This window comes from Pseudomonas sp. PSPC3-2 (assembly GCF_049897085.1).
Lineage (GTDB): Bacteria > Pseudomonadota > Gammaproteobacteria > Pseudomonadales > Pseudomonadaceae > Aquipseudomonas > Aquipseudomonas paraveronii.
In genome coordinates this window covers 1-57671 of record NZ_JAFCVO010000008.1, presented here as the reverse complement: position 1 = coordinate 57671, position 57671 = coordinate 1, and the positions used below count along the sequence as shown (strand labels likewise).

48 protein-coding genes, 1 tRNA gene, 1 rRNA gene and 6 pseudogenes (1 of these 56 running past the window's edge) are annotated in these 57671 nt (G+C 59.9%); 37 read left to right on the top strand and 19 right to left on the bottom strand.

What is annotated here, in order from left to right; translation table 11 throughout:
• Positions 1-516, bottom strand: partial view of a type III secretion system gatekeeper subunit SctW gene (sctW, locus tag ACP7CJ_RS14810; RefSeq protein ID WP_426100779.1) — the start only. The gene continues 549 nt to the left of window position 1, outside the view; 516 of the gene's 1065 nt are visible here — the first part of the coding sequence; its start codon is at positions 514-516; its stop codon lies beyond the left edge, outside the window.
• Positions 517-779: 263 nt separating this feature from the next.
• Between sctW and ACP7CJ_RS14805 the strand changes: the two genes are divergently transcribed.
• A complete protein-coding gene (locus ACP7CJ_RS14805; protein ID WP_253393287.1) occupies positions 780-1331 on the top strand; it encodes an RNA polymerase sigma factor in 552 nt (183 codons plus the stop codon).
• A 50-nt stretch (positions 1332-1381) separates the two neighbouring features.
• Here the strand turns inward: ACP7CJ_RS14805 and ACP7CJ_RS14800 are convergent, their stop codons facing one another.
• Entirely contained in the window at positions 1382-2578 is a 1197-nt protein-coding gene (locus ACP7CJ_RS14800) for an MFS transporter (RefSeq protein WP_426100781.1), read from the bottom strand.
• Positions 2579-2994: 416 nt separating this feature from the next.
• Between ACP7CJ_RS14800 and ACP7CJ_RS14795 the strand changes: the two genes are divergently transcribed.
• From ACP7CJ_RS14795 to ACP7CJ_RS14770, 6 genes are all read left to right on the top strand, one after another.
• Positions 2995-3234: a hypothetical protein gene (locus tag ACP7CJ_RS14795; RefSeq protein WP_247405696.1), complete on the top strand. Its 240-nt coding sequence runs from the start codon at positions 2995-2997 to the stop codon at positions 3232-3234.
• 152 nt (positions 3235-3386) lie between these two features.
• Positions 3387-3463, top strand: a tRNA-Met gene (locus ACP7CJ_RS14790).
• 237 nt (positions 3464-3700) lie between these two features.
• Positions 3701-5056 carry a PBS lyase gene (locus ACP7CJ_RS14785; protein ID WP_426100783.1) on the top strand — a complete coding sequence of 452 codons (1356 nt, stop codon included), beginning with the start codon at positions 3701-3703 and terminating at the stop codon, positions 5054-5056.
• A 590-nt stretch (positions 5057-5646) separates the two neighbouring features.
• Positions 5647-6027 carry a hypothetical protein gene (locus tag ACP7CJ_RS14780; protein WP_426100785.1) on the top strand — a complete coding sequence of 127 codons (381 nt, stop codon included), beginning with the start codon at positions 5647-5649 and terminating at the stop codon, positions 6025-6027.
• A gap of 104 nt (positions 6028-6131) precedes the next feature.
• Positions 6132-7268, top strand: a complete 1137-nt coding sequence (locus ACP7CJ_RS14775; RefSeq protein ID WP_426100787.1) for an ATP-binding protein — start codon at positions 6132-6134, stop codon at positions 7266-7268.
• Positions 7269-7674: 406 nt separating this feature from the next.
• Positions 7675-7890 (top strand): hypothetical protein, encoded by a 216-nt coding sequence (locus tag ACP7CJ_RS14770; RefSeq protein WP_426100789.1) that lies wholly within the window; start codon positions 7675-7677, stop codon positions 7888-7890.
• Positions 7891-8366: 476 nt separating this feature from the next.
• On the opposite strand, the gene soxR is transcribed toward ACP7CJ_RS14770, so the two are convergent.
• Positions 8367-8828: a redox-sensitive transcriptional activator SoxR gene (gene soxR, locus ACP7CJ_RS14765; protein ID WP_426100791.1), complete on the bottom strand. Its 462-nt coding sequence runs from the start codon at positions 8826-8828 to the stop codon at positions 8367-8369.
• A gap of 113 nt (positions 8829-8941) precedes the next feature.
• Between soxR and ACP7CJ_RS14760 the strand changes: the two genes are divergently transcribed.
• From ACP7CJ_RS14760 to ACP7CJ_RS14740, 5 genes are all read left to right on the top strand, one after another.
• Complete coding sequence (locus tag ACP7CJ_RS14760; protein ID WP_426100793.1) at positions 8942-10441, top strand: MFS transporter; 1500 nt, start codon at positions 8942-8944, stop codon at positions 10439-10441.
• A gap of 554 nt (positions 10442-10995) precedes the next feature.
• Positions 10996-11154, top strand: coding sequence for a hypothetical protein (locus ACP7CJ_RS14755; protein ID WP_426100795.1), 159 nt, complete (start codon positions 10996-10998; stop codon positions 11152-11154).
• 407 nt (positions 11155-11561) lie between these two features.
• The gene (locus tag ACP7CJ_RS14750) at positions 11562-11762 is read left to right on the top strand and encodes a hypothetical protein (protein WP_308934754.1); all 201 of its coding nucleotides are present in this window, start codon (positions 11562-11564) and stop codon (positions 11760-11762) included.
• Positions 11763-12090: 328 nt separating this feature from the next.
• Entirely contained in the window at positions 12091-13245 is a 1155-nt protein-coding gene (locus ACP7CJ_RS14745) for a Fic family protein (protein ID WP_426100797.1), read from the top strand.
• An 871-nt stretch (positions 13246-14116) separates the two neighbouring features.
• Positions 14117-14746 (top strand): LysE family translocator, encoded by a 630-nt coding sequence (locus tag ACP7CJ_RS14740; protein WP_276196387.1) that lies wholly within the window; start codon positions 14117-14119, stop codon positions 14744-14746.
• 240 nt (positions 14747-14986) lie between these two features.
• Here the strand turns inward: ACP7CJ_RS14740 and ACP7CJ_RS14735 are convergent, their stop codons facing one another.
• On the bottom strand, positions 14987-15874 hold the full coding sequence (locus ACP7CJ_RS14735) for a LysR family transcriptional regulator (protein WP_276197895.1): 888 nt from the start codon (positions 15872-15874) through the stop codon (positions 14987-14989).
• A gap of 105 nt (positions 15875-15979) precedes the next feature.
• Between ACP7CJ_RS14735 and ACP7CJ_RS14730 the strand changes: the two genes are divergently transcribed.
• From ACP7CJ_RS14730 to ACP7CJ_RS14660, 15 genes and pseudogenes are all read left to right on the top strand, one after another.
• On the top strand, positions 15980-17347 hold the full coding sequence (locus tag ACP7CJ_RS14730) for an MFS transporter (protein ID WP_276196386.1): 1368 nt from the start codon (positions 15980-15982) through the stop codon (positions 17345-17347).
• Positions 17328-17738: a DUF4440 domain-containing protein gene (locus ACP7CJ_RS14725; RefSeq protein WP_247404272.1), complete on the top strand. Its 411-nt coding sequence runs from the start codon at positions 17328-17330 to the stop codon at positions 17736-17738. Before ACP7CJ_RS14730 ends, ACP7CJ_RS14725 begins: the two co-directional genes overlap by 20 nt.
• A 7-nt stretch (positions 17739-17745) precedes the next feature.
• Positions 17746-18693 (top strand): flavin reductase family protein, encoded by a 948-nt coding sequence (locus ACP7CJ_RS14720; protein ID WP_276196385.1) that lies wholly within the window; start codon positions 17746-17748, stop codon positions 18691-18693.
• A 40-nt stretch (positions 18694-18733) separates the two neighbouring features.
• Positions 18734-19045, top strand: a pseudogene (locus tag ACP7CJ_RS14715) (Rieske 2Fe-2S domain-containing protein); the annotation flags it as partial.
• A 226-nt stretch (positions 19046-19271) separates the two neighbouring features.
• Positions 19272-20465, top strand: a complete 1194-nt coding sequence (mtr, locus tag ACP7CJ_RS14710; protein WP_426100799.1) for a tryptophan permease — start codon at positions 19272-19274, stop codon at positions 20463-20465.
• Between the two features lie 465 nt (positions 20466-20930).
• A pseudogene (locus tag ACP7CJ_RS14705) lies at positions 20931-21947 on the top strand (cache domain-containing protein); the annotation flags it as partial.
• Between the two features lie 63 nt (positions 21948-22010).
• Positions 22011-22805, top strand: coding sequence for a methyl-accepting chemotaxis protein (locus tag ACP7CJ_RS14700; protein ID WP_426244295.1), 795 nt, complete (start codon positions 22011-22013; stop codon positions 22803-22805).
• A 448-nt stretch (positions 22806-23253) separates the two neighbouring features.
• A complete protein-coding gene (ssuD, locus tag ACP7CJ_RS14695) occupies positions 23254-24399 on the top strand; it encodes an FMNH2-dependent alkanesulfonate monooxygenase (RefSeq protein WP_276196379.1) in 1146 nt (381 codons plus the stop codon).
• Positions 24396-25241: an amidohydrolase family protein gene (locus tag ACP7CJ_RS14690; RefSeq protein WP_426100801.1), complete on the top strand. Its 846-nt coding sequence runs from the start codon at positions 24396-24398 to the stop codon at positions 25239-25241. Before ssuD ends, ACP7CJ_RS14690 begins: the two co-directional genes overlap by 4 nt.
• Before the next feature lie 79 nt (positions 25242-25320).
• Complete coding sequence (locus tag ACP7CJ_RS14685; protein WP_426100803.1) at positions 25321-26493, top strand: acyl-CoA dehydrogenase family protein; 1173 nt, start codon at positions 25321-25323, stop codon at positions 26491-26493.
• 215 nt (positions 26494-26708) lie between these two features.
• Positions 26709-28136 (top strand): LLM class flavin-dependent oxidoreductase, encoded by a 1428-nt coding sequence (locus ACP7CJ_RS14680; RefSeq protein ID WP_276196376.1) that lies wholly within the window; start codon positions 26709-26711, stop codon positions 28134-28136.
• A 31-nt stretch (positions 28137-28167) separates the two neighbouring features.
• Entirely contained in the window at positions 28168-29418 is a 1251-nt protein-coding gene (locus ACP7CJ_RS14675) for an acyl-CoA dehydrogenase family protein (protein WP_426100805.1), read from the top strand.
• A gap of 192 nt (positions 29419-29610) precedes the next feature.
• Entirely contained in the window at positions 29611-30390 is a 780-nt protein-coding gene (locus tag ACP7CJ_RS14670) for a PhzF family phenazine biosynthesis protein (RefSeq protein ID WP_276197893.1), read from the top strand.
• Between the two features lie 36 nt (positions 30391-30426).
• A complete protein-coding gene (ggt, locus tag ACP7CJ_RS14665) occupies positions 30427-32256 on the top strand; it encodes a gamma-glutamyltransferase (protein ID WP_276196374.1) in 1830 nt (609 codons plus the stop codon).
• 77 nt (positions 32257-32333) lie between these two features.
• Positions 32334-32513, top strand: coding sequence for a hypothetical protein (locus ACP7CJ_RS14660; protein ID WP_276196373.1), 180 nt, complete (start codon positions 32334-32336; stop codon positions 32511-32513).
• A gap of 34 nt (positions 32514-32547) precedes the next feature.
• Here ACP7CJ_RS14660 and ddlA read toward each other — a convergent pair whose 3' ends face one another.
• Both ddlA and ACP7CJ_RS14650 read right to left on the bottom strand, forming a co-directional pair.
• The gene (ddlA, locus tag ACP7CJ_RS14655) at positions 32548-33642 is read right to left on the bottom strand and encodes a D-alanine--D-alanine ligase (protein WP_426100807.1); all 1095 of its coding nucleotides are present in this window, start codon (positions 33640-33642) and stop codon (positions 32548-32550) included.
• A gap of 44 nt (positions 33643-33686) precedes the next feature.
• Positions 33687-34325 carry a LysE family transporter gene (locus ACP7CJ_RS14650; RefSeq protein WP_276196371.1) on the bottom strand — a complete coding sequence of 213 codons (639 nt, stop codon included), beginning with the start codon at positions 34323-34325 and terminating at the stop codon, positions 33687-33689.
• A 137-nt stretch (positions 34326-34462) separates the two neighbouring features.
• Between ACP7CJ_RS14650 and ACP7CJ_RS14645 the strand changes: the two genes are divergently transcribed.
• Complete coding sequence (locus ACP7CJ_RS14645) at positions 34463-35272, top strand: AraC family transcriptional regulator (protein ID WP_426100809.1); 810 nt, start codon at positions 34463-34465, stop codon at positions 35270-35272.
• Positions 35273-35278: 6 nt separating this feature from the next.
• Here the strand turns inward: ACP7CJ_RS14645 and ACP7CJ_RS14640 are convergent, their stop codons facing one another.
• The 3 genes and pseudogenes from ACP7CJ_RS14640 to ACP7CJ_RS14630 all read right to left on the bottom strand — a co-directional run.
• The gene (locus ACP7CJ_RS14640) at positions 35279-35866 is read right to left on the bottom strand and encodes a flavin reductase family protein (RefSeq protein ID WP_426100811.1); all 588 of its coding nucleotides are present in this window, start codon (positions 35864-35866) and stop codon (positions 35279-35281) included.
• A 60-nt stretch (positions 35867-35926) separates the two neighbouring features.
• Positions 35927-36355: pseudogene (locus ACP7CJ_RS14635) on the bottom strand (methyl-accepting chemotaxis protein); the annotation flags it as partial.
• Between the two features lie 111 nt (positions 36356-36466).
• Positions 36467-37153, bottom strand: a pseudogene (locus ACP7CJ_RS14630) (PAS domain-containing protein); the annotation flags it as partial.
• Positions 37154-37547: 394 nt separating this feature from the next.
• Between ACP7CJ_RS14630 and ACP7CJ_RS14625 the strand changes: the two are divergent.
• Positions 37548-37892: pseudogene (locus ACP7CJ_RS14625) on the top strand (OprD family outer membrane porin); the annotation flags it as partial.
• On the opposite strand, the pseudogene ACP7CJ_RS14620 reads toward ACP7CJ_RS14625, so the two are convergent.
• The 3 genes and pseudogenes from ACP7CJ_RS14620 to ACP7CJ_RS14610 all read right to left on the bottom strand — a co-directional run.
• Positions 37889-38353, bottom strand: a pseudogene (locus ACP7CJ_RS14620) (TolC family protein); the annotation flags it as partial. The pseudogenes ACP7CJ_RS14625 and ACP7CJ_RS14620 overlap by 4 nt on opposite strands.
• Before the next feature lie 129 nt (positions 38354-38482).
• Entirely contained in the window at positions 38483-39388 is a 906-nt protein-coding gene (locus tag ACP7CJ_RS14615) for a cation diffusion facilitator family transporter (protein WP_426100813.1), read from the bottom strand.
• 85 nt (positions 39389-39473) lie between these two features.
• The gene (locus ACP7CJ_RS14610; protein ID WP_426100815.1) at positions 39474-40763 is read right to left on the bottom strand and encodes an MFS transporter; all 1290 of its coding nucleotides are present in this window, start codon (positions 40761-40763) and stop codon (positions 39474-39476) included.
• Positions 40764-40948: 185 nt separating this feature from the next.
• On the opposite strand from ACP7CJ_RS14610, the gene ACP7CJ_RS14605 reads away from it, so the two are divergent.
• From ACP7CJ_RS14605 to ACP7CJ_RS14590, 4 genes are all read left to right on the top strand, one after another.
• Entirely contained in the window at positions 40949-42367 is a 1419-nt protein-coding gene (locus tag ACP7CJ_RS14605; protein WP_276196365.1) for a short-chain fatty acid transporter, read from the top strand.
• Between the two features lie 142 nt (positions 42368-42509).
• Positions 42510-44210, top strand: coding sequence for an acid phosphatase (gene acpA, locus ACP7CJ_RS14600; RefSeq protein ID WP_276196364.1), 1701 nt, complete (start codon positions 42510-42512; stop codon positions 44208-44210).
• A 122-nt stretch (positions 44211-44332) separates the two neighbouring features.
• The gene (locus ACP7CJ_RS14595) at positions 44333-45502 is read left to right on the top strand and encodes a hypothetical protein (RefSeq protein WP_276196363.1); all 1170 of its coding nucleotides are present in this window, start codon (positions 44333-44335) and stop codon (positions 45500-45502) included.
• Between the two features lie 145 nt (positions 45503-45647).
• Positions 45648-46172 (top strand): SET domain-containing protein-lysine N-methyltransferase, encoded by a 525-nt coding sequence (locus tag ACP7CJ_RS14590; protein WP_276196362.1) that lies wholly within the window; start codon positions 45648-45650, stop codon positions 46170-46172.
• On the opposite strand, the gene can is transcribed toward ACP7CJ_RS14590, so the two are convergent.
• Entirely contained in the window at positions 46169-46813 is a 645-nt protein-coding gene (gene can / locus ACP7CJ_RS14585; protein WP_276196361.1) for a carbonate dehydratase, read from the bottom strand. The two genes, ACP7CJ_RS14590 and can, sit on opposite strands and share 4 nt — an antisense overlap.
• A gap of 151 nt (positions 46814-46964) precedes the next feature.
• Here can and ACP7CJ_RS14580 point away from each other — a divergent pair, with 151 nt between their 5' ends.
• Positions 46965-47351, top strand: a complete 387-nt coding sequence (locus ACP7CJ_RS14580; RefSeq protein WP_276196360.1) for a serine kinase/phosphatase — start codon at positions 46965-46967, stop codon at positions 47349-47351.
• A 117-nt stretch (positions 47352-47468) separates the two neighbouring features.
• Here the strand turns inward: ACP7CJ_RS14580 and rimI are convergent, their stop codons facing one another.
• A complete protein-coding gene (rimI, locus tag ACP7CJ_RS14575) occupies positions 47469-47921 on the bottom strand; it encodes a ribosomal protein S18-alanine N-acetyltransferase (protein ID WP_426100817.1) in 453 nt (150 codons plus the stop codon).
• Positions 47914-48657: an energy transducer TonB gene (locus ACP7CJ_RS14570; protein ID WP_426100833.1), complete on the bottom strand. Its 744-nt coding sequence runs from the start codon at positions 48655-48657 to the stop codon at positions 47914-47916. The genes rimI and ACP7CJ_RS14570 overlap by 8 nt, the downstream gene beginning before the upstream one ends.
• Positions 48658-48844: 187 nt before the next feature.
• On the opposite strand from ACP7CJ_RS14570, the gene mksB reads away from it, so the two are divergent.
• Genes mksB through mksF form a run of 3 tightly spaced genes read left to right on the top strand, consistent with a single transcriptional unit; the run spans position 48845 to position 53656 of the window.
• The gene (mksB, locus tag ACP7CJ_RS14565; protein ID WP_247404130.1) at positions 48845-50122 is read left to right on the top strand and encodes an Mks condensin complex protein MksB; all 1278 of its coding nucleotides are present in this window, start codon (positions 48845-48847) and stop codon (positions 50120-50122) included.
• Positions 50112-50819, top strand: a complete 708-nt coding sequence (gene mksE, locus ACP7CJ_RS14560; RefSeq protein ID WP_276196359.1) for an Mks condensin complex protein MksE — start codon at positions 50112-50114, stop codon at positions 50817-50819. Before mksB ends, mksE begins: the two co-directional genes overlap by 11 nt.
• Positions 50816-53656 carry an Mks condensin complex protein MksF gene (gene mksF / locus ACP7CJ_RS14555; RefSeq protein ID WP_276196358.1) on the top strand — a complete coding sequence of 947 codons (2841 nt, stop codon included), beginning with the start codon at positions 50816-50818 and terminating at the stop codon, positions 53654-53656. The genes mksE and mksF overlap by 4 nt, the downstream gene beginning before the upstream one ends.
• Before the next feature lie 186 nt (positions 53657-53842).
• Here mksF and ACP7CJ_RS14550 read toward each other — a convergent pair whose 3' ends face one another.
• From ACP7CJ_RS14550 to rrf, 4 genes are all read right to left on the bottom strand, one after another.
• Positions 53843-56146 (bottom strand): PqiB family protein, encoded by a 2304-nt coding sequence (locus tag ACP7CJ_RS14550; protein ID WP_276196357.1) that lies wholly within the window; start codon positions 56144-56146, stop codon positions 53843-53845.
• Entirely contained in the window at positions 56139-56762 is a 624-nt protein-coding gene (locus tag ACP7CJ_RS14545) for a paraquat-inducible protein A (RefSeq protein ID WP_276196356.1), read from the bottom strand. The genes ACP7CJ_RS14550 and ACP7CJ_RS14545 overlap by 8 nt, the downstream gene beginning before the upstream one ends.
• Positions 56749-57408 carry a paraquat-inducible protein A gene (locus tag ACP7CJ_RS14540; RefSeq protein WP_426100819.1) on the bottom strand — a complete coding sequence of 220 codons (660 nt, stop codon included), beginning with the start codon at positions 57406-57408 and terminating at the stop codon, positions 56749-56751. The genes ACP7CJ_RS14545 and ACP7CJ_RS14540 overlap by 14 nt, the downstream gene beginning before the upstream one ends.
• Before the next feature lie 169 nt (positions 57409-57577).
• Positions 57578-57671 (bottom strand): 5S ribosomal RNA (gene rrf, locus ACP7CJ_RS14535); the annotation flags it as partial.

Genomic DNA, 57671 nt, shown 5'->3' with positions numbered 1-57671 from the left:
CACGGCCTGGCGCTCTTGCGGATTGCCGGCGGCCTGCTCCAGCGCAAAGGCAATGTTCAGGCCGGCCTGGATTTCCCCCTTGAAGCGCACCCGCAACCGATCAATCGCCTCTTGCGCCAAGGCCTCTTCGCTAACGCGCACTTCGGCCTGCGCTTGCGCCGCCACATGCTTGAGCACCACGAATGCGCGCGCCGGGTCGCCGCCGGTCAGCGCCAGCAACTTGTCCGCGCTGACTTTGTGCATCAGTTGTGAACGCACCCGGCGCGCCATTGACGCCATGGTCTCCTGGGCCGGGTGGCCCAATTGATCGTAGATCCGCGCGAGCTGCTCGACGGCAGGCACGGCCACCCCCATCGCGCGGCGGTTCAACGCCTGGCTGTTAAGCGCAACTTCCTGATTGAAAATCTGGGCGATGTCGTCGAGCCCTGTCGCCGCAGCCGCTGCTTGGCCAGCGCTGACGCGCGGTTGTTCCACGCGTTGGATCAGTTGCACATCGTTGAGCGATTCGACTTTCATGGGGCGGGCCAGGACGTAGAGTTTGTGTCCCTATGTGGCAAACGCAGGCTTTACGGTTCCAACAAATTTCCCCCATGCGCGGTTTTGAAATTACCGGCACAACCCTACCTGGGCTTTTGCAAAAAACCGCACAAAACCCTCCAAACAAAAAATATTTATTCATACAAAACAACAGCTTGTGATTTTTTTCTGATTGGCACAGCCGGTGCTAAAGGGGTTCCCATCGAAACCATTTCGATCGCGTCCACCCTGAGGAAAAAATCATGGATATCCCTATTGGTGCTTTAGCTCACCTTGTTGGCGGCTCGCCTCAATTCATGCTCCACCTGACGGACGATCAGCAAAAGAAGCTCCGGCGCTTCATACACAAGCGCGTACTCAACCCGGAAGATGCGGACGATATTCTGCAGTTGACCTACCTGGAGGCCTGGCGCAACAGGGAGCGCTTTAGCGGCCAGGCAACCCTAAGCACTTGGATGTGCGGCATTGCGCAAAACCTGATCCGCAACCACTTCCGGCGCATGTATGCCAAACCGGTGCATTGCGAATTCGATGAAGCGCTGTGGCACGGCCAGGAAGACAGCCAGAACCTGGATTGGGAGTTCGAGGTCAACCGCCGCCTGGAAAAAACCCTGGTCGCCATCAAGGACCTGCCCACCGAGATGCGCAAAACGCTGTACGCCTCGCTGGAAACCGACGGCAGCTATCAGGACACCGCCGACGCCCTCGACATTCCGATCGGCACCGTGCGCTCACGCCTGTCACGGGCGCGCGAACACCTAAAGCGCGCCACGCGCACCCCGTTACAACCGTAGTCCAGCCTCGCTGGCAACCGTTGGGCGAGAGGGATATCTGCCCAACCGTATCAAGCCTTTTTCGTGCGCGGCAGCAAGATCGCCAGCAGCCCGAACAGCGGCAAGAACGCGCATAGCCGGTACACGTACTCGATGCCGCGACTATCCGCCAGGTGCCCCAACAGCGCCGCACCGATCCCGCCAAAACCGAACATCAGCCCGAAGAACACCCCGGCGATCATCCCCACATTGCCCGGCACCAACTCCTGCGCGTACACCACAATCGCCGAGAAGGCCGAGGCCAGGACGAAGCCGATAATCACGCTGAGCACGCTGGTCCAGAACAGGTCCACATGGGGCATCAACAACGTGAACGGCGCCGCGCCAAGGATCGAAAACCAGATCACCGCCTTACGCCCGATCCGGTCGCCAATCGGCCCGCCAAAGAACGTCCCCGCCGCCACCGCGCCGAGGAACAGGAACAGGTGCAACTGCGAGCTGGCCACCGACAGGTCGAACTTCTCGATCAGGTAAAACGTGAAGTAGCTGGTGATGCTCGCCATGTAGAAGTACTTGGAAAACACCAGCAGCCCCAGCACCACCAGCGCCCCCATCACGCGTTGTTTCGACAGCCCATGCGTCGCCGCCTGGCCGGCCTTGAGCGTGAACAGGCTCAAGTGCGTGCGATACCAACGGCTGATCGCATACAGCAGCACCAGCGCAAAGACCGCGAACAGACCGAACCAGGCCACATTGCCCTGGCCGAACGGAATGATGATCGCCGCCGCCAGCAACGGGCCGAACGCCGAGCCCGCGTTGCCGCCGACCTGGAACGTCGACTGTGCCAGGCCATAACGCCCGCCCGACGCCAGCCGCGCCACGCGGGACGCCTCCGGGTGAAAGGTCGACGAACCGATCCCGATCAACGCCGCCGCCAGCAAAATCAGCGCGAAGCTGCCGACCTGGGACATCATCACAATCCCCACCAGGGTGCAGACCATCCCGCACGGCAACAGAAACGGCTGGGGATGCCGATCGGTGTAATAGCCCACCCACGGCTGCAACAGCGAGGCGGTGAGCTGGAACGTCAGGGTAATCAGCCCGACCTGGGTGAACGTCAGGCCATAACTTGCCTTGAGCATCGGATAGATCGAGGGCAGCACTGACTGGATCAAGTCATTGATCAAATGCGCCAGCGCCACCGCGCCGATGATCCGCATGACCAGCGGGCTGGTTTGCCCGGCGGCGGGGGAATTGCCAAGAGCCATAAGAGGGTTCCGTACAGCGGGGGAATGCACAGGTGCAGGTGCGACAATGTGCCACTTTTACACGCGGCAAGGCTATCCCGTTAGGGAGCTAACGACGTTGCGGTCATGCTTTGTAAAAGGCCAGCAGGGTGGATCGCTTTAATTTGAAGGATGTTTCCTAGACAATCCCCGGCGCCTTGTGCCTGTGGAAACCGCTGGCTAGTCTTCGATCCGTCACTGGAATCAGTGATCGGGTTTAGTCGCCCGGATTCTTAATCAGGCGCATGCACCTCCATGAGTTTTATGGTGGCTGTGCGCAGGGCACCTTCGGGTGCGCCGGGTTTTCCTGATTAGCCGGTCGACTAACCTGCGTACAGCCGCCACCCATTCGTTTAGTCGCGACGGGGCCGGCTTTTGACTTAATCAGGAGCTATACCATGACCAAAGCACTCCCCGACCCGCCCATCGACTGCCTCGCCGTCAACGAACACCTCAGCTTCGAAGACGCCCAGCTCTACATCGCCCACCTGATCCACAGCGCCTCGGCCACCGTGCTGGACTGCGGCGACCACCTGCCCCCCCACGACCGCGCCAAAATCCACGCCGTGTGGCACCTGCTGGAAATGGCCAAAACCGTGGTCGACCGCTCCATCGACTGCATGCCCCGCACGTCCTGACCGTCAACGCCGATCAACTGTGGGAGACCTGCAAATCCCCCGCCACCCGTCGGCCCAGCCAGGGCTTTTCGTTAAACAGTTGAAAGCGTAGATAAAAATTCAATAAAAACGCTTGACGCTTTGTCGTTCTCCGCGAATAATGCGCGCCACTTGGCTACATAGCTCAGTTGGTTAGAGCATAGCATTCATAATGCTGGGGTCCGGGGTTCAAGTCCCTGTGTAGCCACCAAGTACCGATCCATAGATGTCTACAGCAGTCTATGAATCACCTCAAGAAGCCCGCCTCGTGCGGGCTTTCTTGTTTCTGGCTATCTCTCCTTGTATCCCCCTATACCTTTCTCCTCAGACCAAATCGTCTGTTTCGCTGGTCACCTAGCAGGGCCGCTGGTAACCACTAAAAGTAACCACCTCGCATGGTTACCCTCTATCAAAACACCCCCCACAAGCGCATAGAAAGGATTGAAGCGTGACTTTCATACAGAAGTGGCTAGATAGACTGAGGAACAAACAAGTACCAGCTTCCTCATGGTCTGAACATCGACGCAACGAAGCCTTGGAACTACTCAAAAATGCCAAGAGTAAAGAAACCTGGGTAGAACTCAGTACCCACTACAACGGTTTCGTTCGAGAGGTCGCAGTTAGGGAATTGTGCAGCCACCTTTCCCCAGAAGCGTTAGTGGCTTTGATAGATCGGCTGAATGATTGGGTTCCACAGATTCGCGATTTGGCGTTAGTAGGCATGAATCACTATCTGTCGATCTCGCAGACTAAAGCGTTGCTATTTGCGCTGGAGCCTCTTATGGCGCTGGCTGCGCGGCAGAGAGCCGATCATGGCCCCACGTTAATATCCGTATGCGATGTACTACAGTCACCCGAAATCCAGGATGAGGTCTACGCAAATTTCCTTACTCGGCAAGGAAAAGCTGCGCGCTATCTGTTTGCGCTTTTGCTGGAAAAAAATACCGCCCCAGAAGCACTTCTCCGTAGCGCCCTGGCCCATCGTGAGCTGACCGTAAGGCTAGCAGCCGTGTCTGCATGCAAGGAGCTGCCAGCTGCGCAAGCTTCGCCATTGCTGCTTGAAGCCCTGTCACAGCCAGGAGCCAAAGTGCGGGTCTGCGTACTACGCGCATTGCTCCCATTGCTCGACAATCCAAGGCCGCTTTTACGCAAGGTCTTGCTGGATGCATCGCCCTCGATCCGTAGCCTGGCACGCTTTGAGGCACCACGTAATAACGTCGACACACTGGCGGTGCTATCAGAACGGGTGAACCAAGATGTGCCCGCAGGGAAACGTGATTGGCTCGGTGTTCTTGGCCTGGCAGCAGAGCTTAACGCCGAACTCGACGAGCGATGGCTGACAGAAGCGCTACGTTCTAGTTATTCCACCGTGCGGCATGCGGCTGTGCGCCTGCTCGGGGATGACCAATTGCCCGAACTGTTTGAGGCGCTTGATGATCCGTCGGACAAAGTGTTTGGTGCTGCGGTGACGGCGCTAGACAAACAACCATGGAATTCCGTGCGCGCGGGATTAGACGAAAAGTTAGATCTGGACTGGCATGAACGGTCGACAGCCCGCCGCCAAGCGATACTTCAATTAAAGCCGGGATGGCAACAGGTGGCATATCTGTTGGAACGGCTGGACACAGAGCCCGTTGTGAAGGCTTTCTGGCTTCGTCAAGTTGAGCTGTGGTGCGATCGCCAATATCAAATTGTCGACCCGGTAACGTCGAAGATTGAGCGAGGAGTGCTGGTAAAAAAACTTCAGAGCTTGGCCGCGGCAGGTCTCATCCGCAGCGACATTGTTGCCCGCATTGCGAAATGACTGCGGTGTAAACGGTGTATTACCGTTCAACTCGTGACTCGATACCCACCTGGTTACCATCTATCACAGTGATCTCCATCACGGAGTCACCCGACGCCCGCCAACCTTGATAATTGTTAACCTGGTGATGGGTTGGCCAGGTCACAAAATGCAATGCCGCCGCGATATAGTAATACTTGTCTGCGCTATACAAAGGCATGGCATGAAAACCAGCGAACTCCTACAGCATCCTTTGGTCCATGCACTCAGAGGGCACCGGTGCCTCTTTGTCGTTGAACGGTAGTAAGCGCTGGCGGAGAAGGACCATGAGAGAAACCACAACCGATTTGCCCGAGCCCATAAGGCGGCAGGCTGAGAGAATTCTCCACGAGATCAACTTTGCAGGCTCGATGATTCTCGCGGTTAAAAGTGGCGCTAAAGCCCAGGGATTCATAATGGGAATAACATGCTGTGACGGCCTGTCCACAGAGCGCTGCGAACTGCTATCGGACCATTTTGACAGTGTTGTAGAGCAAAAGCTGAGAGCTTTAACAGTAGGGCTTTAGAGCCCGCAATAAAGAGTTTTCGAAAACCCAGCCTGGAGGAATCGGATGAAGTACGTCACTTTCCTTGTAACACTTGCTCTGATGGCGGGCTGTAAAGGATCAGCCGTTCCGGACGAGAGCACGCCTGTCCCGCCTGCGCGACTTTTTGGCTATACAGAAAGGTCTGACGCTCTCCTCGTCGTTGGCGCGACCTCATTAGGAAATGATTGCACGATCCGCCTTTCGATAGACGGAAAGCCGGCTGCTGACTTTTTCGCTACAGAAATGGCTCACTTTGGGCTCACGATTGGATCACACAGCCTCTCGTCGCATACTTCGGCGGGGTGCTCTAAGCAATGGATTCAAGAGGTCAGTGTTAGTGTCAAAGCAGGTGACGCTTTGATCATGTACATCGACAACGCGGGCCTAACACCTGTCGAGCTTTAAAAGCTATAGACAACCTCCTACACTGCCCCGAACCGCTCACACCGTACCTGCGCAGCCTCGCGTTCCTGCTGGCACCTGCCTCGCCTCCAATTAGGATCACCGACATGCGCCTGCCCGATTTCATTCTAGAGAACCTTGAGCCGATTCTGCAGGCTTGGGAAGATTTCGCCAGAACCATTGAGACGCCAGGCGCAGACCTCGATAGTGAGGCTTTGCGAGATCATGCTGAACAGATGTTGCGGGCAATAGTAAGTGACCTGAGAACAAAGCAGACGAAGCGAGAGCAAGCTGCCAAGTCTCAAGGCCAAGCCCCTTTAGATGATGAAGAAACCGCAGCTGAAATTCATGCAATGACGCGGTTAATGGCCGGGTTCACGATTGATCAAATGGTGTCGGAATATCGAGCACTGAGAACGAGCGTCGTCAGTCAGTGGATGAGGCAAGTTAAGGACGGCACGCCGATTAATGTCGACGACATGACCCGCTTCCACGAGGCCATCGATCAGGCTCTCGCAGAATCCGTCGCCAGCTACTCCCGCGCGGTTGAGGCGTCACGAAACGTGTTTTTAGGCATTCTGGGCCACGATCTGCGCACCCCCCTTGGGGCGATCTTGCTGGGTGCCGACGTGTTGAGGCGCTTAGAAGGGACCGGTGCCAGGGCAACCAAAGTTGCCAATCAGATATATACAAGCGTGCGTCGAGCCAGCCAAATTGTTGGAGATCTCCTTGATTTGACACGTTGCCAGATGGGGCCAGGCATACCTGTCAAACCGGCGAATATAGATCTTTCGCCCCTTTGCGAACGAGTCGTCGAAGAAATCCGAGCGTTTCATCCTGAGGCAATGATCTTGTTCAAAGCGAAAGCTCCAGTTCAAGGGCAGTTTGACGGTGCCAGAGTGGAGCAAGTCTTCTCGAACATAATTAGCAACGCTGTACAGCACGGAGATAATCAACTCCCTATCACGGTGGAGTTAGAGACCTCTGAGGGCTGCGCTATTTTCACCGTCCTTAACGATGGCGAGCCCATACCAGAGGACGTACTCCCGTTTATATTTAACCCTCTGGGGCGTTTCTCTCAGAGAGCTGCAATTGATCACGGACCGACGGAGGGGCTGGGGCTCGGCCTGTTCATCGCCTCAGAGATCGTGGCGTCACATAACGGCTCAATCGATGTCAGCTCTGACTCAGATCAAGGGACACTTTTTGTCGTGAGGCTTCCCATTGCCAATGGCATAACCTAACACCCCTTCCGGCAGCGATATTTTCCAGCAGGCTTTGGGGCCCGCCAACTTCCTCTTGGACTAACTTTTGCTAACAGGCCGCGAGCGTTGTCATCTGCTCCAGACCGATCCGATGTCAACATTTGTCAACATCGCGCCAGGTCCCGCACTCGATCCGATGTCAGGTTTTGTCACGTTCTGGTGCGCGCTCGATGACGGGTTTTGATAGGCCGCTGGCGCTGACCTAACGGCAGAAATCGGCTAAAAACGGTCACTCACTATCTAAGAAGTCCGAGCCAATTCAGTCTGTTCAAATCAGACCGAATAGAAACTCAGAGGCTCAATGAACCTTTGCCTTTGGGAGCCTGTCATTAGTGAAATGGGCGCGACCCGGTATCTCCGGCTAGACCTGTCGAAAGGTGAGTGTATGGCCGACATAGATGATTTTAGGTTTAGATCCCACGAGCTACTGGTTGAGCTTGATGCTGCCACTACCAAAATGATGATGATGGTGGTCTCGAAAAAAATTTCCGGGCCAGATTGGGATGACGCAGCTAAAAAGCATCAGGAAGCATACGAGGCTTGGATCTCTTTTCTTAACCCCGTTGCCCTCCTTCAGACGACCATCGTTAGCTCGTATTAAGTGGCCGGAACTTTCCCGAAGAACGAGGCTGGGCGCTACTAGGTGTTTTTTAATGCCTCTGTCGTTTCGGCAAGAATCGCCCCGGGGATATCTCCATGTCAGCTTTGGGTCGAAGCCTGCCAGTATCCACTCCGGTATCCAAGGTTTGAGGCTGCTCCGCCGCGGATACCACTCGCGTTGGATCGCACGCCAAACTAACCTTAAGATTGGTTTACAGGCCGCAGGGTTAGGGAGATATAAGTGACAGCTATCCGCCGATTCTGTTGAAAAAGTCGGTTTGTCCAAAACGCTCGGAAACTGATGGGTAAAAGCACCGATTTTGCGTGCTGCTACGTGAAATCCGAGTCGTGAACCTTCTGCCCAAAACACAGATTTCAATCTCGGGCGCGAACTTTTCTGCCGTGAAAACCGAAGCCGACTTTTTCAACAGAATCCGCCAAAAGTGGTCGCTCACCGTCGACAAAACCGAAAACGATTCAATGTTCTGGCGTGGTGTCTTTCTCAAGCAACACGGCACCGTCTCCGAGCAGACTTAAACGATCACCTGGATTGCGAAGCGGACAGTCGTCCATAGAAAGACACCCGCAACCGATACAGCCGTCAAGCTGGTCGCGAAGCTGGGTGAGGCTTCGAATCCTCTCAGTCAGCGTATCCCTCCAGATCGTGGAGAGATGCGTCCAGTCCTTTGCCGTCAGCGGTCGTCCGGATGGAAGCTCATCGAGCGCAGCCTTGATGGTCGCCAACGGAATGCCTGCGAGCTTTGCGACTTTGATGATGGCAATACGCCGGAGAGTATCGCGGGCATAACGACGCTGATTTCCCGCGCTCCGCATCCCCTGAATAAGGCCTTTCGCCTCGTAGAAGTGGACGGTCGCAATTGTGACACCGCATCGGCGGGCTAACTCTCCTACCGATAGAGGCACGCGCACATCAATCATGGATTTTTAACCCCTCTTGACCTCATCTATACATGAGGTTTTATAACGAGTGTCGACTTGCCTTAGCAAGCCCTCATGCGCTGTCGCGTGAGACATCTCGAAGTGGAGCTAACATGGACAAGCGTCACATTCCCTCTGATCAACATTCGCACGTCGAGCAACAGGCGGGTTGGGCCACCCTGCTGTCTGGCTCGAATGGACTACGCTCGCTCGCACTAGCAGGTGGCGTGATCCTCCACGCCGTCAACGTCTACATTGCCACCACGATTCTGCCGTCGGTGGTCGAGGATATCGGCGGCATCGACTATTACGCCTGGAATACCACGCTGTTCGTCGCGGCTTCTATCCTAGGTTCGGCGCTGTCTGCAAGGTTGCTTATCAGCGCGGGGCCACGCGGTGCGTACATCATTGCCGCCTTGGTGTTTGCGATCGGGACTTTAATCTGCGCGTTTGCCCCATCAATGCCTGTAATGCTCACGGGCCGTGTTGTCCAGGGACTAGGGGGTGGTTTTCTGTTCGCACTCTCCTACGCCATGATCCGGCTGGTTTTCAGTGAAGCCTTATGGCCGCGCGCAATGGCGCTGGTCTCCGGCATGTGGGGAGTAGCAACGCTAACCGGGCCTGCTGTAGGTGGCATTTTCGCTGAGCTCGGCGTATGGCGTGCGGCGTTCTGGTCGCTCATCCCAGTCGCCGCGCTGTTCGCCCTGTTGGCAATGGCCGTGCTGCCGAAACGCAACGCCGACAGGACTGAGCACTCCTCGCTTCCAATCGCCCAGCTCATTCTGCTGACGGCGGCGGTTCTCGCCGTTTCGGCCGGCAGCGTCTCGCCAACCCTCTCCTGGAACATTATCGGCCTGGCCACCGCCACCATCCTGACGGGCCTGCTGATAACCACGGAAAACCGGGCCCGACATAGGCTGCTACCAGCCGGTGCGTTCAGAATCACAACGGCACTGGGAGCGCTATATGCAACCATGTCGCTGCTTGCGGTCGCAGTGACCAGTGGAGAAATATTCGTGCCGCTGTTCCTTCAAGTCCTCCACCATCAGTCTCCGCTCGTCGCAGGTTATCTCGCAGCGCTCATGGCCGCTGGATGGACGCTGGGGTCAATCGCAAGCTCTGGGGTAAGCGGCAAAGGCATAAAGTGCGCGATCCTCGCCGGACCAATCCTTGGAGCGGCCGGCATGGTGGCGCTTACCGTTTTGATGCGAACGGAAAGCGATGGTGGTTGGATGTCGCTCACACCAATCTGCATTGGACTGATCGCCATCGGATTGGGTGTGGGGCTAGCCTGGCCACATCTGCTGACCCGGGTGTTTCAAGTCGCGTCGGCTGGCGAACAAGATTTGGCTGCCGCGTCTATTACAACCGTACAGTTGTTCGCCACCGCACTTGGCGCCGCTTTGGCCGGAATGGTCGCGAACGTTGCCGGACTAAGTGATCCTGGAGGTATCGCCGGCACGTCGAGCGCGGCTGCCTGGCTATTTGGAGTATTCGCGCTCGCGCCGATCATCGGCGTCTTCACTGCCCTGCGCGTGGTCCGATTTCACTCGAAAAATGGAGAGAGTCACAAGGCTTCACGCAACCGTTCACGCAGTGATATCACGAGCTGAGGGCGCACGAAGGCCCGTAACCTAGGTACGCTAATTGCGCACAGCAAGTACGCAGTTCGTTACGCACGGTTGGTACGCATTCAGGGTGCGTACCGGCAACAGGTTCGCACTTCTGGTTCGCCCCCTCTTACGCGAACCTGGTGCGAACCCGGCCAGCGGTTACCACGGGAAGTTACCAATGTAAGCGGTTTCCAGGCGATGGTTTCCACTGTGGTTTCCAGCGTTTTGCAGTGGTTTCCACTGGCAACCTGGCCAGGCCCAGACCAAACCCAGACGCGGGGTCGATTGGCCGGCACGCACGATCGCGCCAGCATTGAGTGTTGAAATCAACTCACCGTGTAGATCCCACCACGCTGGCGCCGGCATTTACTTTGACCACACTTTGACGGAACGCGAGACAGGCATCAGACCAAAACCACGCCGGGTGGGCGTCTGAGGCTTGCTCCATGCGGGGGCCGTCAAAGAACAGGACTTTGCCGTCTCATACCCCTGACAGACCCCAGACAGTTTTCCAGGCACCGGTGCTACGCTTCCTCGAAACACGGAGAGCCACCATGACGGACACCAAATTGATCGCCAGCCTGTTCGACCGCCTCAATCAAAACCAACTCGCCCTGGGCGCCGCGGTGGAGGAGCTTTCCAACTGGGTCGAGCAGCGCGGATCGCGCGGACATTGCCAACAACGTGCGCGGCGCTCTCGAAACGCTCGATGAGAACCTGGTGTTCATTCGCCAGGGAATTGCTGAGCTGACCGTCGCCGGGAGCCTGGGGCAGTAGTGACGCACGCCAAGATTCTGGACAGGCTCTAGACGGATTTTCGCCGACAGACCACGGGCAAATTGTCCGCAGCCCAAGCAATACGCCGCCGCCAGCGTTAAAGGTTGCGTGCTGGTGCTTGATGCTCGTCAAGTATTTTCCGAGGCGTCCAGCGACCTGACAGCAGGTCGGAGCAGGTGGTGAACGAGTTATTCACCCTGGAGCGGAAACCGGTCGGCTCGCCAGCTTGGCCAACCCCCGGATTCCAGGTAGCGGCTCACGTTCCGCTGGTAACATCTGCAGGTCATCTGCTGGCCCCGCTTCATTCCGGCGCCAGCATCAACCGCGCACCGAGGATAGAGCCGTGTCCGTTATTGACTGTGATTATCTACCCGCCGACAAAGTGGTGTTTCCGCCGGAGCTGGCGCTGCTGATCGTCAGGAAGGCCAGCGCGATGGCGGCAGCATTCGAGGAGCAAGCGCTCGACCAGCTCACCAAGGACGCCCGGCGTGCCCTTTCGCAGGGAACTGAGCCAAGGCGCGTAATCAGGGAAATGCGCTTGTAGGCGGAAAAGGGAACTGCCGGAACCTCGGTAGTTTTTCAAGTACCTGCCATACCGGAATGGGAGGTCAGCCATTGCTGTCTGCCTTGAAGGCTGACGCCGATCGCGACGCTCAGAGGCGTCATCATCCCGACGTGCTGAAAGCGCGTCCTAGCCGTAGAAACCCCGCTAACTACCAAGGTTTCTCACTTAATCATTACTCATTTTTGAGTTAGCTTAAGGCTGAATTCCAGATAATGTTTAGCGTATGCTAAGCGCATACCGTTAATTACGGTGGTCTCCCTGGGTTTTTTCAAGATAACTTTTCGGCCGGTTTGAGATATTTTTCTATATGCCTACGTTTACCCACCACGACCTTGAGCTTCTCAATCCCTCCTTCGACTCGGACCTAGTCGATGTACTGAGCGAGCTGGAGCATCTGCGTCGTCTAAGGCTTGAAGGCGATACGCCGCCGCAGGTGTTCTACCAACTCAAGTCGCTTTTCCATGCGCTGGAAAGCCTCGGCTCTGCGCGGATAGAAGGCAACCACACTACTTTGGCGGACTACATAGATAGCAAGGTAGAAGGTAAGGCCCAGGACACTGATCAGTTGCGCGAGGTTGCCAATATTGAAAAGGCAATGGATTACATTGAGCAGATCATGACGCCGGGCGCTGCGCTTACCGAGCAGACGATTCGCGAGCTACACGCGATGACCGTAGACGATCTGGTTCGTGAAGGCGACAAAACGCCAGGAGCCTATCGCAGCGGGGGTGTCAGAATATCCCAGTCTGATCACCTACCACCCGATTTCATCCAGGTTCAGGCTTATATGCAGGAACTTGTCGAATTCGTGAATCACGAAGACTCCCCGAAATATGACCTCATGAAGGTCGCACTCGCTCACCATAGATTTGGATGGATACATCCATTCGGCAATGGCAATGGTCGCGTGGTCAGGCTGCTGACCTACGCACTCCTGATGAAATATGGTTTCAACGTCAGCACAGGAGGCCGCGTCCTAAATCCTACGGCCGTATTCTGTAATGATCGTGAGCGCTATTACGCAATGCTGGCCACCGCCGACAAAGGAACGAAGGAAGGACTAGAGGAGTGGTGTACATATGTGCTGGAAGGCATTCGTACTGAGCTGGAGAAAGTCGATCGTCTCACGGACTACGCATATCTGACCAAATGCATACTCGTCCCTGCTGTGGCCTTCGCACGGGAGCGAGAATGGATCACTGAGACGGAAGAGGCAGTGCTGTCGGCCGCAATAAAATTGAAGGTCGTAAAATCTGCTGATGTAGCTGCCGTACTCCCTCAGCAGTCGAGCAATCAACGGACTTACCTGATCAAAAAACTGGTAGACCAAGGGATGCTTTTACCGCTAAGCGCAGGCGCGAGGCTGTACACAATCGGATTTTCTAACAATTATCTAATTCGAGGTGTGATCAAGTCACTCAGGGAGCAAGGGTTCATACCTGAGCAGCTAGAAAAACCATAAGCATCGATTTAAAGAAACAGTGAGCGGAAATAGCCCCTCCCTATACCACTTGAGGCTGGCGCAACTTGATGACCACTACCCTGATCCGGGGTGGTGCTGGCACGGGGAAATGGCAAGAATGCCTCTGTGTGGTCGAACTGCCACACGGCGCCAGCACCCTCGCCGCAAAAGTGTGGCGATGGCTCCTCAAAAGTGAGGAACGAGATAATCGGGCCACTTATGGACTGATCCATCAAAGGAGTGGTGGTGACCACACCTTTGCACTTGGGCGAGTTTGTCACGATGACGTTACCGTTCGTCGGGGATAGAGCGACGAACCAAGACGGCTTTTTCAGCCAGCGTGAAACGGGCCAAAAACACCCCAGCAGACAGCGCCGTGTATCCCCAGGTGTATCCCTTAAAAATACGAATAACCAAATAACGAATTAAAGCAGCAACTTACGTTACCAGTTCAAATGTCTGTGTACTACAGCAGTCTATAAATCACATCAAGAAGCCCGCGTCGTGCGGGCTTTCTTGTTTCTGGCTGTTCACCTCTGTCTACCCCTATCCGGCCATGCTTCAAAAATAACTGCGATCACTGCTGAGGTGGGCAATTGCGCGGACTTGCCCACCCATTTGCATTCGACCGGACCAGTCATTTGCATCGGATTTGACCAGCACGATTCGTGGGCATGACCGGCTGAGAACGACCCAAAGCTGACATTGGCGAAAGGCAGATATCGGCCAGGAGCGAACATCAAGTGCCTACAAATTCAGAGCCGCTTCACTCCGCACCAGACTGTTCCGCCCAAATCCCCCCGCCGCTGTACCTGCTCCTACCTAAACATTACCGGTTAGCATGACTCCTCATCCAAGGAGGTATTGCGCTATGCCAGACGCTACTAATCTCTACCTATTCATTGTTGCCGCCTTACTGCTGCTTATAGTGCCAGGCCCCAACATGGCAATCGTCACCAGCCACGCAGTCGCTCACGGCTGGCGAGCCGGCCTCGCGGCAGCACTCGGCATAACCCTGGCCGATTTGCTGATGACCGTCCTGGTTAGCGCGGGTCTAGGGGCGCTGGTGATGAGTTGGGCACCGGCGTTCGACTTGTTGCGGTGGGCAGGCGCTTGTTATCTGATGGGGTTGGCTTGGCAAGCATTGAAGGCTCCCCCTTCGGATACTGACACTCAACCTACACAGGCTTCATTGCGGAAAATCCTGGCCCGAGCCACGCTCAACAGCCTGTTAAACCCAAAGGCGCTGTTGTTCTTCATGGTATTCCTACCGCAATTCGTCACCGTCGGCACCAGCAGCGTCACGTTGCAGTTGATGTTCTTAGGTGTGCTGCTTGCGCTGATCGCCTTGGTGTTTCATTCCCTACTCGGATTTTGCGCCGGACGGCTTCATGCGCGCCTGCGCAACGGCTTGATCCCCAAACGCCTAGGCGCTTATGGCTTCGCTGCGGTAATGGCCGCTCTGGCAGCTCGCTTGGTCTTTCTAAACCGGCCGGTTTAAAGGCTCCAAGCCCGTCCGACGTCACATTTGTCAACATCGCGCCAGGCCCGCGCACTCGGTCCGATGTTAGGTTTTGCGAGGTTATGGTGTGCGCTCGATGACGGGTTTTAACAGGTTGCTGGCGCTGACCAAACAGCAGAAATCGGCCAAATAGCAGACATTGGGTTTGCTCAGTCAAGACGAGTATCCGGTTAAACGAAAGCCCCTGGATCTCTCGATTCAGGGGCTTTTATTGGGTGCTTACTGCGCCAGATGCAGCAACAGGAAATCGATGAATGCCCTCGATTTGTGGGGCAAATGCGGGCTGTTGGGAAACACCACGTTGACCGACTGCGAGGGCAGCGAATAGTCGGGCAACAACCGGATTAGCCGCTCGCTGGCGATATCGTCCTTGATTACCCAGGCGGGCAGCACCGAGACGCCTAGCGACGCCAACGCCATGGAGCGAATGGCCGTGGAAGAGTTGGATTCAAACTGATTAATCCCGTTGATCTCGACAGTCCCCAAGTGCGGATGGCTCAACGTCCACTGGGTCGGTGCCTGCAGGTTGCTGTTGGCGATCCACGGCACCGTATTCAGGTCCTGAGGATTCTGCACCGGGTGACGTGCAAGAAACGTTTCGGTAGCCACCAGGACAATTTCATAATCTGCCAGTTTACGGCTCTTGAAAGCCGAGTCCGCCAAATTGCCTAAACGGATTACCAGATCTAACTTTTCTGCCACCAGATCATTGAGTGACGAGTTGAAATTATAACAGATTTTTATTTCCGGATAGCGTTCTATAAATTGCGGTATCAACGGAAGAATATAGGCCTCGCCGTATTCACTGGTGGAACTGAAACGCAACTTTCCGGACACCCGATTATGCCCTTTTAATACATTATCGAAGGCATTATCGATGTCCGCGACAATACCTTTGAATTCTTCATAAAAGTCATGACCGATTTCGGTGAGGGATATATTTCGGGTATTTCTAATCAACAGCGTCGCTGACAGCACGTCCTCCAGCGCCTTGACATGCAGGCTGGCCATGGCCTTACTGATGCTCAGGTAATTGGCAGCCTTGGTGTAAGAACCAAAATCGACCACGGCCAGGAATGTCTGGACCCGATTAAGATGAGTGTGCATAGAAATATGGCTCACTGTTAAATCCTGTCAAACATTGTTTCAAGGATAGTCGTATCGACAGTTCAAGTCCACCGCCCCTATGCTTTACGGCAAAGGGGAAACAACATGACCTATCGCTACAAAGTTGCACTGATATTTCTGATCGGCTTTTTTATAGACTGCATTAATATCTTTATGTCGGCGGTCGCATTACCGAGTATATCGGCAGCGCTGCACGTTAGTACCTCAGACGTTGCCTGGGTGGCTAACGCTTATATTTTGGGGCTGACGCTGATCATTCCGGTCAGCACCTGGTTGGCCGGTCGTTTTGGCAGTCGGGAAATCCTCACCACCTCGATGATCGTGTTTACAGCCTCCGTGTGGATGTGTGGGCTGGCCGACAGTTTCAACGAGCTGGTGATCTGGCGCTTCGTCCAGGGGATTGGCGGCGGCCTGTTGATTCCTGTCGGACAGGCACTGACGTTTAACCTGTTCAAGGGCGAGCAGCGGGCAAAAATATCCACGTTGGTCATGGCCGTTGCCCTGATTGCGCCCGCCATTTCACCGACCATCGGCGGCGGCATCGTCGACAGCAGCTCCTGGCGCTGGGTGTTCTACAGCAACATCCCGTTCTCACTGATTGCGGCATTGCTGTCATGGTTCTGGATCAACGAAGCGCGACCGACGACTTTGCCCAGGCCCGACATCAAGGGCTTGCTGCTGGTCAGCGCCGCACTCGGCAGCCTATTGATGGGCATGTCGTTGTATGGCGGCGACGCTCCGGCATGGGTGGCCGCCCTCTTCGTCATGGCCGGCGTTACGTTCGTCGTGCTGTACGGGGTGCACTACCGCACCTGCAAAAATCCGATCATTGAACTGAGCCTGCTCAAAAGCAAAAAACTCAGCACCTCCATCTTTATCTATTACGCAATTCCCGGGGTGTTCACGGGGGTCAACTTGATGAGCATCTTCTTCCTGCAAAACACCCTGCACTTCAGCGCCCGACTGACAGGGATGTTCATGATCCTCTACGCCATCGGCGCATTCATCGCGATGCTGATCTGTGGCCGGGTCTATAACCGGATGGGCGCCAAGCGGCTGTTTGCCCTCGGCATGCTCTTGCACAGCGCCGGCATCGCCACCCTGTTACTGGTGAACGATCCCTCAGACTATCTGGTGATCGTCATCGCCTACAGCTTGATGGGGATCGGCGGCGGCATCGGTGCCAACACAGCACAAACCACGTCGCTGATGGACTTCGAGGGCAATGACACCCACAAGGCCAGTGTCATCTGGAACATCAACCGACAGATGTCATTCAGCATCGGCGCTGCCCTCTTCCTGATGGTTTTCAACCTGCTCTTGAAGCATTTCGATACCACCCAGGCCTACCACGTGACCTTTGCCATCGCCGCGCTGGTGGGCCTGTTCCCACTCTTTCAACTGAGTCAGTTGAACACTCAAAAGGACTGTCATGCACAACAAAATAGTTGAACAGGCGCACCACAGCATTCATCACGTGCACGAGCTGATCCACACCCTGTTCACCGACGCAAACGGTAAGGGGCAGGCCACGCTTGAACCACTGATATCGGCCTTTGCCGAGCAGTTCACCATGGTCACCACCTCGGCAGCCATTGTCAGCCGGGCGACAGTCGAACAGATGTTTAAAGGTGCAGTCGGCGCCAAGCCAGGCCTGGAGATCGTCATCAGCGATCTGCATACGGTCTGGCAGGAGGGCAACAGCGTGGCGATTCGCTACAAGGAAACCCATCGCCTCGGCCAGCGCGAAAGCTCACGGGTTTCGGTGGCGATCATTGGCATGCATCACCACAACGCCCAATGGATCTACCTGCATGAAACGCCGCTAAGCCAGGAAAGCTGACTCTCGTATGAACTACACAATCACTGATTGCCGAATGCTCTCGGCCTCTATCAAAGAAATCACCGTCAGCCCGCTAGCAACGGGGTGTGCGGTGCCGGCAGCGGGCGCACATTTCAAATGGTTCATCCCCGAGTTGAATGAATGGCGGCACTACTCGGCGGTACAGCTGGCAGACCGCACTACGCAGCAAGGCAGCGTCGTCTTTGCCATCCGGCTCACTGCCGACTCGGTCAGCAGTCGCTACATTCGTTCGCTGGCCGTCAACGACACCGTACAGCTCAATGGCCCGTTCAATACGTTCACCTACCCGCTCACTGAAGACGTCGGCAGGGACATTGCGATTGCCGGCGGCATCGGTATTACGCCGCTGACCGGGATCCTTCAACACCTGACGTCATTGAATCGAAGCGCCCACCTACACTATTTCGTTAGGAGCGACGATGACGCGGCCTATGCCTTGCCAATGCAGGCACTGCTGCAGGAACGCTTGCACCTGCACTTCTCCAATCGGCCCGAGGGCCGTCGCTCTGTCAGCCAGGTGCTGGCCGATCTGGCACCACATGACCGGCTCTACGTCTGCGGCCCGCAATCGATGCTCAACGAAGTATTTTGCCATGCCGAGGCCAATGGCCTGGCGCGCGAGCGCATCCATTTTGAAATCTTCAATGTGGTCCGTGAAGACGATGCGTCGGCCTTTGTGATTGACGCCGTCGAGTCGGGGGTCAGCGTCAACGTTAATTCCGATCAATCCTTACTCGAGGCGCTCGAGGCGGCCGGCCTGGACCCGCTCTATGACTGCCGGCGCGGTGAGTGCGGCGTCTGCGCAATAGAGGTCGTCGAGGGCGAAGTCGATCATCGCGATTTCATCATGAGCGAACAAGAAGCCGCCTGTAGCACAACGATTTATCCCTGCGTCTCGCGGGCCAAAAGCCAACGCCTGAAGCTGGCGATCTAACGAGGACAACCGTTTGGACAATTACTTCAACGGCAGAGAAGTGCACAAATCGCTCTTCCTTCATCAACAGATCTTTGAACAAGAACAACACAGCGTCTTCGCCGCCAGTTGGTGCTACGTGGGGCACGACAGTCTGATCCCGCAGCCTGGTGACTTTTTCACCACCGACATTGCCCAACAACCCTTGGCAATGGTCCGGCAAAAAAATGGCGAGATTATTGTCTTGCATAACCGCTGCCCGCACAAAGGCGTAAAAGTGTTGGCCGAGCCTCGCGGTAACGTCGGCCGTTTCATCCGCTGCCCTTACCATGCGTGGACATTCAAGACCGATGGCGAACTGTTGAGTATTCCGGTGAAGAAGGAATACGACGATTGCGACCTCAGCACGTGCTCTGCCCACAGAGGCATGCAAGCCGTCGCGGCGGTGGAGAATTATCGCGGTTTTGTGTTTGTCCGCCTCCAGGCGGAAGGCATCGATTTCAACACGTTTTTCGGCGAGTCATTATCGACACTGGACAACATGGTGCTGCGCTCCCCCCGTTGCACTCGAACGGTCGCCCTCGGTGCTCGGCGGCGCCATGATGATCGGTGGCACCATTGTCGGCGCAGGCATGTTTTCGCTGCCGGTCGTCATGTCCGGCCTGTGGTTCTATGGCTCCGTCGCGGTCCTATTGTTTGCCTGGTTCTGCACCTTGCATTCCGGGTTGATGATTCTTGAGGCCAACCTCAACTATCGTCCGGGTGCCAGTTTTTCAACGATCACCAAAGACCTGTTGGGTCATCGCTGGAATGTGTTGAACGGCTTGAGCATCGTCTTTGTCCTGTACACGCTGACCTACGCCTACATCTCGGCCAGTGGTTCAGTGATTCATCACAGCGCCCAGTCATTGGGCGTGAATCTATCGGCGCGGGCCGGGGGCCTGTATTTCACCCTAACGGTATCGGTCATTGTGTGGCTGAGCACGGCAGCGGTGAGCCGGGTGACCACGGTGATTTTCGGTGCAAAAATCTTCGCGTTTTTCCTGACCTTCGGCGGGTTGCTCGATCATGTGCAACCGGCGACGCTGCTCAATCGCAACGCAACGGACAGCCACTACCTCCCTTACCTGCTGATGACCCTGCCCTTCTGCCTGACGTCCTTCGGCTTTCACGGCAACGTGCCCAGCCTGATGAAACACTTCGGCAAAGATCCGCAGCGTATCCGGGCCTGCCTGGTCAGCGGCACCCTCATCGCGCTAGGTCTCTATGTCGTCTGGATAGTGTGCAGCATGGGGAACATTCCCCGGGACGGGTTCAAAGATATCGCTCAGCGTGGCGGGAATATCGACGTACTGATCAGCGCGTTAGGGGCCATGCTCAACAGCGCGAAAATCGACGTGTTCCTCAGCCTTTTTTCCAACTTCGCCGTCGCCTGCTCCTTTCTTGGTGTGACTCTGGGGCTGTTCGATTATCTGGCCGACGTACTGGGGTTTGACGACAGTCCGCGAGGTCGCCTGAAAACCGCAGGTACCACCTTCCTGCCGCCCATGCTCTGCGGGCTGTTGTGGCCCGAAGGGTTTATCCATGCAATCGGTTTCGCCGGTCTGGCGGCGACCCTCTGGGCCGTGATTACCCCTGCATTGCTGGCCAGCGCATCACGTAAACGCTTTGGCAGCCCGCGGTATCGCGTGTGGGGCGGCCACCCCATGATTGCCCTGGTGCTGTTTTTCGGCGTGATCAGTGCGGCTTCACATGTGCTGTTTTCCTTGGGCCTGTTGCCGGTCTGGCGTTAGCGGCCCTGAACACCATTTGGTTTTCCGAACGCGACCTGTCGGTCGATTCGGTTAACCTGATTACTCATTGTGAAAAATCACGCCATAAATATTTAATCTCATTAAAAATCAATAAGACAACCACATATACAACGTCAATTACGCCTTGACCATAGACGAGATGGAACCCGGGACCATTTCTGTCGCCGTGCCGTGCCGCTACGCGAACGCAGCGGAAAAGTGGTGGCTGCGATCAGCTTCGCCTCCAACCGTTCACGGCGTACCCCCGTGGACCTCACCAATAACGTGCTGCCTCATTTGCAGGCACTGGCACGGCAAATGGAATCGACCACCGGCAGTTATCGGGACCAGGGACAACTCAACCCTCCAGCGCGACGACCAACCCCTTCACACCTCAAGGTTTACCGGGCGACGGCCGATACCCTTGGACAGTCCACGCAAAAGACCTAGCGAACTCAATACGCCATGAATAGAAGCCTTCGTTTCAGTCACAAAATTCTGTTGGCCGTGTCGCTGATTGTGATGCTCGCCTTCACCCTATTCACGTTGTACAACGACTATTTACAGCGCAATGCAACTCGCGTCAGCCTGGAAAACTATTTGACTGAAATGGGTGACTCTACCTCCACCAATATTCGTAACCTGCTGGAGGGGCGGATTAATTTGGTGAGGAATCTGGCGCAGAACATTGCCAGGGAGCCTGCCAATGCCGAGACGCTGATGGATGAGAGCGTCCTGACCTCAAGTTTTCTCACCGACTACCTAGGCAAGGTCGACGGCAGTTTCAGTATTCGTCCGAACACCAAGATGCCCGATGGCTATGACCCGCGCTCCCGCCCTTGGTACAAGGACGGTATGAACGCCAACGGCGCCATACTGACTGAGCCTTATATTGATCTGGCCACCAACAAGATGGTCATTAGTGTCATCAGCAAGGTTTCCAGCAGCATCGGTGTGGTCGGCGGTGACCTGGCGTTGGATGGCCTGGTGGAACTCATCAACTCGTTGAACTTTGGCGGCATGGGCTATGCCTTCCTGGTCAACGATCAGGGCAAGATACTGGTGCATCCGGACAAAGCGCTGGTCATGAAGTCGCTTTCGGATTTGTACCCTGCACACACACCGAAACTTTCCGGCGAGCTGACCGAGGTCCAGTTCAACGGGCAAGCCCGCTTGCTGAGCTTCGCACCGATCAAAGGTCTACCTTCCGTCAACTGGTACATCGGTCTCTCAATCGATAAAGACAAGGCTTACGCGACGCTGAGCCAATTCCGCTATTCGGCGGTGATTGCCACCATCGTTGCGGTGATCCTCATCATCGTCCTGCTGAGTTTACTGATCCGCATACTGCTGCAACCGCTGCACATTATGACCCGCGCAATGGAGGACATTGCCCAAGGCGAAGGTGACCTCACCAAACGCCTGGTCATCCACACGCAAGACGAGTTCGGCACCCTGGGCAATGCGTTCAACGATTTTGTCGAACGTATCCACACCTCGATCCGAGAAGTCTCCTCAGCGACCGAGCACGTCAACGAAGTGGCCATGCGCGTGGTCAGCGCCTCCAACTCATCGATGCTCAACTCCGACGAACAGGCCAGCCGTACCAACAGCGTCGCCGCTGCCATCAACGAACTCGGTGCCGCTGCTCAGGAAATAGCCCGTAATGCCGCTCAGGCCTCGCAACAGGCCAGCGACGCGCGGGGTCTGGCCGAGCAGGGTCAGCAAGTGGTCGAGCGCAACATCAGCGCAATGCATCAGCTGTCGGAAATGCTCAGCGCGTCGAGTACGAATATCGAATCGCTGAACAGCAAAACGGTGAATATCGGTCAGATCCTTGAGGTGATCACCAGCATCTCCCAGCAAACCAACCTGCTCGCGCTCAACGCCGCCATCGAGGCCGCACGGGCCGGGGAAGCCGGACGCGGGTTTGCGGTAGTGGCCGATGAAGTGCGCAACCTGGCGCATCGCACCCAGGAGTCGGCACAACAAGTGCAAACGATGATCGAGGAGCTGCAAGTCGGCGCCCGGGATTCGGTCAGCACCATGAGCGACAGCCAGCGCCATAGCCAAGACAGCATGGAAATCGCCAACCAGGTCGGCGAGCGCTTGAACAGCGTGACCCAACGCATCGGCGAGATCGATGGCATGAACCAGTCGGTCGCCACCGCCACCGAGGAGCAGACCTCGGTGGTGGAGTCGATCAACATGGACATTACCGAGATCAACACGCTCAATCAGGAAGGCGTGGAAAACCTGCAATCGACCCTGCGCGCCTGCGCCGACCTGGAACAGCAGGCGGCACGGCTGAAGCATCTGGTGGGCAGTTTCCGCATCTGACCTATTCCAGGCACCGATCCATAGACGTTCACAGCCGCCTATGAATCCCCAAGAAGCCCGCCTCGTGCGGGCTTTCTTGTTTCTGCGATTCCACTCTGTGGCGGGAATGGATGGCGCGGTTACAGCATGCGCAAATCCAGCGGGTAAAGCCTGTTGCCCAGCGAACACTTCTGTCTTTGCGCACAACTGTTTGCCAGGCAACAGCGTTTCAACACTTGCCCTCTTCCAGCGACACTCATCGCCGCACACAAACCAATCATTACCTTATAAATCAATAACTTAATGAATTGGTACGATGCTTGCTCTCTTAGAACTATCGGCCACAGCCACAGACTTGTTCCAACAAGCGCCTCTATAGAGCCGTGCCGGCCCTGCGTTGCACAACCTGCTGCCGTCTTACCTTACCCAAGGCAGCGGGCTTCTTATTTTTGCAGCGAGGAGCGTGTTGATGAGTCTTGATATCTTTTGGTTTCTGCCCACGTCCGGCGACACCCGTTATCTGGGCCGATCCGACAGCGGCCGCCCGGCCACCAACAAATACATGCAGCAAATCGCGGTAGCCGCCGAGAGCCTGGGCTATGACGGGGTGTTGATTCCCACCGGCAGCAGTTGCCTGGACCCGTGGATTACCGCCGCCAGCCTGGTCCCGGTCACCCATCGCCTGAAGTTGCTGGTGGCGCTGCGCACCTCGCTGGGCAACCCCACCGCTTCGGCCCGTCAGGCGGCCACACTGGACCAGGCCAGCAACGGCCGCTTGCTGCTCAACGTGGTGCCCGGCGGTGATGCCACCGAGTTGGCCGCCGACGGTATTTTCCTCGACCACGACCAACGCTACGAAGCCGCTGGCGAGTTCCTGAGCGTTTGGCGGCGCTTGCTCAGTGGCGAGGTGGTGGATTTCACCGGCAAGCATGTGCGCGTCGAAGGCGCGCAGAACTTCTTCAACCCCGTGCAGCAACCGCACCCGCCCTTGTATTTTGGCGGGTCGTCCCCGGCCGCCCATGAGCTGGCGGCCCAGCAGGTCGACGCCTACCTGACCTGGGGCGAACCGCCGGCGGCCGTGGCCGCGAAAATCGCCGATGTGCGCGAGCGCGCGAAAAAATATGGGCGCACGCTACATTTCGGCGTGCGCCTGCATGTGATCGTGCGTGAAACCAACGAGCAGGCCTGGGCGGCGGCCGAAGAACTGATCAGCCACCTCGACGACGATGTGATCGCCGACGCGCAAAATAATTACGCCAAGATGGACTCCGAAGGTCAGCGCCGTATGGCCGCCTTGCATGGCGGACAGCGCGACAAGCTCGAGGTCTCGCCCAACCTGTGGGCCGGTGTCGGCCTCGTGCGCGGAGGCGCCGGCACGGCGCTGGTCGGCGACCCTCAGACCGTGGCCAAGCGCCTGCAGGAATATGCCGACCTCGGCGTAGACCGCTTTGTACTGTCCGGCTACCCGCACCTGGAAGAGGCTTTCCGCTTTGCCGAACTGGTGTTCCCGCTGTTGGGCAAACAGCCTGTCACGGTCCGCGACCAAGTACTCACCGGCGGCGCGTTCGATGTGCGGGCCGGCCACACATCGGTCAAGGATGAGGCCACGGCATGAACGTGATTGATATGCGCTGCCGCCCGGCGTACCTGCACGATTTTTTCGGCGCCACCCCAGGCAGCGCCGAGACCGCCACCGCCCGCTGGCTGAACCGGCGGGTGGGCACGCGTGGCGACGACGAGCACTTCGCCCGTTCGCGCACACCCCAGGGGTTTCTCGATGAAGTGCGCGACGCCGGGTTGAGCCGGGCGGTGGTGGTCGGTCGGCACACGCCCGGCCAGCATCTGCCCAACGACCTGATTCACAGCATCGTGCGCGACCACGCCGAATTGCTCGGCATCGCCAGCATCGACCCGGCGTTGCAGGGCATCGACGGCGCGCTGGGCGAAATCGAGCGCGCCATCTCGGGGCTGGGCCTGGCCGGGATCGACCTGGAGCCAGGGTTTGGCGAACCGGCCAGGCAGGCGGATGACCCGCTGTACTGGCCGATCTACGAGCATTTGCAGGCACGCGGCATTCCGCTGTTTCTGATGAGCGGGCCGACCACCCCGGACCCTGCCTTCAACAACCCCGAACACCTGGCCAAGGTCGCCCGGGCGTTCCCGCAGCTGTCGATCGTCTGCTACCACGGCTACTGGCCCAACGTGCAGCAAGCGCTCGGCGTGGCGTTTCGCTACCCGAACATCTACCTGGTGCCGGACATGTACCTGTTCCAGCCCGGCAGCGACGCCTACGTGCAAGCGGCCAACGGCTTTCTGGCAGAACAGTTGCTGTTCGGCTCGTCCTATCCGTTCCGCCCAATTCGTCAATCCATCGAGGATGTCCTGCGCCTGGGTTTCAAACCCGAGGTGCTCGACAACGTCCTCTATGGCAATGCCGCCCGGCTGTTTGGGCTGTAGAACACCTCGCGCTACACCCCGGGACCGGCCGTCATCCAGGGGCGGCCCGGCGCTGTTTTCAACATCAAGGAGTTCCCCTGTGACCACCCCCCACGATCCTGTGCACGTCGCCCGCCGCCTGGCGGCCGACTGGGCCAGTACGGCTGCCGAGCGTGACGAGCGCGGCGGCACGCCCAAACGCGAGCGTGATGCCCTGCGCGACAGCGGCCTGCTGACCCTGAGTATTCCCTGTGAATTCGGCGGCCTCGGCGCCAGTTGGAGCGACACGCTGAACATCGTGCGCGAGTTCGCCAAGGTCGACAGTTCGATGGCCCATGTGTTTGGTTTCCAACACTTGATGCTGGCTACTGTGCGCCTGTTCTCGCGACCCGATCAGTGGCAGCCCTGGCTGGAACAAACCGTCCGCCAGCGCTGGTTCTGGGGCAACGCCCTCAACCCGCTGGACACCCGCACCGTGGCCACGCGTGTCGACGGCGGGCGCGAGTTTACCGGGATGAAGAGCTTTTGCTCCGGCGCCAGCGACTCCGACCGCCTGATTGCCTCGGCGCTGGAGGACAGTGGCGCAGGCAAACTGCTGATCGCCGCCATCCCCACCGACCGCGTCGGCATTACCCTGCTCAACGACTGGAACAATATGGGCCAACGCCAGACCGACAGCGGCAGCGCCCGTTTCGAACGCGTGCGGGTGGCCGAGGATGAACTGCTGCTCGACCCGGGCCCGCTGAGCACGGTGTTTTCCGGGCTGCGACCGCTGTTGGCGCAACTGACGTTCGTCAACCTGTTCCTCGGCATTGCCGAAGGCGCCTTTGAGCAGGCGCAGCACTACACCACCCACGAAGCACGCGTCTGGTTCAAGTCCGAGGTCGAGCGGGCGGTCGACGACCCTTATGTGCTGGCCCACTACGGCGAGTTCTGGGTCGGCCTGGAGGCGGTACGCGCCCTGGCCGAACGGGCCAACGCGTTGTTCGACAAGGCCTGGAACTGCGGCGAACAGCTGCGCGCCGAGGAGCGCGCGAACCTGGCCCTGGCCATCGGCAGCGCCAAGGTCCATGCCACCCGGGTCGGCCTGGACCTGAGTTCGAGGCTGTTTGAGGTCACCGGCGCCCGCGCCACCCACGCCTCGCGGCGCTTTGATCGCTACTGGCGAAACCTGCGAACCCAAACCTTGCACGACCCGGTGGACTACCGCATCCGCGAACTCGGCGAGTGGGCCTTGAAGCAGAAACCGCCGACGCCGAGCTTCTATTCCTGACGCCCGCGATCACGGCCAGGCAGGGTCGGTGTTCGCCAGCGTTCACCCAAACAACAAAGTGTTGCCCCAGTGATAGGCACCCAGCCCAAAAGTCGGCAAAACCCCAGGTATTACAGCCCGTTAGCACTCGGCATGAACTATGCAATTACCTCCTTAAACCACGATTGAACCGCCGTGCGCGCCCCATGAATCAAGACAACTGGAGTTAATCGACTATGGCTTCCCGCATTATCCTCAATGCGTTTGAAATGACCTGCGTGAGTCATCAGGCTGCGGGCACCTGGCGTCACCCTGACAGCCAGGCATGGAAATACAAAGACCTCGATTACTGGGTCGAGTTGGCCAAGCTGCTTGAGCGCGGCTACTTCGACTCGGTGTTTATCGCCGACGTCGTCGGCGTCTATGACATCTATCGCGGCTCGGTGGAAACCTCCCTGCTCGACGCCGACCAGGTGCCGGTCAACGATCCCTTCTTTCAAGTGCCAGCCATGGCCACCGTCACCCAGCACTTGGGCTTTGGCGTGACCTCGGCGCTGACCTATGAACAGCCTTACGCCCTGGCGCGAAAGTTCTCGACCCTCGACCATCTGACCAAGGGCCGCGTGGCGTGGAACGTGGTGACCTCGTACCTCAACAGCGCGGCGGTCAACCTGGGCCTCAAGCAACAGATCTCGCACGACGAACGCTATGACATCGCCGATGAGTTTCTGGACGTGACCTACAAACTGTGGGAAGGCTCCTGGGATGAAGACGCGGTGCTGCGTGACCGTGAGCGCGGGATCTTTACCGACCCGAGCAAAGTCCACCCGATCGGTCACAAGGGCAAATACTACGATGTGCCGGGCATCCATTTGTCCGAACCGTCGCCACAGCGCACCCCGGTTATTTTCCAGGCCGGTGCCTCCAGCCGTGGCCGGGCGTTTGCCGCCAAGCACGCCGAAGGGGTGTTCATCAGCCCGGCCACCGCAGAACAGGCGCGCGAGGTGTCCGATGACATCCGCCACCGCGCCGTGGAAGCGGGCCGTAGCCGTGATTCGGTCAAGGTGTTCACGCTGTTGACGGTGATCACCGCTGAAAGCGATGAAGCCGCGCAAGCCAAATACCGCGACTACCTGAGCTATGCCAATGGCGAAGGCATGTTGTCGTTTTACGGCGGTTGGACCGGCATCGACTTTTCCGAATACGACCCGGACCAACCCCTGGAGGCCATCGACAACGACAGCATCCGCTCGGTGCTGGAACTGCTCGCCACCGCCGACCCCGACCGCAAGTGGACGCCACGCGACATCATCAAACACCGCAGCATCGGCGGCCTGGGCCCGGTGTTGGTGGGCGGCCCGAAAACGGTGGCCGACGAAATGGAGCGCTGGGTGGACGTCGGTGGTATCGACGGCTTCAACCTGGCCTATGCGATCACCCCGGGCACCTTCGAAGACCTCGTCGAGTTCATCGTTCCGGAGCTGCAACGCCGGGGCCGTGTCCGCACGTCCTATGACGGCGCCACCCTGCGTGAAAACCTGCTCGACGGCACTTCGCCGTATGCCGCAGACGACCATCCGGCGGCACGTTATCGCGGTGCATTCAAAACCGGCGCGAACGCCACCGATCACACCAAACCGTCCACATTCTCTGACCTGACTTGACGTTTATCTGCGCTGAAGAGGAATCCATTCCATGTCCAGTTTCGCCACGCTGAACACACTGTCTGTCGGTACTGATTACGACGCGCTCGCCGCACGTTTTCGACCGATCTTTGCGCGTATTGCCGAGGGCGCGGTCGAGCGCGAACGCAGCCGCACGCTGCCGTTCGAACCGATCAAATGGCTCAAGCAAGCCGGGTTCGGCGCCGTGCGTGTGCCGGTCGAATTCGGCGGGCCCGGCGCCTCGCTGCCGCAACTGTTCCAACTGTTGATTGAACTGGCGGCCGCCGACTCCAACGTGACGCAAGCCCTGCGCGGGCATTTTGCGTTTGTCGAAGACCGCCTCAACGCCCAGGCATTCAGCCCGCAGAACGCCTGGTTCGAGCGGTTTGTGGCCGGGGAGCTGGTCGGCAATGCCTGGACCGAAGTCGGCGACGTGAAGATCGGCCAGGTGATTACCCGAATCAGCCGCCAGGGCGAGCAATGGGTCGCCAACGGCACCAAGTTCTACAGCACCGGCAGCCTGTTCGCCGACTGGATCGACCTCTACGCCCAACGGGACGACACCGGTGCCGACGTGATCGCAGCGGTCCGCGTGCAGCAACCGGGTGTGCGGCAAAGCGACGATTGGGATGGCTTCGGTCAGCGCACCACTGGCAGCGGCACTTCCGTGTTTGAAAACGCAGTGGTCGAAGACGACCACCTGATCGACTTCTCCACGCGCTTTAAATACCAAACGGCGTTTTACCAACTGACCCTGCTGGCCGTCCTGGTCGGGTCGGGGCAGGCGGCCGTGCGAGAGGTGGCCCAACAGGTCCGTGTTCGCGCCCGCGTGTTCAGCCATGGCAATGCGCCGGCGGCGCGTGACGATGCGCAGGTGCAGCAGGTGGTCGGCAAGGCCTCGGCGCAGGTCTACACGGCTGAAGCGGCGACCCTGCGCGCCGCACAGGCCTCACAACGCGCCTACGTGGCACACTTCGCCAAGGATGCGCAGGCCGAACGCGAGGCCAATATTGCCGCAGAGCTGGAGTCGGCCCAAGCGCAAGTGGTGATTGCCGATCTGGTGCTTCGCGCCACCAGCGACCTGTTCAACGCCTTGGGCGCATCCGCCGCACGCGCGAGCCTGCAACTCGACCGACACTGGCGCAATGCGCGCACTGCCGCCTCACATAATCCATTGATCTATAAAGAGCGGATCCTCGGTGACTGGGAGATCAATGGCACCGAACCGCCCTACGTGTGGCAGATCGGCGGTGGCAGCCAGCAAAACCACGCGCAGAAATAGCACCAGAGCGTGTAAACCGCGAGCTGAAAATGCCCCGGCCTGTCGGGGCATTTTTCTGAGACACCGAAAAAGCTGCGCCGCACCCTTCCCGGCAGCTTGCATGCGCGCAAAAAAACACGCCTTCTGTATTTTGACGCTCCCCAGAGCCCGCTGTTAGTGTCCAACCTCCCCGCACGCATGGAGTACACCACGGTGAAACTGGACATCTACCAAGTCGACGCCTTCAGCCAACACCCCTTCGGCGGCAACCCTGCAGCGGTGTGCCCACTGACCGAATGGCTGAGCGACGCGCAACTGCAAAACATCGCCGCCGAAAACAACCTGTCCGAAACCGCCTACTTCGTCCCCCGCGACGGTTTTTATGAGCTGCGCTGGTTCACCCCGACCGTCGAAGTCGACCTGTGCGGCCATGCCACGCTCGCGGCGGCGTGGGTGTTGATTCATGCGTTGGCGGATGCGCCTGAGGTGCTGCGGTTTGCAACCCGCAGCGGCGAGCTGCGGGTAACACGCGAGGGCGATGAACTGGCGATGGACTTCCCGGCGAAAGCGCCACAACCGTGCGAGCCGCCTGCCGCAATGTTGAGCGCGCTGGGGATTGAACACGCCGAGGTGTTCGGCACCGATGACTACATTGTGTTGCTCGACGATGAAGCCCAGGTTGCTGCGCTCACGCCGGACTTCGCCCAGCTCAAGGGCCTGCCCAAACGCGGGATTGCGGTGACAGCCAAGAGCACGCGGTTTGATTTCATTTCCCGTTGGTTCGGGCCGAATGTGGGGGTCAATGAAGACCCGGTCACCGGTTCCGCGCATACCTCGCTGGCGCCGTTCTGGGCCGAGCGCCTGGGCAAAACACGCCTGAGCGCCGAGCAAGGCGGTGCGCGCAAAGGCCAGTTGCGCTGTGTCCTCAAGGGCGACCGGGTGATTATTTCCGGCAAGGCCGTGCTGTATATGCAAGGCACGATTTACCTGTAAAAAGCAGTACCCCTAGAACAACAGATCATTCTCAACATGAACGGAGTTCAGCGCGTGTTTTCGATTGCCCGCCGTCAACTGACGGTCATTGCCGCAACCCTGGCCCTTGTGGCCTGCCACACCCCGGTCAACGAACCGCCTCCGGCGCCGGAGTTGGGCTCGGGCTATCGCAGCGACCTCAGCCCGCGCTACGCCGAGCGCCATATGGCGGCGGCCGCCAACCCGCTGGCGGCCGAGGCAGGGCGCGAGATGCTGCGCCAGGGCGGTTCGGCCATCGATGCGGCGATTGCCATGCAGGCGGTGTTGACGCTGGTGGAGCCGCAGTCGTCGGGGATTGGCGGCGGTGCCTTCATCATGCTGTGGGACGGGCACACCGTGCACGCGTATGACGGCCGGGAAACCGCACCGGACGGGGCGACGGAGCGCCTGTTCCTCAAGGCCGACGGTCAGCCGATGGGGTTCACCGCAGCGCAGATCGGCGGGCGCTCGGTGGGTACGCCGGGGGTGTTGCGAGCGCTGGAGATGGCGCACAAGAAGAGCGGGCATCTGCCATGGGCCCGGTTGTTCGAGCCGGCGATTCGTCTGTCGGAACAGGGTTTCGCCATCTCGCCGCGCTTGCACAGCCTGATTGCCGCAGACCGTTTTATCCCACAGTCGCCGGAGATGGCGGCCTACTTTCTGAACGCCGATGGCACGCCCAAAGCCACCGGCACGCGGTTGAAAAACCCGGCACTGGCGGCGGTGTTCAAGCGCATCGCCAAGGAAGGCCCGGACGCGCTGTACCACGGCCCGATTGCCGACGAAATCGCGCGTAAGGTGCAGGGCCACCGCAACGCGGGCAGCCTGTCCCCGGCGGACCTTAAAGCCTACGTGGCCAAAGAACGTGCGCCGCTGTGTAGCGACTACAAGCGCTGGAAAATCTGTGGCATGCCGCCACCGTCGTCGGGCGGGATTGCCATCGCGCAAATCATGGGCACGTTGCAGGCCCTGGAAGCCCGCGACCCGCGCCTGGCCATCGCGCCCATGACGCCGCTAAAGAGCGCCTCGCCCGCTGGCCTTGAGCCCACGCCCGAGGCGGTTCACCTGATCGCCGAAGCCGGCCGCCTGGCCTTTGCCGACCGCGCGTTGTATGTGGCCGATGCGGACTTTGTGCCGGTGCCGGTCGCAGGCCTGGTCGCCCCCGACTACCTGGCCCAGCGCGCCGCCTTGATCGGTGAACGCAGCCTGGGCGTCGCCAAGCCGGGCCAACCAGCGGGCATTCAAGTGGCGTATACCCCGGACCGCTCGCCGCTGCGCATCTCCACCTCGCAAGTGGTGGCGGTGGATGACCAGGGCGGCGCCGTGTCGATGACCACCACGGTGGAGGCCGCGTTCGGCTCCCACGTGATGGTCCAGGGCTTTTTGCTCAACAACCAGATGACCGACTTCTCGTTCATTCCCGAGGAAAACGGCCAGCCGGTGGCCAACCGCGTGCAACCCGGCAAACGCCCGCGCTCAGCCATGGCGCCGACCCTGGTGTTCGACCGCCACAGCGGTGAATTGCTGGCTACGCTGGGGTCGCCGGGCGGTTCGCAGATCATCGAATACGTGAGCAAATCCCTGGTGGCGATGCTCGACTGGCAGCTCGACCCGCAAGCCGCCATCAGCCTACCCAACTTCGGCAGCCGCAATGGCGCAACCGAACTGGAAAGCGGCATGTTCAGCCCGGCGTTGAAACAGGCGCTCAAGGACAAGGGCCATGCACTGAGCGAGATCGAGATGACCAGTGGCATCCAGGCGATCGTTCGCACGCGGGATGCGCAGGGCAAGGTGATGCTGAGCGGCGGTGCCGATCCTCGGCGGGAGGGCGAGGCGTTGGGTGATTGATGCTTACGCTGACGCCAAGGGCGCTACCGAGCATACTCCAGCGCATATCCTGTACAAGATCGCGAAGGACATGAAACATGCCACTCACTGAGAAACAACTGAAGGAACGTGACGCCAAACGCAATATCGGCGAAGAGTTACTGACCGCCATTCAGGAGGTCAAAGCAGGGCTTTACGGCGCAGTACACCCGGTCGAAATCACTCGAGCCGCCGACACTAGAAGTAAGACCGGACGTTTTCCGGGAAGTCCTCAGTAACGCCTAATGGCGTTACTGACGCGCCGGCCGATGACTATCGGCTGATCTTCAAGCCCTTACGCCCCGCATGCCGCTCCAACGCCAACTCAATCAAGCGGCTGACCAACTCGCTGTAACTCATCCCCGCCGCCTGCCACAACTTGGGGTACATGCTGATGCGGGTAAAACCCGGCAACGAGTTGATTTCGTTGATCAGCACTTCGCCGTCCTCGGTGAGGAACACATCGACCCGCGCCAACCCTGCGCACCCCAACACCTCGAACGCTTCGACGGCCAGGCGGCGAATCCGCTCGCTGGCTTCAACGCTGATATCGGCCGGCACCACCACCTGGGCCGCTTGGTCGTCGATGTATTTGCTGTCGTAGGAATAGAAGCCGCTGCTCACCACGATCTCGCCGCAACCGCTGGCGATCGGATTTTCGTTGCCCAGCACGGCGCATTCGATCTCGCGGCCCTGGACGGCAGACTCCACCAGCACTTTCTCGTCAAAGCCCAGGGCCAGTTCGGCGGCGGCTTGGTATTCGGCCTCGTCGTTCACTTTGCTCACGCCCACCGAGGAGCCTTGGTTGGCGGGTTTGACGAACATCGGCAAGCCGAGCTTGCGCACCGCCATGTCAAACGAGGTGCGCGCCGCGTTGTTGCGGTTGAGGGTGATAAACGGCGTGACGGCAATACCGGCGTCGCGCAGCAGGCGTTTGCTGATGTCCTTGTCCATGCATACTGCCGAGCCGAGCACGTCGGAGCCGACAAAAGGCAGGTCGGCCATGCGCAACAGACCTTGCAGGCAGCCGTCCTCGCCGAGGGTGCCGTGGACGATGGGGAAGATCACGTCGATGTGGGCCAGCAGGCCGCTGCCGGTGGTTTCCACCACTTGCTGGCTGGCCTTGCCCGGCACCACCGCCAGTTCGCGGTTGGACTGGTTGAGGGCGATCAGCGCCGGGTTTTCCTGGTTGATCAGGAAGTTCGAGGTGTCGTTAAGGTGCCAGTGGCCGGCCTTGTCGATGCCGATCAGCACCGGCTCGAAGCGCGAGCGGTCGAGGGCATCGACGATGTTGCGCGCCGACTGCAGCGAGACTTCGTGCTCGGCCGAACGACCACCAAAAATAATCCCTACGCGCACCTTGCTCATGACCCGACCTCACTGTTGAAAGTAAGGCTTCTTACCATGAGCGGTCAGCGATTCGCTACCAGATGTACACCGAACAGCATGTAGCACCCCCCCGCAAAACGGTCGAGCCATTTGCGCGAGCGGCTGTAGAGGTCGGCCATGCGCTCACTGGAAAACACCAGGGCCACGCTGGAATACCAGCTGAACGACAAGGTGGCCATGATGATCACCGCCAGGGTCAGCAGCATCGGTGACGGCGACGGCGGCATGGTGGACGCGAAGATGGTGGCGACGAACAACGCGGCCTTGGGATTGGACAGATTGCCCAGCAACCCTAGGCGCCAGGCGGAAAACAACGAGCGTCGGGGCCCGTCCGGCAACAGGCTCTGCCCCATCGCCGGCGCCGAGCGCTTGAACAGCTTCAAGCCCAGGTAGATCAGGTAGCAGCCACCGATGATCTTGAACGCCAGGTACAGCATGGGTGCGGCGCTAAACAGCGACTTTATGCCCAGGCCACCCGCCAACCCCCACAGGATCGTACCCGTAGCCACACCCGCCGAGGCCACCACACCATGGCGGCGCGAACAACTGGCGGCCAGTTGCGCCGTGTTGAAGAAGTTGGGGCCAGGCGTGACCACCGCCACCGTCCACAGCAGGGCCAGCGAGCTCAGGGGCGCCACGTAGGCAGGGTTGAGGACATCCATGGGGGCGCTCCATCAGCACAAGGCACGAACCGCGATCATAGGCCTCGCCTGCCCCCTGCACAATCGTACAAGACCCCGGCAGACAAGGGACTCAGACTCGGCTAACGTGTTTCCACCTCTTCTTGTGACAAGTCACCATGGGTAAACCCACCCCCACCCTCGACTGGCTGCACCGCGCGCCGCACGCCAGCGGCCTGGACCGCATCGAGGCGTACTTTGCCGGCTTTGCGTTCGACCCGCATCGCCATGACACCTATGCCATCGGCCGGACCTTGTTCGGCGTGCAGAGTTTTCATTATCGCGGTGGCATGACCCATGGCCTGCCCGGCACCACCATGGTCATTCATCCTGACGAGACCCATGACGGCCGCGCCGGCAGCGAGGAAGGTTTCAAGTACCGCATGATCTACGTGGAACCGGCGCTGATCCAACAGATCCTCGGCGGCAAGCCGTTGCCGTTTATCCCCGGCGGAGTGTCCACCGACCCGTGGTTGCACCGCGCCAGCGAAGTGTTGCTGCAAAGCCTGGACTGCCCGATCGACCCGTTGCAGGAGCAGGACGCCCTGTTCGACCTGGCCCAAGCCTTGAGCAACGCCTCGGGCGCGATCACCACCCGCAAGACCTTCGATTACGTGGCTGCCGAACGCGCCCGGGAATTTATCCACAGCGCCCTGGGCCGCAGCATCACCCTGGATGAAATGGCCGCCCACGCCGGCCGCGACCGCTGGGCCTTGTCGCGGGATTTTCGCTTGTTGTTCGGCACCAGCCCCTACCGCTACCTGACCATGCGCCGGCTGGATCTGGTACGCAGCCTGCTGGCCCAGGGCAAACCGCTGGTGGACGCGGCGATGCTCGCCGGCTTCAGCGACCAGAGCCATATGACCCGGCAATTTCGCAGCACCTACGGCATGCCCCCAGCGCGCTGGGTGAAGATGCTCGGGCGCTGAACAGGCTCAACCGGCGGGCGTGAGCGGATGCCCGTCTATCGGCTGGCCGATGGTGAGGAAATGCCCGCCCGCCACATGGTGCAGGGTGCGCAGTTGATCAAAGCCTTCGAAATGCCAATGCCCGTCGCTGAACACGCGCTCGTCGGCATACGCGGCAACCACTTCGCCGAGGAACAGGTCGTAGGTCTGCTGGGTATGCGGCTCGGGCAGCAGGCGGCATTCCAGCCAGGCGACGCAGCCTTCGAGCAAGGGCGCTTCAGTGTGTTCGCCGTCGAAGGTGTGCAAGCCATAGGCGGCGAATTTATCCAGATCGGCGCCGCTGGTAGTGCCCACGGTCTGTACGAGATCGGCCTGGGCCGCGCAGGGCACCTGCAACACGAAGGTGCCGGCGCGTTCCAGCAGTTGGCGGGTCCAGGTGGCCTTGTCCAGCACGACGGCAACTTTCGGCGGTTCGAAATCCAACGGCATGGCCCAGGCCGCGGCCATGATAGCGCGCTGGCCATTATGCGCGGCGCTGACCAGTACGGTCGGGCCGTGGTTGAGCAAGCGGTAGGCCTTGGGCAGCGGAACGGGGCGGCGGTGATCAGGGCTCATGGAGGATCGGCTCTTCAATCGTGAAAAAAACTACGATACCTCAAGCACAAGCCCTACGGGTCAGCTCGACAGCTGGTTAGCGAACTGTCCGACGGCGCTGACGACCTTTTGCGCGCCGTCCTGGATTTCCACGATCACCGTGCCGGCTTCGGCGGCCAGGGCCAGGCCCTGCTCGGCTTGCTGGCGGCCGTCGGTCATCAGGTTCACGGCGTCACGGGCCATGTCCTGGTTCTGACGCACCACCCCGACAATCTCTTCAGTGGCCCTGCTGGTGCGCGACGCCAGTTGGCGCACTTCGTCGGCCACGACCGCAAACCCGCGCCCCTGTTCGCCGGCACGCGCCGCTTCAATGGCCGCGTTGAGCGCCAGCAGGTTGGTCTGTTCGGCGATGCCGCTGATGGTCTTGACGATGCTGCCGATCACTTGGGACTGGGCATTCAGCGCCTCGATGCCCTCGCCGGCCTGCTGCAGGTGGTGGGCCAGCTCGCGCATCACGTCGACCGCCTGCGTCACTACCGTGGTGCCGCGCTGGGCACTGCTGTCGGTGTGCAGCGAGGTGCTGTAGGCAATGTTGGCCGCCTCGGCAATCGCCTGTTCACGGTTGACCTGCTCGGTGATCACGGTGGCGAACTTGACCACTTTGTACAGACGATCATTGGCATCCAGCACCGGGTTATAGGTGGCCTCAAGCCATACCGCACGGCCATGGCTGTCCACGCGTTTGAAACGTGCCGCGACAAACTCGCCAGCGTTCAGGCGTTTCCAGAAGTTCTGGTACTCGGCGCTGTTGTATTCCGCCGGCTCGCAGAACATACGGTGATGTTTGCCCTGGATCTGCGCCAGGCTGTAACCCATCGCATTGAGAAAACCCGCGTTGGCGGTGAGCACATGCCCGTCCAGGTCGAACTCGATCACGGCCGTGGAGCGCACCAGCGCGGAGATCAGGTTTTCGTGCTCGCGCGACGCCTCGATGGTGCGCGTGAGGTCGCTGGAGAACATCGAAATATGCTTGATGCGCCCGTCGGAGCTGCGCACCGGCTGCACGATCGAACGCAACCACGCTTCCTTGCCATTGCCGCGCAACAGGCGCACGGCACCGGCAAAGTGTTCGCCGCGCACCAGTGCGTTCTTGAAGCGCTGCTGGAATTCGTCCTGACGCAGGTAGGCCGGCACCAGCTCGTCAACGGGCCGCCCCAGCAGTTGCGACATCGAGTACGCCAGCTCCTGCAGGAAGTTGGCATTCGCCCACTCCACCCGGCCTTCGGCGTCCAGTGTCAGGCACAACATTTCGCTTTCCAGGCTTTCCTTGACCTGCTGCAAGCTGGACAACTCTTCGCGAAGAGCAGACAGCTCCTGCTTCAAACGGGTGTTGAACATGGGACACCGATGGTCATGAGAAAAGGACGAATCTGACCTGCATCGGCGTGGCCGGGGTTTTCTGAAGAGCGGTTCGATGCCCGGCGTGACTCTTTTTTAGTTCAGTGTCGAGACTAACGAAGCAACCCTGACGCGAGGTTCACCAGAAGATTACTTCTTTGTTAGGTAGCGCCGAGGTTCCACAATTGTAATGCTCACGCAACGCAGCCGTTATCCGCAGTTTGCAACTATCAGCCCGGGCCAAATCAATAAGAACGCGCGCCTCCATAAAAAGCTGATAACTGCCAATACCGAGGAGCGAAACATGCGTATCCGTGATGACCCCCTTCCCCTTTCACTGGTCGTCACACTGCCCCTGGCAGCGCTGGCCGTGGAAAACAAGCCCGAAGGCTTTATCGAAGGCAGCAGCGTGAAGGTGCTAGCACGTAATTTTTACTTCAATCGCGATGATCGCAAAGGCCAATCCAGCCCGACCGGCAACGGCTATTCAGAAGCCTGGTCGCAGAGGCTGATCGGCAAGTTCGAGTCCGGTTTCACCCAGGACACCGTGGGTGTTGGCCTGGATGCGTTTGCCATGGTCGGCGTGAAACTCGATTCGGACACCGGCCGCAGCGGCGGCAAGGGCTCGTTCGGCGTGTTGCCGGTGGACAGGCGGCGATAGCTGACACGGCCGTTGGCGACCACCAGGCCGCGCTCGGCCAGTGCCAGGGAGCGTTGCGCCAGCTCGAGGCGTTCCTGGGCGCGAAGGGCGCCGTAATAACGGTCGATCACCTCGGCGCGCACGTCGTTGCGGCGCTGTTGCAAGGTCAGCGCCGCGACGTCCTGGCCACGCGTGGCCAGCTCAATGCGCGCACCGCGCTTGCCGCCCAGTTCCAGGGTCTGGCTTAACGTGAGCGTGGTGGTGCGGGTGTCGCGGCGGGTGTCTTCGGCATCCCATGAGGCCAGCGGGTTGGGGATCAACCCCGCCTGCTGGCGACCGCCGCTGGCGATGTCGATCTCCCATTGCGCGGCGGCCAGGTCGGGGTTATTGGCGAAGGCGGTTTGCGGGGCAGCGTCGAGGCTCAGGGTCTGGGCGCCGTCGCCAGCAACACGACGATCGAGCACAGTAATGTTCTTGCACGAGTTGGCATAACGAGAGTTCCAGGCCCATGAAATGGCGGATAAATCCAAGCCGGGGCACTGTAACTTTCGGTACTTATCAGGGCGGTGGGGCGAACATTACAAATCCGTTAGTAAGGCTCAAGCATGGGCTTCTTCGGGCCCGTCACGATGAAAACCCTCGCCCTCGACCTGCAGCGTGACGTGGGAAATATCGAATTGTTCATGCAGCAATTGCGTCACTTGAGCGAGGACCTGTTGCTCGACGCCCGGCACCGCGTCCGCCACCAGATGGCTGCTCAGCACGTTCTTGCCACTGGTGAGCGCCCAGATATGCAGGTCATGTATATCCTTCACGCCAGGTACGCCACGGATGGCCTGTTCCACGCTGTCGATATCGATGCCGTCGGGCACACCTTGCAGCAGCACATTCATGCTCTCCTTGAGCAACACCCAGGTACGCGGTAACACCCAGAAACCAATTGCCGCCGCCACCACCGAGTCGACCCAATCCCAGCCGGTCAACATGATCACCACGGCTGCGATGATCACGCCGACAGAGCCGAGCATGTCACTCCAGACCTCCAGGTACGCACCTTTGACATTCAGGCTTTCGCCGCTGCCAGCGCGGAGCAGGCGCATGGAAATCAGGTTGACGAGCAGCCCCAGCACGGCGATCACCAGCATGCCCGTCGACTGGATCTGCGCAGGCGCCTGCAGGCGTTGATAGGCCTCAAACAGGATGTAGAACGCCACTGCAAACAGCAGCAACGCATTGAAGGCCGCCGCGAGGATTTCAAAGCGCGCGTAGCCGAACGTGCGCTTGCGGTCTGCGGGGCGTTTGGCGATTTGGATCGCCACCAGGGAAATCGCCATGGCCAGAGCATCGGTCATCATGTGCGCGGCGTCGGACAACAGCGCCAGGCTGCCGGTGATAAAGGCACCGATCACCTCGGCAATCATGAAGCTGCTGGTCAGCCCGAGGGCGATCCATAACGGGCGTTCGTGACCGGCGCGTACCTGGGCGTGGTTGTGTCCTGCGCTCATGAAACATCCTCGTGGGGAGTGGTTGCATGAATCATAGCGCCATAGCGGAAGATTCGGATGGGCTCGGCACTTCCTGACCGCGCCCTCAGGCGGCTAACGTGTGGCGCTTGCTGAACAGCGCCACACTCACCACCCCCACCGCGCCCATCACCACGCAATAGCCCACGCAAATCCATGGGCTGGTCGGCATCAGTGCAATCAGGATCAAGGGCGTGGTGCTCGCCCACAGCGCGTAGGCGATGTTGTAGGTGAAGGAAATGCCCGACACCCGCACCGGCGCCGGGAACAGCCCGACCATCACCGACGGCACTGCGCCGACCACGCCGCAGCTCAAGCCTGCCACGGCATACGCGGCGCCGAGCCAGACGCCACCGGCGATCAGGCTGGCGTATAACACCGCGATCCCCAGCGGCAGCAACAGGCTGTAGACCAGCACCGCGCGCCAGGCGCCGATGCGGTCCACCAACAGGCCGGCCAGGACGCACCCGAGGTTCAGGAACACGATGCCCAGCGCGCTCAGGGCGAAGGTGTGGCTGGGCGTCATGCCGAAGGTTTTCTGCATCATGGTCGGGGTGATGACCACCAGCACCACCACGGCCGAGGTGAGCACGCAGGTGAGGATCATCGCCGGCAGCAATACGCCGCGATGCTCGCGCAACACGGTGCGCAGCGGCATTTCGGCGGCGGCTTGGCGGCGCGCCTGCATGTCGAGGAACACCGGGGTTTCGTTGAGCCAGCGGCGCAGCCACACGCCGATCACGCCGAAGACACCGCCGAGCAGGAAGGGGAAGCGCCAGGCGTAGTCGAGGATCTCCGCCGGGGTGAAAAGTTGCGCCAGCAGCGTGGCGGTCAGCGCGCCGAGCAGGTAGCCGAAGGTCAGTCCGGCTTGCAGGAAGCCCAAGGCGTAACCGCGGTGATGAGTCGGCGCATGCTCGGCGACGAAGGTCCAGGCGCTGGGCACTTCACCGCCCACCGCCGCGCCTTGCAGCACGCGCAGCACCAGCAGGATCAGCGGTGCGAAATAGCCGATCTGCGCGTAGGTCGGCATGATCCCAATCAGCAGGCAGGGCAAGGCCATCATCAGGATGCTCAGGCTGAACACGCGCTTGCGCCCCAGGTGATCGGCGAAGTGCGCCATCAGGATGCCGCCCAGCGGGCGCGCGAGGTAGCCCGTAACGAAGATCCCGAAACTTTGCAGCAGGCGCAGCCACTCGGGCATTTCCGGCGGGAAAAACAGTTGGCTGAGGGTCAGCGCGAAAAACACGAAGATGATGAAGTCGTAGATTTCCAGGGCACCGCCGAGGGCGGCCAGGCCCAGGGTTTTGTAGTCGGAGCGGGAAAAACGCTGCGCCTGTGCAAGCGAGGTGGCAGTCATGTTGAGGCTCGGCAGACAAACAAAATGGCGTGCAGGTTATGAGCTGAGCCGGATGATGGCAATCGCGGCGGATATATTTGTTTTCCTCATTGATCGATGAAGATAACTGCATTCCCATATCAATGGCCGTAGCGGAACATGCCGTAAAACTGCCAACACCATAACAACTATAAGAGGAATGACTCGTGGCCGATGCTCTCGAAGAAAGCCGCTATGCCCGATTTGCCCTGCGCTGCTCCAATTTCGCCGAACGCTGGTTTCCTGACTCCTGGGTGTTTGCCGCCCTCGCCGTGATCATTGTCGCCGTGGCGACCCTGGGCATGGGCGCCGCGCCGACCGAGGCAGCCAAGGCGTTCGGCGATGGGTTCTGGAGCCTGATCCCGTTCACCATGCAGATGGCCTTCGTGGTGATCGGCGGTTATGTGGTCGCCAGTTCGCCGCCGGCGGTGAGGCTGATCGACCGCCTGGCGCGCATCCCGAAGAACGGCCGCTCGGCCGTGGCCTGGGTGGCGTTGATTTCCATGGTTGCCTCCTTGCTCAACTGGGGCCTGTCCCTGGTGTTCGGCGGTTTGCTGGTGCGCGCATTGGCGCGGCGCACGGACTTGCGCATGGACTACCGCGCTGCCGGCGCCGCAGCCTACCTGGGCCTCGGTGCGGTGTGGGCGTTGGGGCTGTCGTCGTCGGCCGCGCAGTTGCAGGCCAACCCGGCCAGTTTGCCGCCGTCGATCCTGTCGATCACCGGGGTGATCCCGTTCACCGACACCATCTTCCTGTGGCAATCCGGCGCACTGTTGCTGGCGCTGATCGTGGTCTCGCTGATCATCGCCTACGCGACCGCACCCGGCCCGAACAGCGCCCGTGATGCCAAGGCCTGCGGGGTCGACCCGGCCTTCAACCTGCCCAAGCCGCAGGCCCCGACGCGCCCGGGCGAATGGCTGGAGCACAGCCCGGTGCTGACCATCCTGCTGGCGCTGCTGGCGGCGGGTTGGTTGTTCCACGAGTTTTCGACCAAGCCGGCGATCAGCGCCATCTCCGGGCTGAACACCTATAACTTCCTGTTCATCATGGTCGGAGCGCTACTGCACTGGCGCCCGCGCAGCTTTCTCGATGCGGTCGCCCGCGCGGTGCCGACCACCACTGGCGTGCTGATCCAGTTCCCGCTGTACGGCTCGATTGCCGCGCTGATGACCGTGGTCAAGGGCGGCGACGGCCAGACGCTGGCCCACCATATCTCGACCTTCTTTACGTCCATCGCCTCCCACGACACCTATGCCCTGTTGATGGGTGTGTATTCGGCGGTGCTGGGCTTCTTTATCCCGTCGGGCGGCGGCAAGTGGATCATCGAAGCGCCCTACGTGATGCAAGTGGCTAATGACCTGCAATACCACCTGGGCTGGGCCGTGCAGATCTACAACGCGGCCGAGGCGCTGCCGAATTTGATCAACCCGTTTTATATGCTGCCGTTGCTGGGCGTGTTGGGGCTGAAGGCGCGGGATTTGATCGGGTTTTCGTTCGTGCAGTTGCTGGTACACGCGCCGTTGGTGTTGTTCCTGCTGTGGGCGTTGGGGGCGACGTTGAAGTATTTGCCGCCGGTGATGCCTTAAACGCAGCGACAAGCTTGAGGTTTTTAGCTCCAGGCTTGCCGCTTAAAGCGTGTAACTTCGAGCTGTCTTCCCTCCGTCACATTCCACTGCTACCGTCCTGGCGAAATATCTTGCAATAAATAGCCAGCAAGGACTCCCCGCAATGAGTGACGAGCACGAAGACCGCCCTGCCTCTGATTCCATCGACCAACCGCCGGTAGACACCAGCCGACGGCGTTTCCTGGGGGGGGCGGCGGTGCTAGGGGTGGGCGCGACCTTGAGTGGCTGCGGCAATTCCAGCGAAGCGCCGGGCAAACCGGTGGCGCGGCCGCTTACGCCGCAAGAGTTGGATAAAGCGTTACACGACCAAGTGAAAACCGTCGTGGTGATCTACGCCGAAAACCGCAGTTTCAACAACCTGTTTGCCGACTTCCCGGGGCTGGAGAAACCGCTGTCGGCGTTGTCCGCTGCCGACTATCAGCAGCGCGACCGCGACGCCAGCGTATTGACCACCCTGCCCCCGGTGTGGGGTGGCGTGTTGCAAGTCGGCTCGCAAAGCGTCGACGGGGTGACCTACCCCAGTGAAGTGCAATTCCAGGAAAACCTGCCCAACGCCCCGTTCGCCCTCAAGGGCCCGAACGCCGAAGACCTGCCCTTGAGCCTGGTCACCCGTGATTTGTGGCACGTGTTCTACCAGAACCAGATGCAGATCAACGGCGGCAAGAACGACGGCTTCGTCGCATGGGCCGATTCCGGCGGCCTGGTGATGGGGCATTACGCCCAGAGCCGTTATTCCCTGCGCCTGTGGGACGTGGCCAAGGCGTTTGTGCTCTGCGATAACTTCTTCCAGGGCGCGTTTGGCGGCTCGTTCCTCAACCACCAATACCTGATCAGCGCCACCGCGCCGGTTTATCCGAACGCGGCGCAGTCGGTGGCCAAGGCGCAGATCGCCACGCTGCAAAGCGATGATCCCAACGACCCACGCCTCAAGCCCCTGGACAAATCCCCGGCCAGCGCCATGAGCGGCCCGCCGCAGTTCGGCCCGAGCGCATTGACCCCGGACGGTTACGCCGTGAACACCCTGGCCCCGCCCTACTGGCCGACCTGGATTCGCGACCCGCAAAACCCGGACTACGCCAAGCCCGACCTGCCCAACGTGCTGGTGCCGCAGACGCACGAACACATCGGCGACAAGCTGTCGAAAAAGCACATCGACTGGGCCTGGTACGCCGGGGCCTGGCAGGCGACGCTGGAGCAGTTCAAGGACTCGGGCGGCATTCCGAAGATCCCCAACTTCCAGTACCACCACCAGCCGTTCAACTACTTCAAGCAACAGGGCCCGGAAAACCGCGCGGAGCGTGACAAGCGCCTGCGCGACGCGGGCCTGGGCGATGAGTCGAGCACCAACACGTTCTTTGCCGACGCGCAGGCGGGCAAACTACCCGCCGTGACCTTCTACAAACCCCAGGGCAACCTCAATATGCACGCCGGTTATGCCGACGTCGCCTCGGGTGATCGCCATATCACCCGCGCCCTGAAGGTGCTGCAGGAAAGCCCGCAGTGGAAAAACATGGTGGTGGTGGTGACCGTCGATGAAAACGGCGGCTGGTGGGACCATGTGGCACCGCCCAAGGGCGACCGCTGGGGCCCTGGCACGCGGGTTCCGACGCTTGTGGTGTCGCCGTTCGCGCGCAAAGGCACGGTGGACCATACGGTGTACGACACTGCGTCGATCCTGCGCCTGATCACCCGCGTTTTTCAGTTGGAGACACTCGACGGGCTCAAGCAGCGCGACGACGCCATGATCGCCCGCGGCCAGAAACCGATGGGCGACTTGAGCAATGCGCTGCAGTTCGAGGTGTAGGACGGCTTATCCAATAGCGACATGCCCGGCAATTTTGCACGCGGTTTTCCTGGTCAGCCGCTACTGTGTGAGGGTGGGCTTTCACCCCGCACAGGCAGGCTTTCGCGGACAAGGAATCATCTATGTTTAAACCGACCAGGTTGTCCTTCACCTTGGCCGCACTGCTGGCGAGTGCGGTCGTACAGGCCGACATCGAAGTCCCCCTGGGCAGCACGCAACGGGTTACCCAGTTGTTCGCTTACCCCAATAACTGCAATGTGATCTGCTTTCGGCCCTGGACGCTGGAGCAGACCGCCGAGCATTACCTGAACCAGAGCCTGCAGCGCGACGGTTACAGCCGCGCCAAAGTCAGCGTCAAAATCCATGATGGCCAGGTCGCGGCGACCTTCAGCGGGGTGCCCGACAGCTATGGCCTCCCGCTGACGAGCTTGCTCGCGACCGCCGACCTGGCCTACCAGGGCGCGAGCCGGCTCAATAGCGACGGCAAGTGGGCCTACAACTGGTACTTGTTCCTGCCGCTGGGCATGGCCCTGGAAAACCGTAAAAGCATCGAGTTGCTGCACTTCCCGCCGGATTATTCACTGACCCAGGCCCAGGATTACCTGGAATCGGCCACCACCGACCGCTGGGCCACCCTGCTCGTCGACAATGGCATTCCGGCCAGCGAAACCCCGGCCTACCAGACCATCATCGACATCGCGCCGATCGCCGCGCCGTCCAACGCGGGTAAGGACCTGGAAAACGTCTACAGCTACTTCACCGACTACCAGACACGCATGGTCGCGCAGCTGAGCCAGCCCCCCAAAGGTTCGTTGCCGATGGTGGCGTTCGGCGCCCCGGTGCGCAGTTGGATCAAGCAACAATACGGGCAAACCGTGGGCGTGCTGGGCCTGGCGCAGATCAGCCCGGCCCCCGGTAAAACCGTCTCGGTGCTGGGCGCCAACCACCCCAGTTACATCTGGTACGCGGCCAGCCCGGACACCTACGACGGTAACGCGCAGAAGGCCGACGAGGCTGGTTTGAAAGTGATGGGCCAGGACTTGAGCGCCGCCTGCTGGCAAGCCGGAATGGGCCAGAAACCGGCGAGCGATGCGAATGTGCTGCTCAAGGCGTGCATGAACACCTGGCAAGTCACGCGCAAAGAGCAGACCTGTGAACTGTTCTACACCTCGGTGCGCAACCTGACCCCGGAGCAGGCGAACGCCAAATGCGCCACGCCCGCGATCAAAGCCCAGCTCAAGCAACTGAAAGACGCCGCCCCCGCCCCGGCAATCACCACCCCTGCGCTGTAACGCGCACAAAAAAGCCGATTTCTACTGTCAAACTTGACAGTAGAAATCGGCTTTATGTTCAGCGAGTCTTGATCCGGGCCCATCCGCTGCAAGACTGGCAGTCAGACACCACCCGCAGGTCGATGCAGCCCAACCAAGGAGAGTTATGAAGACTCGAACCATGGATAAGGCTGTAAACGCTATGAATGATTGCCTTTACCCGTTCAAGACACTGTTCGTCGAGCAGGGCTACCCTTCGTCCAAACACTTCCAGGTCATCCAAACCACGGACGGCGCCGGAGCCGGGATCAAGGCTCGCATCCCCTTTGACAGTCGCGTGCGCATTGCCAAGGTCTCCGGCTACGCGGTGAACGAGCGACGCCCGCACACCTTGCAGGTGTCGCCACGCATCCACTTGTACGACTGTTGGTTCTGCGGCCTGCTGCACCACTCCTGCAACCCGAATGTATTTTTAGACACCACCTACCTGGAGCTCTGGACCGTGCAGTCCATCCCCGCCGACACCCGGCTGACCCTGGATTACGCCAGCACCGAGGACACGCTGTTCCGGCAGTTCGCTTGCCAATGCGGCGAGCTGAACTGCCGGGGCTGGATCACCGGCAGCCAGGAGCCGTTGAACGCCGAGGGGCAAGCGTTCATGACCGAGTGGCGCGAGCGCAAGCGCCCTTAGACTTCACCCAGCGGGCGCAAGCGATACTGCGGCGGCAACTGCTCAAAACCACTGATGGTGGTGTTCAAGCTCTTCCAGCGGCCATCCTTGATGCCGTAGATGCAGCCGTGGATCGACAGGCTCTGCCCGCGGTGCCAGGCGTTTTGCACAATGCTGGTGTGACCGACATTGGCCACCTGCTGAATCACATTCAGCTCGCACATGCGGTCGACGCGTTCTTCTTCGCTCGGCAACTGCGCCAACATCTCGCGGTTTTCGTAGTACAGGTCGCGAATGGTGCGCAGCCAGCCGTCGATCAGGCCGAACTGGCGGTCCTGCATCGAGGCCCGCACGCCGCCGCAGCCATAGTGGCCGGTGACCAGGATGTGTTTGACCTTAAGCACATCGACGGCGTACTGAATCACCGACAGGCAGTTAAGGTCGGTGTGCAGCACCACGTTGGCCACATTACGGTGTACGAACAGATCACCCGGCAGCATGCCGACGATCTCGTTGGCCGGTACACGGGCGTCTGAGCAGCCGATCCACAGGTACTCCGGTGTTTGCTGGCGGGCCAGCTTGGCGAAGAATTCGGGATCTTCCTGTGTGATCGCATCTGCCCAGCGTTCGTTGTTATCAAGCAGGTCTTGTAGTTCGTTCATCAGGGAAAGCCTCAGGAATGATGCGCAGCTTTGACAGACGACCGCCCGTCCGGGTCACGCCGGGAATAAAGATAGTCGGCGGGCAATTACTTGAATCTTGGGGCGCCAAGCCTGTCCACACACTATAAGCCCCACAGTATGAGGATTGGCCATGACTGAATCACGACGTCCATACGGCGCTACCCAGCCGGAACCGATTGATGACAACGAGGATCGCATGGGCCAGATGCGCGAGTTGGACTTTGACGAGGAAGAGCCGACGGCGCAAATCGGCGATGAACTGCCGCGTGGCGAACGCAAACGCCGGATGCCCGACGAACGGGTGGGTGAGGCCGGGATGGCCGGCGCGTCGACCGATGACGACATGAGCCCGGAAAACCTGATCCGTGAGGACGGCGCGCGGGATGCACAGGAAGCAGGCGAAGGCGAACAGGCCGATTGGGACCTGAGCATCGTGGATGAAGATGATATCGGCGGCGGCAACGGGCTGGATGAGGCCGAATTGGCTGATCTGGACCCTGTCGACGGCAACCGCTGACACACCGTAGATCCAAATGTGGGAGGGGGCTTGCTCCCGATATCGGAGTGCCAGTAACCGATAAGTGCCTGACACACCGCAATCGGGAGCAAGCCCCCTCCCACATGGGTTGCGTGTTTAATCGACCAGGGTGCAGGCCATCACGACCGCATCTTCGCGCCCACCGACGGCCGGGTAGTAATCGCGCCTACGCCCGATTTCATTGAAGCCATAGCGCTCGTACAGTCGGAACGCGCCGGTATTGCTGTCACGCACTTCGAGGAAACATTCTCGTGCAGTGGCGGCATACGCGCGGGACATCAGGTGCTCCAGCAGCGCCAGGCCGAGGCCGCGGCCCTGGTTTTCCGGTTTGACGGTGATGTTCAGCAAATGCGCCTCATCGAGGATGACCTGCACCACCCCGTGACCCACTTGCTGCTCACCTTCGAACATCAACCAAATCTGGTACTTGCCCAGCCCGTCGAGAAAAATCCCGCGGGTCCAGGGGTGGCTATACGCCGCGTATTCGATTTTCAGCACGGCGTCGAGGTCGGCCTCGGTCATCGGGCGAAAGGATAAAGCCTCACTCATCGGTTGTTTTCCAGCGCGCCATCAGCCGGCGCATGGCTTGCCAGACATCAGCCTTACGCTGTGGCTCTTCCATTAATAATTCCAGGCCCGGCAGGGCCCATACCGAGCCCAGGCCTTCGACCTGCAGCTCGCGGTACCAGGCTTCGGCATCGGCTTCGCCGGCAAAACGCACGGCGGGCAGGCCGATCAGCCACAGGCACACGCAGGGTTCGTCTTCCAGGCGCGCCGACACAAAACCTTGCACAAAATCTCGCGCAGCGTCCGGGCCCTGGTCCATCGTGCCGCGCACCAGCAACGGCCAGCGCACCGGGTCGCCGACGATTTGCGGGCTGTCGGGCAAGCCGGCGGCGCGCAGCATGTCCTTGAGCAACATGTAGGCCGGGTCGCGGGTCTGGAAGCGCTCGCCGGTCGGCAGCTCCACCAGCAACAGGCAACGCCCGGCCCGCAGCAGTTGCAGGGCAAATCGTGGGGGTGGGACGACAGGCGCCTTGACCACCGGCGCCGCTTCTTCAGCCACCAGCGGTTTGGCCATCGGCGACGGGCGTGGCACCTCGACCTTGGCGCGCTCTACCACCGGGCGCACCGGCGGCTCAGGCTTGACCACCGCCACCGGCGCTGCGGCCTCTTCCCCCGAGGTCTCGAAGGCCTCTTCGGGCTCGAGCACCTGCAGCAGCTCGGGCCGCGACGGGGCGGCAAACGGCAGTTCGGTGCGGGGCAGCCAGTTGACCACCTGCATGGCGGTCAAGTAAGCGCGACGTCGGGACTCGATAAGCACAGCTCGGCCACTTGTGGATAAGTAAAGAGCGGGGATTCTACCGCTGTTCGGTAACAATCGCCCACTGCGCACTGACCGGCTGTGGATAAATCCCGCGCCTGATGCAGTACAATCGCGACTTTTAATCGCCAACCAGCCGGCCATTCCCATGATCGAACCCAAGCGCGTCCTGCGCGCCCTCGCCGAACACTGGGCCTTACTTGAGCCACTGTGCGAACACTTCGACCAAGGCACCCTGAGCCTCGGCGAGCTGCGCGCACAACTGGCCGCCCAACAACTGGACAGCACGCCCCAGGACATCACCAGCTTGCTGGACGTGTGGATTCGCCTGGATATCCTGGTGCCTGTCGCCAAGAGCCCGAACCGTTTCGAGCTCAACGCGCAGATCCACGACTTCCTGGCCTATCTTCGCAAGGAGCACCGGCTTGGCCTGTGCCTGGAAATCGAAGCCTACCTGCGCCACCTCGAGCGCCTGGCCGGTTATATCCAGGACGCCTTCGACATCCGTGACGGCCACGACCTGGCCCGTCAACTGCGCCTGCTGGACATGCGCGTGCGCGACGTGCTGAAAAAGCTCGCCAACGACGAGCAAGCCCTCGTCGCCGTGGCCGACCGCGCCAAGACCAGCGACCGACAGATCCCGTTGCGTCAGCGTTACGCCGAAGTGCTGGCGACCTGGGACGAATACGTCGAACCGATGATCCAACTGGTAAACGCCGACGGCGCCTTCGAACAAGGCGTGCGCAAGGTCGAAAACGTGCTGCTGCGCATGCTCACCGAGCAGCAGCGTCTTGGCCATCTGGTCGACGACGACATGCTGTTGCGCACCCACGCGCGCATCCTCGAAATGCAGACCAGCGCCCAACTGACCCTGCGTCACGCCCGCGAGCTGCTGCTGCCATTGCGTGAAGAAGCGCGTCGGCACAACGCCGTGACCCGTGGCGCAGCGCTTGCCTTGTCGGCCATTCGCCGTAAAGGCCTGGACGCGGTGCCGCAGGCCGCGATGCCGATGTTTACCCGGCCGCAAAGCACCTTCCTCGGCAGTGCCAGTCAGGTCGAAGCCTATGTGTATGCCCTGGCGAACTTCGAGCCGAAACCCGCGCGGTTCCCCAAGGCGCACAAGGCCCCTACCGGCGAAGCCCAGCGCGCACCGCGCACGGTCAAGGAAATGCTCGAACGCTGCGAAGACGCGCTGCCGATGCCGGACCTGATGACCTGGCTGCTGGAACAGGAACCGGACGGCGCCACCGACGAATTGCTGTACTGGTTCTCGCGCCTGTCCCGCGAAAAACGCTTCAAGCGCGAGCGCCTGGAGCGCCGCGATTACCACACACACGAGCATCAGGTCAGCCTGCGCTCATTCGCCCTGCTCCCGGCCAGCACAGACGCGGCCGAGCATTCTGCGAGCACCCCTTATGCATCTTGATCTATCCGAACTGTCCCAACTGGCGCCGATCTTTCGCGAGCTGTTCAAGGGTTACCACGTCAGCCGCCGCGACCCGGAGCTGTACGCGCAACTGTCGAACTTCCAGGACCAGTACCGCACGCTGTTCAAGGCCCTGGGCTTTGAACTGGTCTGCGATACGCGCGGTTTCTACTACTTCGTGCCGGACTCCGCCATCGCCAGCGCGCAGGTGAACAAGACCGCGCAACGCCTGGCGTTGTTCACCTTCATCATCGTCGAGCACCTGGCCGACCAGGGCCGCGACCCGATTGCCGTGCTCGACGGCGGCAGCCTCGGCCGCGATGAACTGCCGTCGCTGTTGGAGAAATACCGCGACCTGTTTATCCAGGCCGAAGTGCAGACCCAGGAAGAGCTCGAAGAAAAAATCATGCGCCGCATGACCCAGCTGGGTTTTGCCAGCGAGGACAACGGCATCTATCGCTTCCTGCCGCCGATGCACCGCTTCCTCGATGTGTGCCTGTCGGTGCAGCAGGACCGCGACCTCGCGGCCAGCATCCACAGCGTGCTGCCATTGCCGGCGCCGGTGATCATCAACGAAGACAGCGACGAAAAACTGCTGGAAACCGATGACCCGCTGGACTTGAGCGACTTTGCCGAAGACAGCGAAGAAGACGCCCTGGCCCGCGCCATTGCCGAAGAACAGGAGACCGATGCATGAGCAAGGAACGCTACGGCATCCGCCGCTTCGCCCTATTGAATACCGCCGGCTACAGCCTGGGTTTGTTCCCGCTGGAAGAGCCGCTGTCGGTGTATGGCGCGAACAACCTGGGTAAATCGGCGTCGATCAACGCCTTGCAGTTCCCGATCCTGGCGCGCATGTCGGACATGAGTTTCGGCAAGTACACCCTGGAACAATCGCGGCGCTTCTACTTTGCCACCGACACCAGCTACATCCTCGTCGAAGTCTCCCTGCCCCACGGCCCGCACGTGATCGGCGTGGTCGGACGCGGCCCGGGCGGTGGTTTCGGTCACCAGTTCTTTGCCTACGCCGGCAAGCTGGACCTGGCCCACTACCAGAAAAACGACACCTGCCTGCGCCAGAAAGAGCTGTTCACCAACCTTGAGCGCGAGGGCCTGAAAGCCTACGAACTCAAGCCCGATGAACTACGCCGTTTGCTGGTGGGCGGCCACACGTCGATCCCGCTGGACCTGACGTTGATCCCGCTGCGTTCCACCAGCGAACAGAGCCTGAAGACCTTCCGCGCGCTGTTTATCAACCTGCTGCACATGCGCGAAATCACTGCCGCCAAGCTCAAGCAATTGTTCCTCGATGCGTTCGAGCACAGCCTGCGTTCCGGCAGTGTCGATTACATCGCCGCGTGTGAAGAAGCCTTCCGCGACGTGCGACGCATGGAGCAGGACTACAACTCGCTGGTCGCCGCCGGCCCGCTGGTCGAGGCCCTGGCCAATGGCGTGAAACAACGCGACATCCTGCGCGGCAAACTGCATCGCCTGTCGCCGCTGCTGGATTCGCTGCTGGGCACCTGGTCGGACTACGCCGGTGCGCGCAAGGAAGAGCTGACCCTCCAGGCCGAGCACTACCGCAACGAGCAGGACGCGCTGCAGAACAACCAGCGTGGCGGCACCCAGGAGCTGATGCGCCTGGAGCGCGAAATCAGCGGCATCCAGCGTTGGCTGGGCGAGCTGTCGGTGCTCAAGCATCGCTTTGCGCTGGTCGATGACGTCAAGGTGCTGGAACAGCAACTGCTGGCGGCCAAGGATGCCCACGATGAACTCGCCGGCGCCCTGGCGCAGTCGCGGCAGTTCAGCGCCGAGGACTTGGACGAGCGCCTGCGCGACCTGGAAAAACGCTTGAAGTCGGTCAAGCAGCAGCTCGACCACGCCGACAACAACAGCTACGCCAAACTGCGCGAGGAATTCTCACAGCAGGATGTCGAGCGTCTGATGCGTCTGTTCAACAGTTCGTTGTTCAGCCTGCCGTTGGGCGAGCATGGCATCACGCTGGATGAGGACGGCCAGTGGGTCAAATCCCTGGAACTGATCCTCGATGGGTTCAAGGGTGAGCGCTTTGAAGTGCCGGGGCTGTCCATCGACATCTCCCACATCGAGCCACCCGCCTTGCAGGCCCTGGCGGATCGCGCAGCCTTGCGCGACCAGAAAGAGCGTCTGGAAAAAGAACTCAAGCAGCTCAAGACGCAACAGGCGGTTGCCTCTGACCGCGCCGCGAGCAAAACCCAGACCGAAGCGCTGTACCAGCAAGTGCTGGACGCGCAAAAGGCGCTGGAAGATTTCCGCCGCGCGCAGACCCTGAGCGCCGAAGAAGGCGAGAAGCTGGAACAGCTGGCGCAGATGGAAGCGGCCCAGGATGAATTGAAGCGTTCCAGCGATGCGTTCACCGAACGCGTGCAGCAACTGTCGGCCAAGCTGCAACTGGTCGGTCGCCAGATCGGCGATATGGAAGCCAAGCAACGCACCCTGGATGACGCGTTGCGCCGTCGCCAGTTGCTGCCGGCGGACTTGCCGTTCGGCACGCCGTTCATGGACCCGGTCGACGATTCCATGGACAACCTGCTGCCACTGCTCAACGACTATCAGGACAGTTGGCAGGGCTTGCTGCGCGCCGATGGCCAGATCGAAGCGCTGTACGCCCAGGTACGCCTCAAGGGCGTGGCCAAGTTCGACAGCGAGGACGACGTGGAGCGTCGCCTGCATCTGCTGATCAACGCGTATGCGCACCGCACCGACGAAGCCCTGACCCTGGGCAAGGCGCGGCGCGCGGCGGTCACCGATATCGCGCGGACCTTGCGCAATATCCGCAGCGACTACGACAGCCTGGAACACCAACTGGCCTTGTTCAACCGCGAGATCAACAAGCGCCAGGTGTCGAACCTGCAGAGTTTCCGCATCGTGCTGGCGCCGAACAAGGAAGCGCTCAAGCATATCGACCAGATCATCCACAGCGCCGGTCAGTACGAAGAAGGCGAAACCCTGTCGGTGTTCGACTTGAGCCAGAGCGCCGATCAGGACAACAAGAACGAAGAGGCCAAGGAATACCTGGCGCGCCTGGTGGCGGCCAACCATAACCAGTTGGGTCTCAAGGACTTGTTCGAGCTGGCGTTCGAGATCACCAAGGTGAATGGCCAGCCAGTGATTCACACCGACATCGACGGTGCGGCGTCCAACGGCACCACCATGACCATCAAGGCGCTGACCAACATGTATTTGTTGCTGCACTTGATGGACCGCGACCAGGCCGGGCGTGTGCGCTTACCGTACTACCTCGATGAAGCGGCCGACATCGACGAGAAGAACCAGGCGGCGCTGCTGGAAACCAGCCTGCAGTTGGGCTTCGTGCCGATCCTGGCGAGTGTGAAGCCGCAGGTGTCCGCCCAGGTGGCGATCGACCTAGAAGGCGGCAGCGGGCCGAATGGCATCTACATCGATGAGGCGGACTGGAAGTACATCCGTCGCCATGATGCGGTGAAGGCGACGGTGAATGTGCAGGCGGATGAGCCGGAGTTGGATGAGGTCTGACGTTTTGCGTTGAAATGCAAAAAGGCCGCGATCTTATGGATCGCGGCCTTTTTTGTGGGCTGGGGTTTGGCGGTGTTTTTGAGGGCCTCGTCGCGGGCAAGCCCCCTCCCACATTTGACCGAGTTTATCCTGTAGGAATGCGCTCGAAGGTGGGAGGGGGCTTGCCCGCGATAGCCGCGCCTCGGTCTACTTACCCAGCGGAATCTTAGGTGCCCAGGTCAGCCACTCATCTTCAAACTTGTCGAACAGCGGGAAGGTTTGCTGCGGCCGTGCGGCGCTGCCCATGCGTTCGCCATCGGGCGTGGCAAAGGCGATGCCGCCGGCGACCAGGGTTTCCAGGGACTCGGTGCGCACCGTCGCGCCTTTGAACAGGCCGAAGTCGAGACCAAAGCCGCTGGTGTTCCAGAAGCGGCTGCCGCTGCGCACCAATGCCGCGTACTTGGGTTCGATCAGGATATGGATCAACACGCGGTCGGCGGTCTGGCCCAACTCGTAGCCGGTGACTTTGCCCACGGTGACTTCGCGGTAAGTGACGGGTACGCCTTCTTTGAGCGAACCACGGCGTGCGGCGCTGAGTGTCAGGCTCAGGCCGGCCTCCTGGTGGACGGCTTCGGGTGGTTGGTCCAGCGCGACAAAGCTCTTTTGTGTCCCGGCGTTTTTCACTGCGGGCAGCACCTCGATGTATTGGCCGGTGACCAGGGTTTCCAGGTTCGAGGTTTTCATCAAGCCCAGTTCCGGCTTGACCACCCAGAACTGGCTGCCGACGCGCGCGATGCGATCCGCGACCTGGGTGATGCGCGCACCGAGCAGCACCGATTGCATATCGGCGCTGAGGTCGACGCTCTCGATCTTACCGACGTCCAGGCCTTTGAAACGCACCGGGGTGCCGGGGCGCAGGCCGTCGGCGCGGTCGACTTTGATGGTCACCAGGGTGCCACTCTGATTCGCCGCTTCACGATCGGTGAACAGGCGGAAACGTGGGATACGCTTTCTCAGCGGCACGTTCGGTTCCGGCGTTTCGAAGGCGATACCGCCAGATATCAGGCTGGCCAAGGATTCGCTTTTTACCTGGATACCGCCCGTGAGGCCGCCGGTCAAGGTTACACCGCTGGCATTCCAGAAACGCGTCGAGCCATTGACCAGGTTGGCGTATTCCTTCTCGATGTGGACACCGATCACCAACTGTTTGTTTTTGCGTGAGAACTGGTAGCTCTGCACCGAGCCGACCTTGACCTGTTTGTAGAGGATCGGGCTGCCAACATCCAGGGAGCCGAGGTTGTCAGTGAAGAGCACCATGTGCAGGCCAGGAGAACGCAGGTCCAAGGGCGGTGCCTTGGCCCGAGCCACGTACTCGCGTTGGGGGGCAGTGCCTTTGTCACCGGGACGAACCGCGATGTAGTTACCTTTGACCAACGCCTCGAGCCCAGTGATACCGGCCAGGGAAATCGACGGTTTGACCACCCAGAATTGGGTGTCCTGTACCAGGTAGTCTTCAGCCAATGGGTCGAGAGTCAGCTCGGCGTTGGCACTGGACAGGTCCGGGTCGATCTTCAGGGTTTTCAGGCTGCCGACCTGGATACCTTTGTACATCACCGGGGTACGCCCGGCCTGCAGGCCTTCGAAGTCGCTGAGTTTGACCTTGACCTTGATGCCGGCGGCGGCGGCGTCGAAGTCTTCATATAGGCGGAAGGGCAGGCTCGGATCGGTCGGCGGGCTGTCCTTGCGATTCTCCGGGGTGGCGAAGGCGATACCGCCGGCGACGATACTGGAGAGTGATTCGCTGCGTATCTTCAAGCCGGAGAGGTTCGCGTCGATGCTGATGCCGCTGGCGTTCCAGAAACGCGTGTGTTTGCGCACCAGGCTGGCGTAGGTCGGTTCGATGTAGACCTTGATCTCGACGGTGCTCTGGTCCTCGGACAACAAGTAGCTTTTGACCTGGCCGACCTGGATCTGCTTGTAGAACACCGGGCTGCCGCGGTTGAGCGAGCCAAGGCGGTCGGCCTTGATGGTCAAGTGCAGGCCGGGCTTGGCGTCGGACAAGGGCGGCTCCTCAGACAGCGCCTTGAATTTGCGCGTGGACTCACCATCGCCAGGGCTGGCGGCAATGTAGTTACCCGACACCAGCGTCTCCAGGCCGGTGATGCCGGCGAGGCTGACGCTGGGTTTGACCAGCCAGAAACGCGTATTGGTCTTGAGGTACGGCTCGACATCCTTGTTCATCTCGATGGTGGCAATCACCCCGCGATTGTTACCTTCGTCGTCCAGGGCCAGGGTCTTGACCTTGCCCACGGGCATGCCTTTGTAGACCACTTCGGTCTTGTTGACCTGGATGCCTTCGCCGCTTTCGAAGCGTACCTGGATCTCGATACCTTGCTGAGAGTAGGCACGCCAGCCCAACCAGCCGCCGATGATCAGGGCGATCAGGGGCAGTACCCAAATGGCCGACCAGTTGGAGGCCGGGCGGGTTTTAGCTTTAGGCAAATCACTCATGGTCGTCGTCCGACTCCGTGTTATCCCAAATCAGTCGGGGATCAAAAGTTACTGCGGCAAGCATCGTCAAGATCACCACACTGGCGAACGCCGCCGCGCCGAGATTGGCCTCGACACTGGCAAGCCGTCCAAAGTTTACAACCGCCACCAGGATGGCGATCACGAAGATATCCAACATGGACCAGCGGCCGATGAATTCGATAAAGCGGTACATGATAATCCGTTGTTGCGCGGACAGCGGTTGGTGACGCTGCACCGAGAACAGTAGCAGACCAATGCCCACCAGCTTGAACGTCGGCACCAGGATGCTGGCGATGAACACCACGGCAGCGATGGGGAACATGCCGTGCTGCACCAGTTGGATCACACCGGACATGATGGTGCTGGGGTCGCCCTGGCCGAGAGAATTGACGGTCATGATCGGCAGCAAGTTGGCGGGGATATAGAGAATCGCGGCGGTGATCAGCAACGCCCAGGTTCGCGTGAGGCTGTTGGGGCGACGGGCATGGACCAGCGCACCGCAACGAGCGCAGGTTTGCTCATCGGTGTCCGGTTCTTGCTTGTTCAATTCGTGGCATTCGGTACAAATCAGAATGCCTGCATCAATCGCCCGCATGATCATCCTCCCCTGACAGTGATTGCCAGATCTGGTGGGGCGACATCACCACCTCAAGCAGAACCTGAACCATTAATAGGCTGACGAAGCAGACCAGGCCCAGGCCAATCGTAATGGAGGCCATGTCGGCGAGTTTTACGATCGCCACCAGGATGCCCATCAGGTACACCTCCAACATCCCCCAATCTTTCAGGTGATGGTAAATGCGGTACAGCAGCAGCCCGTAACTGCGGCCGATGTTCCAGCGAATGCTGAGCAACACCGCCAATTGGCAGAGCAGCTTGAGCAGGGGAATGCCCATGCTGCACAGGAACACAACGGCGGCGACGCCGCGCATGCCGGTGTCGAACAGGCCGACTACGCCGGTCCATACGGTGTCCTCTGAGGACTGCCCGAGTAGATTAAGCTGCATGATGGGCAAAAAGTTCGCGGGGATGTACAGCAACAGTGCTGCCAGCACTAAGGCGAGGCTTCGTTCGACGACGTTGTGGCGGTGCGCGTACAGCTCGTAACCACAACGCGTGCACTGGGCTTTTTCGCCGAGCGCGAGCACAGGTTTGCGCATCAATAAATCGCACTCATGGCATGCCACCAGGTCGTCCAGGGGTAAATCCGACACCTTGGGGGCATCATCCGGATCGGGCATAGATAGGGCTCGGACGCTAAAAAAGGTTAGGTGCCTATTCTAGTGGTCTAGTTCAGAAATAACTGTGCAAATTTGTCGGATGCTGGATCGTCGCAAGCCTCTTCGCACTTTCCGAGCGCGCAAAACAAAACCCCTGTCTGCGTTAGCAAACAGGGGTTCTGGAATTTAATCTTGACGATGACCTACTCTCACATGGGGAAACCCCACACTACCATCGGCGATGCATCGTTTCACTGCTGAGTTCGGGATGGGATCAGGTGGTT

What these genes read in the sequence shown, in the direction of transcription:
- ACP7CJ_RS14805 (WP_253393287.1), top strand. Translation starts at nt 780, where the DNA reads ATGGATATCCCTATTGGTGCTTTAGCTCACCTTGTTGGCGGCTCGCCT.
- ACP7CJ_RS14800 (WP_426100781.1), bottom strand. Translation starts at nt 2,578, where the DNA reads ATGGCTCTTGGCAATTCCCCCGCCGCCGGGCAAACCAGCCCGCTGGTC.
- ACP7CJ_RS14795 (WP_247405696.1), top strand. Translation starts at nt 2,995, where the DNA reads ATGACCAAAGCACTCCCCGACCCGCCCATCGACTGCCTCGCCGTCAAC.
- ACP7CJ_RS14780 (WP_426100785.1), top strand. Translation starts at nt 5,647, where the DNA reads ATGAAGTACGTCACTTTCCTTGTAACACTTGCTCTGATGGCGGGCTGT.
- ACP7CJ_RS14775 (WP_426100787.1), top strand. Translation starts at nt 6,132, where the DNA reads ATGCGCCTGCCCGATTTCATTCTAGAGAACCTTGAGCCGATTCTGCAG.
- ACP7CJ_RS14770 (WP_426100789.1), top strand. Translation starts at nt 7,675, where the DNA reads ATGGCCGACATAGATGATTTTAGGTTTAGATCCCACGAGCTACTGGTT.
- soxR (WP_426100791.1), bottom strand. Translation starts at nt 8,828, where the DNA reads ATGATTGATGTGCGCGTGCCTCTATCGGTAGGAGAGTTAGCCCGCCGA.
- ACP7CJ_RS14760 (WP_426100793.1), top strand. Translation starts at nt 8,942, where the DNA reads ATGGACAAGCGTCACATTCCCTCTGATCAACATTCGCACGTCGAGCAA.
- ACP7CJ_RS14755 (WP_426100795.1), top strand. Translation starts at nt 10,996, where the DNA reads ATGACGGACACCAAATTGATCGCCAGCCTGTTCGACCGCCTCAATCAA.
- ACP7CJ_RS14745 (WP_426100797.1), top strand. Translation starts at nt 12,091, where the DNA reads ATGCCTACGTTTACCCACCACGACCTTGAGCTTCTCAATCCCTCCTTC.
- ACP7CJ_RS14740 (WP_276196387.1), top strand. Translation starts at nt 14,117, where the DNA reads ATGCCAGACGCTACTAATCTCTACCTATTCATTGTTGCCGCCTTACTG.
- ACP7CJ_RS14735 (WP_276197895.1), bottom strand. Translation starts at nt 15,874, where the DNA reads ATGCACACTCATCTTAATCGGGTCCAGACATTCCTGGCCGTGGTCGAT.
- ACP7CJ_RS14730 (WP_276196386.1), top strand. Translation starts at nt 15,980, where the DNA reads ATGACCTATCGCTACAAAGTTGCACTGATATTTCTGATCGGCTTTTTT.
- ACP7CJ_RS14725 (WP_247404272.1), top strand. Translation starts at nt 17,328, where the DNA reads ATGCACAACAAAATAGTTGAACAGGCGCACCACAGCATTCATCACGTG.
- ACP7CJ_RS14720 (WP_276196385.1), top strand. Translation starts at nt 17,746, where the DNA reads ATGAACTACACAATCACTGATTGCCGAATGCTCTCGGCCTCTATCAAA.
- mtr (WP_426100799.1), top strand. Translation starts at nt 19,272, where the DNA reads ATGATGATCGGTGGCACCATTGTCGGCGCAGGCATGTTTTCGCTGCCG.
- ACP7CJ_RS14700 (WP_426244295.1), top strand. Translation starts at nt 22,011, where the DNA reads ATGCGCGTGGTCAGCGCCTCCAACTCATCGATGCTCAACTCCGACGAA.
- ssuD (WP_276196379.1), top strand. Translation starts at nt 23,254, where the DNA reads ATGAGTCTTGATATCTTTTGGTTTCTGCCCACGTCCGGCGACACCCGT.
- ACP7CJ_RS14690 (WP_426100801.1), top strand. Translation starts at nt 24,396, where the DNA reads ATGAACGTGATTGATATGCGCTGCCGCCCGGCGTACCTGCACGATTTT.
- ACP7CJ_RS14680 (WP_276196376.1), top strand. Translation starts at nt 26,709, where the DNA reads ATGGCTTCCCGCATTATCCTCAATGCGTTTGAAATGACCTGCGTGAGT.
- ACP7CJ_RS14675 (WP_426100805.1), top strand. Translation starts at nt 28,168, where the DNA reads ATGTCCAGTTTCGCCACGCTGAACACACTGTCTGTCGGTACTGATTAC.
- ggt (WP_276196374.1), top strand. Translation starts at nt 30,427, where the DNA reads ATGAACGGAGTTCAGCGCGTGTTTTCGATTGCCCGCCGTCAACTGACG.
- ACP7CJ_RS14660 (WP_276196373.1), top strand. Translation starts at nt 32,334, where the DNA reads ATGCCACTCACTGAGAAACAACTGAAGGAACGTGACGCCAAACGCAAT.
- ddlA (WP_426100807.1), bottom strand. Translation starts at nt 33,642, where the DNA reads ATGAGCAAGGTGCGCGTAGGGATTATTTTTGGTGGTCGTTCGGCCGAG.
- ACP7CJ_RS14650 (WP_276196371.1), bottom strand. Translation starts at nt 34,325, where the DNA reads ATGGATGTCCTCAACCCTGCCTACGTGGCGCCCCTGAGCTCGCTGGCC.
- ACP7CJ_RS14645 (WP_426100809.1), top strand. Translation starts at nt 34,463, where the DNA reads ATGGGTAAACCCACCCCCACCCTCGACTGGCTGCACCGCGCGCCGCAC.
- ACP7CJ_RS14640 (WP_426100811.1), bottom strand. Translation starts at nt 35,866, where the DNA reads ATGAGCCCTGATCACCGCCGCCCCGTTCCGCTGCCCAAGGCCTACCGC.
- ACP7CJ_RS14615 (WP_426100813.1), bottom strand. Translation starts at nt 39,388, where the DNA reads ATGAGCGCAGGACACAACCACGCCCAGGTACGCGCCGGTCACGAACGC.
- ACP7CJ_RS14610 (WP_426100815.1), bottom strand. Translation starts at nt 40,763, where the DNA reads ATGACTGCCACCTCGCTTGCACAGGCGCAGCGTTTTTCCCGCTCCGAC.
- acpA (WP_276196364.1), top strand. Translation starts at nt 42,510, where the DNA reads ATGAGTGACGAGCACGAAGACCGCCCTGCCTCTGATTCCATCGACCAA.
- ACP7CJ_RS14595 (WP_276196363.1), top strand. Translation starts at nt 44,333, where the DNA reads ATGTTTAAACCGACCAGGTTGTCCTTCACCTTGGCCGCACTGCTGGCG.
- ACP7CJ_RS14590 (WP_276196362.1), top strand. Translation starts at nt 45,648, where the DNA reads ATGAAGACTCGAACCATGGATAAGGCTGTAAACGCTATGAATGATTGC.
- can (WP_276196361.1), bottom strand. Translation starts at nt 46,813, where the DNA reads ATGAACGAACTACAAGACCTGCTTGATAACAACGAACGCTGGGCAGAT.
- ACP7CJ_RS14580 (WP_276196360.1), top strand. Translation starts at nt 46,965, where the DNA reads ATGACTGAATCACGACGTCCATACGGCGCTACCCAGCCGGAACCGATT.
- rimI (WP_426100817.1), bottom strand. Translation starts at nt 47,921, where the DNA reads ATGAGTGAGGCTTTATCCTTTCGCCCGATGACCGAGGCCGACCTCGAC.
- ACP7CJ_RS14570 (WP_426100833.1), bottom strand. Translation starts at nt 48,657, where the DNA reads ATGCAGGTGGTCAACTGGCTGCCCCGCACCGAACTGCCGTTTGCCGCC.
- mksB (WP_247404130.1), top strand. Translation starts at nt 48,845, where the DNA reads ATGATCGAACCCAAGCGCGTCCTGCGCGCCCTCGCCGAACACTGGGCC.
- mksE (WP_276196359.1), top strand. Translation starts at nt 50,112, where the DNA reads ATGCATCTTGATCTATCCGAACTGTCCCAACTGGCGCCGATCTTTCGC.
- mksF (WP_276196358.1), top strand. Translation starts at nt 50,816, where the DNA reads ATGAGCAAGGAACGCTACGGCATCCGCCGCTTCGCCCTATTGAATACC.
- ACP7CJ_RS14550 (WP_276196357.1), bottom strand. Translation starts at nt 56,146, where the DNA reads ATGAGTGATTTGCCTAAAGCTAAAACCCGCCCGGCCTCCAACTGGTCG.
- ACP7CJ_RS14545 (WP_276196356.1), bottom strand. Translation starts at nt 56,762, where the DNA reads ATGCGGGCGATTGATGCAGGCATTCTGATTTGTACCGAATGCCACGAA.
- ACP7CJ_RS14540 (WP_426100819.1), bottom strand. Translation starts at nt 57,408, where the DNA reads ATGCCCGATCCGGATGATGCCCCCAAGGTGTCGGATTTACCCCTGGAC.